General features: G+C 57.1%; 49 protein-coding genes and 3 pseudogenes. 46 read left to right on the top strand and 6 right to left on the bottom strand.

The window, feature by feature from the left end:
* The 3 genes and pseudogenes from DN824_RS22740 to DN824_RS18340 all read left to right on the top strand — a co-directional run.
* Positions 1-139: pseudogene (locus tag DN824_RS22740) on the top strand (antirestriction protein ArdR); the annotation flags it as partial.
* Between the two features lie 87 nt (positions 140-226).
* Positions 227-553, top strand: a complete 327-nt coding sequence (locus DN824_RS18335; RefSeq protein WP_058148352.1) for a hypothetical protein — start codon at positions 227-229, stop codon at positions 551-553.
* Between the two features lie 43 nt (positions 554-596).
* Positions 597-863 carry a hypothetical protein gene (locus tag DN824_RS18340; protein ID WP_125884080.1) on the top strand — a complete coding sequence of 89 codons (267 nt, stop codon included), beginning with the start codon at positions 597-599 and terminating at the stop codon, positions 861-863.
* Between the two features lie 63 nt (positions 864-926).
* Here the strand turns inward: DN824_RS18340 and DN824_RS18345 are convergent, their stop codons facing one another.
* On the bottom strand, positions 927-1,610 hold the full coding sequence (locus DN824_RS18345; protein WP_058148351.1) for a hypothetical protein: 684 nt from the start codon (positions 1,608-1,610) through the stop codon (positions 927-929).
* A gap of 150 nt (positions 1,611-1,760) precedes the next feature.
* On the opposite strand from DN824_RS18345, the gene pilL2 reads away from it, so the two are divergent.
* The 24 genes from pilL2 (at position 1,761) to DN824_RS22505 (ending at position 22,186) form a co-directional block, all read left to right on the top strand.
* Positions 1,761-2,369 (top strand): PFGI-1 class ICE element type IV pilus protein PilL2, encoded by a 609-nt coding sequence (gene pilL2 / locus DN824_RS18350; protein WP_121498525.1) that lies wholly within the window; start codon positions 1,761-1,763, stop codon positions 2,367-2,369.
* Positions 2,366-3,094 (top strand): hypothetical protein, encoded by a 729-nt coding sequence (locus DN824_RS18355; protein ID WP_125884082.1) that lies wholly within the window; start codon positions 2,366-2,368, stop codon positions 3,092-3,094. Before pilL2 ends, DN824_RS18355 begins: the two co-directional genes overlap by 4 nt.
* Before the next feature lie 12 nt (positions 3,095-3,106).
* Entirely contained in the window at positions 3,107-3,853 is a 747-nt protein-coding gene (locus tag DN824_RS18360; protein WP_121498523.1) for a TIGR03759 family integrating conjugative element protein, read from the top strand.
* Positions 3,850-4,404, top strand: a complete 555-nt coding sequence (locus DN824_RS18365) for a lysozyme family protein (RefSeq protein WP_041015686.1) — start codon at positions 3,850-3,852, stop codon at positions 4,402-4,404. Before DN824_RS18360 ends, DN824_RS18365 begins: the two co-directional genes overlap by 4 nt.
* Positions 4,405-4,451: 47 nt before the next feature.
* Positions 4,452-4,943, top strand: coding sequence for an integrating conjugative element protein (locus DN824_RS18370; RefSeq protein ID WP_230387625.1), 492 nt, complete (start codon positions 4,452-4,454; stop codon positions 4,941-4,943).
* Between the two features lies 1 nt (position 4,944).
* Complete coding sequence (traD, locus tag DN824_RS18375; RefSeq protein WP_121498521.1) at positions 4,945-7,113, top strand: type IV conjugative transfer system coupling protein TraD; 2,169 nt, start codon at positions 4,945-4,947, stop codon at positions 7,111-7,113.
* Between the two features lie 281 nt (positions 7,114-7,394).
* Positions 7,395-8,144, top strand: a complete 750-nt coding sequence (locus tag DN824_RS18380) for a TIGR03747 family integrating conjugative element membrane protein (protein WP_041015688.1) — start codon at positions 7,395-7,397, stop codon at positions 8,142-8,144.
* A 37-nt stretch (positions 8,145-8,181) separates the two neighbouring features.
* Positions 8,182-8,481, top strand: coding sequence for a hypothetical protein (locus tag DN824_RS18385; protein ID WP_041015689.1), 300 nt, complete (start codon positions 8,182-8,184; stop codon positions 8,479-8,481).
* A 140-nt stretch (positions 8,482-8,621) separates the two neighbouring features.
* Positions 8,622-8,969 carry an integrative conjugative element protein, RAQPRD family gene (locus DN824_RS18390; protein WP_096780462.1) on the top strand — a complete coding sequence of 116 codons (348 nt, stop codon included), beginning with the start codon at positions 8,622-8,624 and terminating at the stop codon, positions 8,967-8,969.
* A gap of 5 nt (positions 8,970-8,974) precedes the next feature.
* Complete coding sequence (locus tag DN824_RS18395; protein WP_041015690.1) at positions 8,975-9,208, top strand: TIGR03758 family integrating conjugative element protein; 234 nt, start codon at positions 8,975-8,977, stop codon at positions 9,206-9,208.
* A 47-nt stretch (positions 9,209-9,255) separates the two neighbouring features.
* Positions 9,256-9,642: a TIGR03745 family integrating conjugative element membrane protein gene (locus DN824_RS18400; protein ID WP_230387627.1), complete on the top strand. Its 387-nt coding sequence runs from the start codon at positions 9,256-9,258 to the stop codon at positions 9,640-9,642.
* A gap of 30 nt (positions 9,643-9,672) precedes the next feature.
* Complete coding sequence (locus tag DN824_RS18405; RefSeq protein ID WP_230387629.1) at positions 9,673-10,080, top strand: TIGR03750 family conjugal transfer protein; 408 nt, start codon at positions 9,673-9,675, stop codon at positions 10,078-10,080.
* Positions 10,080-10,742 carry a PFL_4703 family integrating conjugative element protein gene (locus DN824_RS18410; protein WP_041015691.1) on the top strand — a complete coding sequence of 221 codons (663 nt, stop codon included), beginning with the start codon at positions 10,080-10,082 and terminating at the stop codon, positions 10,740-10,742. Before DN824_RS18405 ends, DN824_RS18410 begins: the two co-directional genes overlap by 1 nt.
* A gap of 89 nt (positions 10,743-10,831) precedes the next feature.
* Positions 10,832-11,647, top strand: a complete 816-nt coding sequence (locus DN824_RS18415; protein WP_479688029.1) for a TIGR03749 family integrating conjugative element protein — start codon at positions 10,832-10,834, stop codon at positions 11,645-11,647.
* The gene (locus DN824_RS18420; RefSeq protein WP_121498519.1) at positions 11,634-13,127 is read left to right on the top strand and encodes a TIGR03752 family integrating conjugative element protein; all 1,494 of its coding nucleotides are present in this window, start codon (positions 11,634-11,636) and stop codon (positions 13,125-13,127) included. The genes DN824_RS18415 and DN824_RS18420 overlap by 14 nt, the downstream gene beginning before the upstream one ends.
* Positions 13,108-13,536, top strand: a complete 429-nt coding sequence (locus DN824_RS18425; protein WP_041015693.1) for a TIGR03751 family conjugal transfer lipoprotein — start codon at positions 13,108-13,110, stop codon at positions 13,534-13,536. The genes DN824_RS18420 and DN824_RS18425 overlap by 20 nt, the downstream gene beginning before the upstream one ends.
* Positions 13,537-13,538: 2 nt before the next feature.
* Positions 13,539-16,451, top strand: coding sequence for a conjugative transfer ATPase (locus DN824_RS18430; protein WP_121498517.1), 2,913 nt, complete (start codon positions 13,539-13,541; stop codon positions 16,449-16,451).
* A 7-nt stretch (positions 16,452-16,458) separates the two neighbouring features.
* Positions 16,459-16,764: a hypothetical protein gene (locus DN824_RS18435; protein WP_230387631.1), complete on the top strand. Its 306-nt coding sequence runs from the start codon at positions 16,459-16,461 to the stop codon at positions 16,762-16,764.
* A 147-nt stretch (positions 16,765-16,911) separates the two neighbouring features.
* The gene (locus DN824_RS18440; RefSeq protein WP_170915900.1) at positions 16,912-17,337 is read left to right on the top strand and encodes a TIGR03757 family integrating conjugative element protein; all 426 of its coding nucleotides are present in this window, start codon (positions 16,912-16,914) and stop codon (positions 17,335-17,337) included.
* Positions 17,338-17,378: 41 nt separating this feature from the next.
* Entirely contained in the window at positions 17,379-18,329 is a 951-nt protein-coding gene (locus DN824_RS18445; protein ID WP_121498533.1) for a TIGR03756 family integrating conjugative element protein, read from the top strand.
* 46 nt (positions 18,330-18,375) lie between these two features.
* The gene (locus DN824_RS18450; protein ID WP_121498516.1) at positions 18,376-19,752 is read left to right on the top strand and encodes an integrating conjugative element protein; all 1,377 of its coding nucleotides are present in this window, start codon (positions 18,376-18,378) and stop codon (positions 19,750-19,752) included.
* 13 nt (positions 19,753-19,765) lie between these two features.
* Positions 19,766-20,101, top strand: coding sequence for a hypothetical protein (locus DN824_RS18455; RefSeq protein WP_041015696.1), 336 nt, complete (start codon positions 19,766-19,768; stop codon positions 20,099-20,101).
* Between the two features lie 10 nt (positions 20,102-20,111).
* Entirely contained in the window at positions 20,112-21,638 is a 1,527-nt protein-coding gene (locus DN824_RS18460) for a conjugal transfer protein TraG N-terminal domain-containing protein (protein ID WP_079329439.1), read from the top strand.
* A gap of 395 nt (positions 21,639-22,033) precedes the next feature.
* On the top strand, positions 22,034-22,186 hold the full coding sequence (locus tag DN824_RS22505) for a hypothetical protein (RefSeq protein ID WP_158295399.1): 153 nt from the start codon (positions 22,034-22,036) through the stop codon (positions 22,184-22,186).
* Between the two features lie 211 nt (positions 22,187-22,397).
* Here DN824_RS22505 and DN824_RS18470 read toward each other — a convergent pair whose 3' ends face one another.
* The gene (locus DN824_RS18470) at positions 22,398-23,375 is read right to left on the bottom strand and encodes a tyrosine-type recombinase/integrase (protein WP_079329438.1); all 978 of its coding nucleotides are present in this window, start codon (positions 23,373-23,375) and stop codon (positions 22,398-22,400) included.
* Entirely contained in the window at positions 23,368-23,526 is a 159-nt protein-coding gene (locus tag DN824_RS22595) for a hypothetical protein (protein ID WP_162962132.1), read from the bottom strand. The genes DN824_RS18470 and DN824_RS22595 overlap by 8 nt, the downstream gene beginning before the upstream one ends.
* A 187-nt stretch (positions 23,527-23,713) precedes the next feature.
* On the opposite strand from DN824_RS22595, the gene DN824_RS18475 reads away from it, so the two are divergent.
* Both DN824_RS18475 and mobH read left to right on the top strand, forming a co-directional pair.
* On the top strand, positions 23,714-24,052 hold the full coding sequence (locus DN824_RS18475) for a DUF3742 family protein (protein ID WP_079329437.1): 339 nt from the start codon (positions 23,714-23,716) through the stop codon (positions 24,050-24,052).
* Positions 24,053-24,403: 351 nt separating this feature from the next.
* Positions 24,404-26,281, top strand: a complete 1,878-nt coding sequence (gene mobH / locus DN824_RS18480; RefSeq protein ID WP_125884056.1) for a MobH family relaxase — start codon at positions 24,404-24,406, stop codon at positions 26,279-26,281.
* Positions 26,282-26,731: 450 nt separating this feature from the next.
* On the opposite strand, the gene DN824_RS18485 is transcribed toward mobH, so the two are convergent.
* The gene (locus DN824_RS18485; RefSeq protein WP_241666736.1) at positions 26,732-27,691 is read right to left on the bottom strand and encodes a DUF6685 family protein; all 960 of its coding nucleotides are present in this window, start codon (positions 27,689-27,691) and stop codon (positions 26,732-26,734) included.
* Between the two features lie 151 nt (positions 27,692-27,842).
* On the opposite strand from DN824_RS18485, the gene DN824_RS18490 reads away from it, so the two are divergent.
* Positions 27,843-28,484 carry an SOS response-associated peptidase gene (locus DN824_RS18490; RefSeq protein ID WP_041013387.1) on the top strand — a complete coding sequence of 214 codons (642 nt, stop codon included), beginning with the start codon at positions 27,843-27,845 and terminating at the stop codon, positions 28,482-28,484.
* A 110-nt stretch (positions 28,485-28,594) separates the two neighbouring features.
* Here DN824_RS18490 and DN824_RS18495 read toward each other — a convergent pair whose 3' ends face one another.
* The gene (locus DN824_RS18495; protein ID WP_138409835.1) at positions 28,595-33,472 is read right to left on the bottom strand and encodes a DEAD/DEAH box helicase; all 4,878 of its coding nucleotides are present in this window, start codon (positions 33,470-33,472) and stop codon (positions 28,595-28,597) included.
* 312 nt (positions 33,473-33,784) lie between these two features.
* Here DN824_RS18495 and DN824_RS18500 point away from each other — a divergent pair, with 312 nt between their 5' ends.
* The 3 genes and pseudogenes from DN824_RS18500 to DN824_RS18510 form a co-directional block, all read left to right on the top strand.
* The gene (locus tag DN824_RS18500; RefSeq protein ID WP_138409836.1) at positions 33,785-33,985 is read left to right on the top strand and encodes a hypothetical protein; all 201 of its coding nucleotides are present in this window, start codon (positions 33,785-33,787) and stop codon (positions 33,983-33,985) included.
* Between the two features lie 86 nt (positions 33,986-34,071).
* Positions 34,072-34,506 (top strand): LexA family protein, encoded by a 435-nt coding sequence (locus DN824_RS18505; RefSeq protein WP_070087030.1) that lies wholly within the window; start codon positions 34,072-34,074, stop codon positions 34,504-34,506.
* A pseudogene (locus DN824_RS18510) lies at positions 34,487-34,672 on the top strand (Y-family DNA polymerase); the annotation flags it as partial. The gene DN824_RS18505 and the pseudogene DN824_RS18510, both read left to right, overlap by 20 nt.
* Positions 34,673-34,701: 29 nt before the next feature.
* On the opposite strand, the gene DN824_RS18515 reads toward DN824_RS18510, so the two are convergent.
* On the bottom strand, positions 34,702-37,587 hold the full coding sequence (locus DN824_RS18515; protein ID WP_138409839.1) for a Tn3 family transposase: 2,886 nt from the start codon (positions 37,585-37,587) through the stop codon (positions 34,702-34,704).
* Positions 37,588-37,712: 125 nt separating this feature from the next.
* On the opposite strand from DN824_RS18515, the gene DN824_RS18520 reads away from it, so the two are divergent.
* From DN824_RS18520 to DN824_RS22645, 13 genes and pseudogenes are all read left to right on the top strand, one after another.
* On the top strand, positions 37,713-38,327 hold the full coding sequence (locus DN824_RS18520) for a recombinase family protein (RefSeq protein WP_099593669.1): 615 nt from the start codon (positions 37,713-37,715) through the stop codon (positions 38,325-38,327).
* A gap of 65 nt (positions 38,328-38,392) precedes the next feature.
* Positions 38,393-39,196, top strand: a complete 804-nt coding sequence (gene aph(3'')-Ib / locus DN824_RS18525) for an aminoglycoside O-phosphotransferase APH(3'')-Ib (RefSeq protein ID WP_138409840.1) — start codon at positions 38,393-38,395, stop codon at positions 39,194-39,196.
* The gene (locus tag DN824_RS18530; protein ID WP_000480959.1) at positions 39,196-40,032 is read left to right on the top strand and encodes an APH(6)-I family aminoglycoside O-phosphotransferase; all 837 of its coding nucleotides are present in this window, start codon (positions 39,196-39,198) and stop codon (positions 40,030-40,032) included. The genes aph(3'')-Ib and DN824_RS18530 overlap by 1 nt, the downstream gene beginning before the upstream one ends.
* A gap of 109 nt (positions 40,033-40,141) precedes the next feature.
* A complete protein-coding gene (locus DN824_RS18540; RefSeq protein ID WP_138409841.1) occupies positions 40,142-41,254 on the top strand; it encodes a Y-family DNA polymerase in 1,113 nt (370 codons plus the stop codon).
* 55 nt (positions 41,255-41,309) lie between these two features.
* On the top strand, positions 41,310-41,504 hold the full coding sequence (locus DN824_RS18545; RefSeq protein WP_041013382.1) for a ribbon-helix-helix protein, CopG family: 195 nt from the start codon (positions 41,310-41,312) through the stop codon (positions 41,502-41,504).
* A gap of 306 nt (positions 41,505-41,810) precedes the next feature.
* Positions 41,811-42,509, top strand: a complete 699-nt coding sequence (locus DN824_RS18550) for a hypothetical protein (RefSeq protein ID WP_158295400.1) — start codon at positions 41,811-41,813, stop codon at positions 42,507-42,509.
* Positions 42,510-43,428: 919 nt separating this feature from the next.
* Entirely contained in the window at positions 43,429-44,283 is an 855-nt protein-coding gene (locus tag DN824_RS18555) for a ParA family protein (RefSeq protein WP_041013381.1), read from the top strand.
* Positions 44,284-44,654: 371 nt separating this feature from the next.
* Entirely contained in the window at positions 44,655-45,998 is a 1,344-nt protein-coding gene (gene dnaB, locus DN824_RS18560) for a replicative DNA helicase (protein ID WP_041013380.1), read from the top strand.
* Complete coding sequence (locus DN824_RS18565) at positions 45,995-46,522, top strand: hypothetical protein (RefSeq protein WP_041013379.1); 528 nt, start codon at positions 45,995-45,997, stop codon at positions 46,520-46,522. The genes dnaB and DN824_RS18565 overlap by 4 nt, the downstream gene beginning before the upstream one ends.
* Positions 46,519-46,677, top strand: a pseudogene (locus DN824_RS22920) (Arc family DNA-binding protein); the annotation flags it as partial. The gene DN824_RS18565 and the pseudogene DN824_RS22920, both read left to right, overlap by 4 nt.
* Positions 46,678-46,759: 82 nt before the next feature.
* Positions 46,760-48,394, top strand: a complete 1,635-nt coding sequence (locus DN824_RS18575; protein WP_041013377.1) for a ParB family protein — start codon at positions 46,760-46,762, stop codon at positions 48,392-48,394.
* A gap of 5 nt (positions 48,395-48,399) precedes the next feature.
* Positions 48,400-48,999, top strand: a complete 600-nt coding sequence (locus DN824_RS18580) for a DUF2857 domain-containing protein (protein ID WP_041013376.1) — start codon at positions 48,400-48,402, stop codon at positions 48,997-48,999.
* A partial coding sequence (locus DN824_RS22645) for an STY4528 family pathogenicity island replication protein (protein WP_052462827.1) occupies positions 48,999-50,329 on the top strand: 1,331 nt, incomplete at its 3' end. The genes DN824_RS18580 and DN824_RS22645, both read left to right, overlap by 1 nt.

The raw sequence follows: 50,329 nt of genomic DNA on the forward strand, positions 1-50,329 counted from the left end.
GAAAAACTGCTTGCGAGATGCGGGGCACGAGCAGCCTGGCGCGTATGCAGTGGACGAAGACGGTCACGTTTTCATCGCAGAAGGCGGCAATGAGTACGACGGAGCCAAATGCTGGGTCGCTGTCGGCACCTCAAACTGATCGAGGATAACGGCACCGCTCTAGCCCCGCATCGGCCTGGGCTGTAGGAGAGGAGCGATCTCCACCTCACTGAATCGAGGACTTGGTATGCAGCACAAAGGCGATTTGATCGTCAACGATCAGCAAGAAACCACCGGCCAAATTACCGGGACAACCTATGTCAAAGCTGGTGGGCTACTGATTGCCCGTGGCCAGCTTGCTGGCGGGCTGATTATTGAAGAGGGCGGTAAGGCGGTAGTCCATGGGCAGGTGTCTCGTAATGTCGTGAACCATGGAATGCTTGAACTGTTGGGGCAGGTTTCGGGGAAGGTCATTGGCAATGCTCCCGTTAACCAGCTGAAGCCGGAACAAATTGTCGGAGCGGATCTACAGGTCCCATTCCGAGGACGAACAATCTCCTGGACCTCTACCTGATGAACAAGGAAAACTCCATGAAAGACCCTGAGGAGAGGTTTCTATGAGCAATGCGGTAAGCGACGCCTTCGCCAGAATGCAGATTAAGATTGCCGGTTTTGCTGGTGGAAAAAAGGGAGTGGCAGCGGCGCGGTATCAACAGCTATGCGGCGAAATCGCAGGCCTCCGGGATAGCGGGGAAATAACCGACCAACAATATCTAGATCTGCTGGCTGAACTCGAAAACGCCTACCAACAGGTAAACGCAGCACCAGACGTTACAGAAACGCGTCGGCTGAATAAGGACTCAGGCAGTAGCTTCGAACCGTAGGGTAGGTTTAGGCGCCTTGCTAGCACCAGACCGGGCTATGGCCCGGTAATTACTAGCTCAAATTCAAATGGTGGAGAGGGCTGGCACTAACCTCATCAAGTCCATGCGGCCCATCATCCGTCCGTAATCCTCGGACCACTGGCAGTAGTTCTGGAAATCGCCGTCTATCAAGTCCGTCAGGGCTTTCTGATGGTAAACGAGGCCGGTCATCATCGGGATATGTCGGCGGACGACTGTACCCGGCTTGCCGGTGTAGAAAACCGCATCTTCAAAGGAAAGCGGTTTGCCTGCGCCCGCCTTCTTACGGTGTTGCGATGCCAAGATCGTAGCGTCGATAACCGAGCCGTTCTCCAGCGTGATCCATGCATGCGCATTGATTGGCTTGCCGGCGGGGCGACCCTCGACAGAATCGAGCTGATAGCCCTCCAGCACGTCCCGCAGCAGCTGCTCTGAGCTCACATTCACATATAGCCCGTCATTCAACTCAACATCGCCTACGGTAACGGTATGTCTGATCCTCAGATCAAACAGCACGTAGGACAGCTCTCGGGCCACACGGAAGCATTTCCCAGGCAGAACGTCAGTGTGAGGAAGGAACTCCGAAAAATCCTTCGCAATGGCTAACGCTACAGCCGGCAAGTCGATGAAGTGAGAGGGCTCTAGCTCTAGGGGGTAGTTCGATAAGCCACGCGAAACCGAGTTTGTCCGCTCCATTGCTTCGCGGAATAAACGGATGTACTCCTCCATCGGGATGTCGCTCTACAACTGGTCATGGGGGAGCGAAGATACAGCGGGACCTTCTCCAAAAAAATAGGAAGCGGCCGGTTTCGCATTGTTTGCTGCGATAAGAAACCCGCAGAGTCATCGTGCAAGCCATCTCGGAATGAGGGCTTACACATGGTTGATCCCAGACATTCGGCCGCAGCTGCCCGGGGCTGCATCCAGGCCGGCGCTCTGCTATTTGCGATTGCCCTTGCGGGCTGCGCCCAATCGACACATAGGTCAGAGTCTGGAGCATCAGCAGGGACTGGCAACGCCAGCCGCGTCCCTGAGCAAGTGCGGCCTGATCTCTATCCCAATGGGGCTGCGCCGGTACCGGAGCCGGTAGTGCGGTATGGACGGTACACACTGGTCAGTACCTCTCCCAGGGCTGAGCAGCGAGATCTGCTAAGTCAGATCATCGATGTCACCGTTCCGCAGTCGATGAACCCTAGCGTTCACGATGCAATGAGCTACGTGCTGCAACGCTCTGGATACCGTCTCTGCCCTGCGACTGATGAGATCAAGGTGCTTTACGGACTGCCCTTGCCGGCCTCGCAATATCAGCTTGGGCCTATGACGCTGCGGAATACTGTTCAGGTCCTTGCTGGACCCGCATGGCAGGTCATTGTCGACGAGGTCTCGCGCAACATCTGCTTCGAGAAGCGTCCAGGATATGAGCGTATCGCTACACCTACTCCGTTGGTGAATGCTTCTGCCACCCAAGTGGAAGGGGGTGCCCGATGACTCCCCCCATGGCGCCGGAGGAGCGCCGAGTAGCTGATCGTCGTGCTCAACCGAAGAAGTCGCCCGCTTTGCTAATCGCGATCGGGGCGGCGTTCGTTCTGCTAGCTGCTTGGGGTGGGGTTCAGCAATGGCAGATCGGGCGTTTATCCAGCGCGCAACAAGACAAGCGACTTGAGCTGCAGATCAAAGGAGTCAATGAGCACCTGGCCCTAGTGGACGAAGAGCTGACAGGCATTGTCGATCGCCAGAAACAGGTGCTGCAGCGGAGTGATTTCGAATCGGCACATGCCGCACTGACTCGGCAGTTCGAGACGCTCAAGAAGCAGGTCGAATCGCTCCGCAGTGACGACAGTACTGCTCGCGATCTGCTTGCCCTCACAGCGCAGATTGAGACCTTGCAGACCGGCATGGATGCGTTGGGCAAACGCGTAGCTGCACTCTCAGTGCGCAAACCACCAGCTCAAACCCAGCCTGTCTCACGTCCAACCCAGAAGAAGCCGGCACCGAAGCCCGTAGTACTCACTCCCCCCTTCGACGTGGTGGGGATTGAGGTGCGCGGCGGTGAACGATTTCTCTCTATCGCTCCTGTCGGTAGCACCAGGCTTGACCAGATCTCGCTGATCCGCCCCGGGGACATCAGGCAGTCCTGGAGGCTGGAACGAATCGGCACTAAAACCGCTGAGTTTGATGTGCGCGGGACCGAACAAGTCGTCTTTCTTCGATAGGTAGGAGCTCACATGCGCTTCGTTCGTATCCTCCCCCTGCTGCTTGCGCTCACCTCAACGGTTCACGCTGATGGTTCGTCCTCGACGATGGTGGACAGTCAAATCCGTAACACCGAGCTCGCACGCACCGCAGAGGAGAAAGCTGCCGAGTGGGGCCTGACGGCCGAGGATTGGAAGCGATACCAAGAGTTGATGGACGGGCCGAGGGGAATCTATTCGCCAGGCCTCGATCCGGTATCCGTGCTAGGTATCGAAGCGCGCACTGACGAGGAGCGCATGCATTACGCGCGGATTCAGGCACAGATGGAGACGCAGCGGATGCAGAAGGAGCTTCTGTATCAACGTGCTTACGACGAAGCTGTAGGCGTCGTTGTGCAAGGGCAGCAGGTGGTAAACCTCAAGCCTGAAAAGCCTATGTTCAGTAGCTCGGAAGCAAGGCTTCCCGCCTCTGGTGGGAGTGGCCGGCTAGCTCTCTTCGTGGCCAGTGATTGTGCTCCATGCGTTCAGAAGGCTATCGCTCTGCAGCGGTCAAACACTCCCTTTGATATATACGTGGTAGGCAGCGAAGGTGACGACTCTAAGGTTCGCAGCTGGGCACGAAGTGCTGGGATCGAGCCGGAGAGGGTCCGTAGCCGGCAAATCACTCTTAACCACGACGAAGGGCGCTGGGCGGAACTACAAGAGAGTTCGGACGCAAAACTCGGTACTGACTTGCCGTTGGCCCTCAGATTCGCCAACGGAAAGTGGGTGCTCCAATGAGGACATTTGCGAGCCTCGCGCTTACGGGATTGCTGGCCCCGGCGATCTTTGCTGCGGAAACCCCTCCGCCTGCCTATCAGCTGGCCGCGCAGTCGGTTGGTGTGCCGTCACCAGTGTTGTTCTCCCTCGCCCTGCAGGAGTCAGGGACGAGGCTTAACGGGCGATACATTCCTTGGCCGTGGACATTGAACATTGCTGGTGAGCCGTACCGGTTCGCCACTCGCAGTGCTGCCTGCACTGCTCTGCTCATCGGTATCCAGGAAGTCGGCGCCAAGCGAGTCGACGCAGGGATAGGCCAGGTGAACATCGGTTGGAACGGCCATCATTTCAAGACTCCGTGCGATGCACTGGACCCTTATCAAAACCTACTGGTAAGCGCGCAAATCTTGCGGGGCTGGTACGACGAAACAGGTGACTGGACTGCCGCTGCTGGTAAATACCATCGTCCTGCAGGTGGCGAGGCCGCCGCGCGTTACCGCCTTGCGTTCGGTAAACAGCTTCAGCGCGTCGCAGGAGACAAGCTGACGACTCTAGTGGTGACGAACCCATGAAAACGGCGACTCATTCCAGGGGGGGCCTCCCTACGCGTCGTGCTCGCATGTCGTTATGCATTGGCGGAGCGCTGGCACTGGCCTGCGGGTTTGCTACTGCGGATTTGAAGGTGATCGAGGACCGTGGAGGCGAGGATGCTTCCCGCTATTACGAAGCGCTAGGCGGCAAGCCCGCAGCCAGGGGGCAGGAGCAACCCCTGCGACAAATTTCCGAAGCGAACATGCTCCCAGTTCGCGCTCAGCGCGTCACCCCAGGTCGGGTCCAGAGGAGAGAGATAAATGCCCCGGGTCTGCGGCCCTTCTTCATGGTTGGCGATGATGACCTGTCGAGACAGTGGCTCGTTGAGCGAAGCGAGGCGTTGAGCGCCATGGGAGCCGTGGGCATGGTCGTGAATGTGGAAACAGCTGGGCGACTCGCTCAGTTGAGGGCGCTAGCTCCTGACTTGAGGATGGTGCCGGCCGCGGGAGATGACGTTGCCGAGCGTTTGGGGCTCGACCATTACCCCGTCCTGATTACTGCCAAAAGCGTAGAGCAATAACATGCCAGTCAAACAACACGCGATAGAGGCGCTACTGAGGCCTCCCGTTGAGCTTTATACGGTGTTCGTCTGTTTCTGCGGCGCCTTCCTGAGCATCTACTCACCATGGGCGCTCGCTTTGTCACCGGAGTTCGGTTACGTCACTGCGGTTTTCTTCCTTGCCTTTGGGGGCGTCCGACTGAGGCAAGGGCTGACTGTGCTCCGGTACCAACGCAACATACGTCGCCTCCCCCGCTACGTGATGACTAGTAAGCAGGTTCCGGTCAGTAACAAGCGTCTTTTCATTGGCCGTGGCTTTCGGTGGGAGCAGAAGCATACCCAACGGCTGATACAGACCTTCCGACCTGAGTACCGCAACTACGTCGAGCCTCGCAGCTCATACCTCTTCGCAAGACGGCTGGAGGAAAAGCTTGAGCGGGCGCCTTTCCCCATAAGTCTGTTGCCGAAGCTGACGAGCTGGGATGTTTGGTGCAATCCCGTGCGCCCCCTCCCGCCTGTCGGAGGGAGCCCTCGCCTCCACGGCATAGAGCCAGACGAGGTTGAGGTTTCGCTTCCACTTGGCGAGCGGGTTGGCCATACCTTGGTACTCGGCACGACTCGCGTCGGCAAGACCCGCCTTGCAGAGGTGTTCGTCACCCAGGATATACGTCGAGGCGAAGTGACGATCGTCTTTGATCCAAAAGGCGATGCGGATCTGCTCAAGCGAATGTACATCGAGGCCAAGCGTGCCGGCAGGCTCGGCGAATTCTACGTCTTTCACCTTGGGTGGCCTGACCACTCTGCCAGGTACAACGCTGTTGGCCGCTTCGGACGTATCTCCGAGGTGGCAAGCAGGATCGCCGGTCAGCTGCCGAGCGAAGGCAACAGCGCTGCGTTCAAGGAGTTCTCCTGGCGGTTCGTGAACATCATTGCGAGAGCTCTAAACGAGCTGGGTCAGCGGCCTGACTACACAAAGATCCAGCGACACGTCATCAACATCGAGGGTTTGTTTCTGGAGTACAGCCAAAAGTACTTCGACAGCCGAGACCCGAAGGCCTGGGAAAAGATTGTGGCGATCGAGGGGAAGCTCAACGACAAGAACATCCCGTTCAACATGAAGGGCAAGCCGATTCGGGTTGTTGCGATCGATCAGTACCTGTCCCAGACGCGAGTCGAGGATCCGGTAATGGATGGGTTGCGGAGCGCAGTGCGCTACGACAAGACCTATTTCGACAAGATCGTCGCTTCCCTGCTCCCCTTGTTGGAGAAGCTGACCACTGGGCGGATGGCTGAGCTCATATCGCCGGACTACAACGATTTGAACGATCCGCGGCCGATCTTTGACTGGATGCAGATCGTCCGAAAGCGCGGAGTCGTGTACATCGGACTGGATGCGCTATCCGACCCTGAGGTAGCAGCGGCTGTTGGCAACTCCATGTTTTCGGATCTGGTTTCGGTTGCGGGCCACATCTACAAGTACGGCGTCGATGATGGTTTGCCAGGGGCAGATGGGGGGTCTAAAACGCCGATCAACCTCCACGCGGACGAGTTCAACGAACTCATGGGCAATGAGTTCATTCCCATGATCAACAAGGGTGGCGGTGCTGGAATCCAAGTCACCGCTTATACCCAGACCATGAGCGATATCGAGGCGAAGATCGGCAACAAAGCCAAAGCAGGCCAGGTGATCGGTAACTTCAACAACCTCTTCATGCTTCGCGTTCGCGAAACCGCCACCGCAGAGCTACTGACCAGCCAGTTAAGCAAGGTTGATGTCTACACCACCACGCAGGTCAGTGGTGCCACCGATACCTCAGATCCCACTGGTAACACCGCGTTTACCTCTCAAACTCAGGACCGCGTGAGCACGGTCACGGTCCCGCTCATCGAGCCCTCAAACGTGGTGAGCCTGCCGAAAGGCCAAGCGTTTGCCTTGATCGAGGGGGGGAACCTTTGGAAGGTCCGTATGCCTCTCCCAGCGTCCGATCCGGATGAGGATATGCCGAAGGACTTACAGGCTTTGGCCGGGTATATGAGGAAAAACTACCTGGACGGTGGCGACTGGTGGAACGGGTCTGGATTCGCTTCACCGATCGCGAATGCGTTGCCTGATGACCTTGAATTGGACCAGGGAGATGTCGCGCAGTCAGTGGTGATGCCTGAGCAGACGCAGCAGGAGCCGAGCGCATGATGATGCAACCCCAAACTCCTACCCGTTCTGAGATCCGACTCGTTGAACTTGCGGCCGAAGCGAATGCACCGTTGTCTTTCGCGCTGGTTCGACTCGTTGGTTTAGCGCGTCTGGGTTGGCTCGATGGGCAGACATTGTTCGATCAGCTGAATCGCCAGGGTTTGGCCCCGGAATGGGTTAGGCGAAACCTCTCCCCGGCAATACGCGTGGTAGATCCCGTTGCCGGCCAAGTGGTTCTGCGCTGCGAAACGGCTGTCGTCACAATACATTAGGACCCCGCCATGGCTGACCTGGCAAACACTGCACAGCAACAACAGATCAGAGAACAAGGTTGGTTAGGGAAGACGATCTCTCTCCCCTTCCGCTTCATCGGGGTGATGCTGCTATCTCTGTTTCTCAGCGTCATTTTTGAATGGATCGGCCTCTACTTCTTCTGGGGTGATCAGGGGTGGCACCACGCCCGCGACATGATGTTCCTTGAGCTGGACTGGATTTCGGAAGACTTCACAAACAGCCTCATCCTCGAGGAGCCAGGGCTGACAGCAAGCCAACTGATTGAGGCTGCATACAAGGCAGGCTTTGAAGATACCGGCATCGTGGAGTTCTTCCATGGCCAATCCGAGGCCTACCATCTAGAGAGCTTACGGGGCGACGGAAGCTTCGACCAAGCGATCGGCTCGGCCATGGTGCTAATCGAAGACTATGCCTTGGCTGCTGTGTTTTCCGTTCTCACATTTCTCGTTCGGCTGATTGTGCTAACCCTGACCACGCCATTGTTCCTGATGGCTATCGCGGTCGGCTTGGTAGACGGTCTGGTCCGAAGGGACATTCGCAGGTTCGGCGCAGGATTGGAGTCTGGTTTCGTCCATCACAGAGCCAGGGCGACCATAAAACCCTTGGCGGTAGCGCCGTGGCTGATCTACCTCTCGATGCCAGTTAGCATCAGCCCCCTTCTGATTCTGTTGCCCTGCGCTGCCCTTCTTGCCCTCGCAGTGAGCGTTACGGTTGGCAGCTTCAAGAAGTACCTGTGATGGGTGTTGCGGGCCGCAACATGACGAGGAACAAACGATGGCGCGCTATGAATACCGAACGCATTTCGAACCGCTGACCTATCAGCAGGAAACAATCGGGCGGCTGATGTTTAAGCAGTCCAGAGAAGACTTTGGCGCACCTCAGGGTGCTGCATTCGCACTCCGGAGTCAGGAGCAGATTTTATCCGCCTTTGGCGAGGACGGGTGGGAATTGGTTTCCACTGAGGCTGTATGGAGGGCGGTTGGGCTGGCTGGGAACAATCAATCAGATCAGCCGGGTAACGGGCACTGCGTCGTTGACGGCTATCTTTTCTTCTTCAAGAAACAGCTGCCCTAGTTCGGGCTTCAGCGCGTCAACAAACCGGTCAACACTTTTCTTTCACGTCAATAAATAGGTGAACCGCGTAGATCGCATTTCCTGCGGATAAACCCGCAGAGGCTTGGCAACCTGACAATCAATGTCACGCCAGGATTCAGATGATGACGATCAATGAGGCCCCTCTCCGAAAGCTTACAGCGCCATTGCTCCTCGCCTCGGCACTTCTGCTTTCCCCTCTTTGCTCAGCCGCCGGGTCGGCAAATGAGCAGGCGAATCTGGAACTCATTCTTCGTCAGCTGAGCATGATCGAGAAGGTTGCGCAGAAAAGCGCAGAGCTGCCTGCCGCCGAGGGCGACCGTTATCACTTTGATTACGAGCGTCTGCTTGAGGACCTCGGCCAGGTGCGGTCCGGTATCCAAGGCTACCTCTCGCCTGCTCGCGCTCAGCCACGTGATCCCGGCCAGCTTTCTGGCCATTACACCCGTACTGGGTCTGACAAGCCGTGAGCGCGATGACAACGGCGCAGAGCGCTGCCTTCAAGGCAACGGGCGGCTTTGCTGCTGACAAGCTTTCGGATCTGGTCGTTGGGATCGTCCTAGCTGTACTGCTGCTCTGGGGCGCATGGGCAGTCACGACTGCCTACAAGGGCTGGGCTAGGGGGCAGGTGGAAAAGTCCGCGCTGGCGTCCCTGGTGGCGCGGTTCGCGATGATCTACCTGCTCCTGCTCGCGCTACTGGTCTCTTAAACCGATTTTTAGCTGTGTCACCCAACCAATGCCCAAGGAGGCATCTCATGAAAGCAACCGCGCGTATCTCACCAATGGCCCGTGTAAGCGACTGGGTAGGCTCGAAGAAGAACCAGGGGCTGCTGCTTGCCTCGATCGGAATGGGTGCGATGACCTCCGCACGCGCCGATCTACCAGAGGTCGAGCAGCCATCCCGTGGAGGCAGTGGAATCCTCGAGCTTTGGCAGAACTACGGCTATGACGTGATCCTGCTGCTGGCTCTTGCTGTTTGCAGCATCGCCTTCCTTGGCGTGGCCTATCACTCATTCAACGTGTATGGCGAAGTCCAGACGCGGAAGGCTACATGGGGTCAATTCGGGGCAACCGTCGGCGTCGGCGGCATCTTGCTCGTACTGGTCATCTGGATGGTCACCAAAGCCTCCGAGATCCTTTGACGATAGCTCCTGCTCCCGAGGACAGATCCAATGATGGACAGTCATGACCCGATCAGCTTCACATCAGAGGGCACGGTGAATTTTCTGCCGAACCGCCTCAACAGGCAGCCCATTGTTGTGCTGGGTTTGACGGCCAATGAGCTGTTCTTCGTAGGGCTGTCCTCGGCGATTGCAGGCCTGGTTCTCGGCGTTCCTTTCGCCATCGTTTTCTCTTCCATTGCCATGGTCCCGACAGTAGCGCTCGTAGCGGTGTTTCTGGGCATCGGCTTGGGCGGGCGAGTGCTGCGGAGGGTGAAACGAGGCCGGCCGGACGATTGGTTCTACCGCAATCTTCAGTGGCGGATCGCAAACCGCTTTCCTCTGCTGATGGCATGGACGGGTGGGCAGGATCTGATCAAGCGCTCAGGGGTCTGGTATCACCGGCGAGGGGAAAGATAGTGAGCAGAGTCAGAAACGAGGTGCGCCGCCTCGAGGGGCACGTGACCTCACTGAGAATTGCGTTGCTCTTGGTAAGCATGCTTGCTGCCTATGGCATCTACGGTATGAAGACAGCGCCGGACAGCCTGAATATTCACGTGCCGCCTGATCTCCGGTCAGGTAGCTCGCGTATGTGGTGGGACATTCCGCCGGAGAATATCTACGCGTTCACCAGCTACATCTTCCAGCAGCTCAATAGCTGGCCGGCCGATGGAGCCAAAGACTACAAGCGAAATATCCACGCTTTACAGAATTACCTCACTCCAGCTTGCAAGGTGTTCCTTGAAGGTGACTACGAGTTTCGTAACAAAAACAATGAGTTGAAAGGTCGGGTCCGTGGTGTTTATGAGCTGCCTGGCCGGGGCTATGCCGATGACGAGGCTCTGCGAGTACAGCAGCAGTCGATTAACGACTGGATCGTCAATCTCGATCTGGCAACGGACGAGTACTACTCCTCCGAGCCGGTGAAGCGGACCTTCGTTCGCTATCCGATTCGAGTCGTTCGCCTGGACAAGGACGCGGAAAAGAACCCGTGGGGGTTGGCCCTGGACTGCTACTCAAGCGCGCCGATGCGTATCGCAACTCCTGATGAACAAGCTGCAACATCCACGGAGGTCAAGTGATGGCTCGGACACAATTGCGCTTGCGCACGAGGCGGCTGCTGGCCTGGCTGGTGGTGATCGCCAGCGGCTCGGCTAATGCAGTAGAGATTATGCGGTGGGAGCGCTTGCCTCTGGCCGTACACCTTCAGGTTGGACAGGAGCGCATTATCTTTGTCGATCAAAATGTGCGCGTCGGCATCCCATCTTCCATTCGCGATGATGTCCGTGTGCAGAGTGCTAGCGGTGCCATTTACCTGCTGGCCTCCAAGCCGATCGAACCGACACGGATACAACTTCAGTCTGCAACCACTGGTGAACTGATCCTCGTCGACATTGCTGCCACTGCCGCGGAGGACGGAGCACCGGAGCTTGAGCCGGTGAAGATTGTGCGGGGGGATACCGCACCGGAGCGTTATGGCAGAGCTTCTGACAGCAGTGATGAAGTAGAAGAGGACGAAGCAGGGCCAGCGGAGCTTACTAAGCAGCCGCGAGAAACGCCGATTCCGGTAGTGCTTACCCGCTATGCAGCCCAGTCGTTGTACGCGCCTCTGCGGACGGTGGAGCCGGTCGAAGGCATTGCCCAGGTCAACATACATCCCCGTCTCGATCTATCAACGCTTGCGCCTTCATTGCCTGTTCGAGCACGAGCCCTGGCAGCGTGGCGGCTAAGTGATTACTGGGTCACTGCCGTGAAGCTCACCAACATGTCTGCGCACCCTGTCGATCTGGACCCGCGTGCTCTGCAGGGTGACCTGCAGACAGCTACCTTCCAGCATTCCTTTTTGGGGCGGCGAGGAAATCCAAGCGATACGACGGTGGTTTACCTGGTCACTAGAGGTCGCGACCTCGCCAAGTCAGTCCTGCCAACCCTGAGCCAGGTGGACTCGGCCAGCAATCTGGGAGGGGCCAACCATGGCGATAAATAAATCAACTGGACTCCTCAAGTGGCTCGCTGCAGGTGTTGCGGTGGTGTTGGTATTGGCCATCGTGAAAGTCATCAACAACGGCAAAGTCGACAAGGCGAGCACAGACGTTGTCGAGGTTCCGGTGCTCTCTGAGGAAGAGATGGAAAACCTGGGCATCCAGGGCGACACGCCACAGGACACCGTGGCCACCCTGGTGGGCCAAGTCAAAGCCATGCGTACCGAGATGAAAACAGCTCAAGCGGCAAATGAAGAGTTGATGAAAGAGAACAAACGGCTCAGGGCTCGTGAGCGTGACATCGACTCCCGCATCGCAACTGGCCTGGCTGGGGAGCGCGCCAAGATTAAGGATGACCGTGAGGAGGTAGAAAGGGCAAAGAAAGAAGCTCGAAGCCTGCTCGATAAGTTCCGAAGCGCGTATGAGAACCGCCTGCCCGGCAGCAAGGACGAGAAAGAACTACCTGTGGGCTTTGGGTTGAAGGAGGGAGAAGGATCGGAGTTCGCCAGCGACGGCGAGAGCATGGTTTGGATCGAGCCGTCGGACCAGCGCCAGGCAGACCCGAAGGCGGGCGGTTCTTCTAGGGCGAAGAGTGACAGCTACAGTTTCCCTACCAGCTTTGGCGAAGCCGTCGATAGCACTCAAGCGAAGCTGAACACTGGAGTAGCGAAGACCCCCGGGGGGGCGAAGAAAAAGGAGGTCAAGCCGGTATACACCGTGCCTCAGAACTCCACGCTGATGGGTTCCACGGCCATGACCGCTCTGATTGGTCGGGTACCGATCGATGGAACAGTGAATGACCCATATCCGTTCAAGGTCATCGTCGGCGCAGAAAACCTTACTGCCAATGGAATTGATCTGCCTGAGGTTGCCGGCGCGGTCGTCAGTGGCACAGCGACCGGTGACTGGACTCTGTCGTGCGTACGAGGTCAGGTCCGCAGCATCACCTTTGTATTTAACGATGGAACTGTACGCACCCTCCCTACCCCTGAGGATGCAGCTCAGGCTAAGAGCGGAACCAACCAGACTAATGGCCGGCAGCTGGATCAGATTCAGGGAGGACTGGGCTGGATCAGTGACCCATACGGCATTCCGTGTATCGCGGGAGAGCGTAAGAGCAACGCTAAACAATACATCGGCACGCAGAGCCTCGTGACTGCTGCAGGGGCCGGTGTCGCCACCCTTCTCGGAAACCAAGACGAAAGCAAAAGTGGAACAGCCGTCTTCGGGAGCACCGGTTCAGGCCAGTTCGCTTCATCCACCGTAACCGGTAACCAGGCGATGCAGCAGATCCTCAGCAGCGGCGTGAGCGATATCTCGGACTGGGTTAACAAGCTCTATGGAGAAGCCTTCGCAGCCATCTACGTGCAGCCCAACGCCAAGGTCGCTATCCACATCGATCAAGAATTGCAGATCGATTATGAAATCAAGGGCCGCAAGGTCCGGTACGCAATGGGGGCTACTCATGCTTCGACGCTCGATTGAGATTGCAGCGGTGATCGCTGTGATAGCTGCTGCACTACAAGGCTGCACGACCACCAAGGACGAGATGCTGCCTCATGGGGACGAGACGATGATGGACGTCTGGATGCACAGCACTGGAGGAGGTGCAGGGGGCATAGGCGAGCGAAAGCTGCTGGACGCGAGACAGGATCTTCGCCGGGCGATATCGACATCCGATTCGGTTCAGGAGGAAAACGCCAGATATACGCGAACGGCTCAGAATGAGATTTATAGCCAGTTCAAGCGCCTGCCCAACCCTGACCTGGTTATGTATGTGTATCCGCACCTTGCTGGGACCGATCCGGCTCCGATCCCAGGTTACAGCACGGTGTTCCCGTTGTATCAGCGGGTTCAATACGCAATGCCAGGTGAGCGGACCGAGGACTACTGACCATGACGAGCCAAGCAAAATTTTCGCTGGGTAAGCTGTTTGCACTGGGGCAGGGGCGCGCTCAACGGGGAGCTGCGCGCCCGGATGCTTGGGAGGAACATCTCGCGAAGCTACGTGAGCGTGGCATCCCTGAGCCAGGCGAAGCAGTTGAAGGCGATCGGAGCGCTGTGTCGGAGGCGGACTATCGCCGAGCATACGACGTGCCACCTTCGTTTGTCCGTATGCTGCCGTGGGCTGAGTACTTGCCCGATAGCGAGTGCATGCTTCTCGAAGATGCAGTCTCGGTAGCAGCGTTCTTTGAACTCTCTGCAGTCGGCACTGAAGGACGGGAGCCCGATTGGCTCCGCGCAGTGCGGGATGGGCTCGAGAATGCCCTGCAGGACAGCTTTGACGAACACGATGATCAGAATTGGGTGTGCCAGTTCTATGCACGAGAGGATACGAACTGGGACCCCTTCACTGAGCGTCTAGCGAACTACATCCAACCACGTGCGAAGGGTACGAAATTCACCGAAAGCTACTTACGTGACTTCGCTCACCACCTCAAGGGCGTCTCTCGACCGGGTGGATTGTTCGAAGATACGGCCGTCTCCCGATTACCGTGGCGTGGGCAGATGCGCCAAGTGCGGATGGTGATTTACCGGCGAGCCAACGGTAGTACAGCTCGACGTGGCCAGGCTCCAGAAGATGAGCTGAACACCATTTGTGATCGACTAGTGGGCGGGCTGGCCAACTCGAATGTACGCGCCACACGCATGAACGAAGCGAAAATTCATGATTGGCTGCTGCGCTGGTTCAACCCTAACCCCAAGCTGCTGGATGATAAGGACGAGTTTTATCGTCTAACCGCTTACCCTGAAACCACCGAACCAGGAGAGCTTGAGCTAGCTACCGGCAGGGACTTTTCCGATCGCCTTTTCTTCAACCAGCCCATCTCCGACGTCCAGAACGGGGTTTGGTATTTCGACGACATGCCTCACCGCGTCGTGATGGTCGATAGGTTGCGCAATGCCCCAAAAATCGGCCATCTCACAGGGGAGACCAAGAAAGGGGGGGACGCGATCAATGCCCTGTTCGATCAGATGCCTGAGGACACGACCTTGTGCATCACGATGGTTGTTACCCCGCAAGACATCCTTGAGGACAAGCTCAATTACCTAGGGAAAAAGTCCGTTGGCGACACCCTGGCTTCTTCTCAGGCACGCGAAGACATCGATCGAGCCCGAACGATTCTCGGCAGCTCCCATAAGCTTTACCAATGCAGCATAGGCTTCTACATTCGCGGCAATGACTTCCAGCAGCTGGACGACCGCACGCTACAGCTGCATAACGTGCTGCTGAACAACGGCCTACTGCCGGTACGAGAGCATGATGAAGTAGCACCGCTTAACAGCTATTTACGGTGGCTCCCAGCCTGCTTTGACCCATCGGTGAAAAACGCTGAATGGTACACGCGCCTCATGTTCGTCCAGCACGTCGCCAATCTGTGTCCCGTTTGGGGACGGAGTGAGGGCACAGGGCATCCTGGCTTTACAGTGTTCAATCGTGGCGGCGGACCGGTCACGTTCGATCCGCTCAACCCGCTCGATCGACAGATGAACGCTCACCTGTTCCTGTTCGGTCCGACGGGCGCGGGCAAATCAGCAACGCTAAACTCGCTGATCCATCAGGTGCTGGCTATCTATCGCCCTCGGATTTTCATCGTAGAAGCCGGAAACTCCTTTGGGCTGACTGGGGACTATGCGGCCCGGATGGGGCTTACCGTAAACCGAGTCAAGCTTGCTCCAGGCACCGGGGTCAGCTTGGCTCCCTTTGCAGACGCCACGAAGCTGCTTACGCCCGAACAGCAAAACCGGCTGAACGTCGAAGAAGAGGATCTCGAGGACGATCTCCAAAGTCGTGGTAAGAACACCCCCGCTCAAAGCTCTGATGACGATGACGAGCGAGACATCCTAGGAGAGCTGGAAATTACAGCTCGGCTCATGATCACAGGGGGCGAAGCCAAAGAAGACGCTCGCATGTCCCGGGCTGATCGAAGCGCGATCCGCCAGTGCATATTGAAAGCGGCAGAACGCTGCCAGCGCGAAGGTCGAACCGTGCTGACACAGGACGTGAGGGATGCCCTTCATGCGGCGGGACGTGACGAGTCGATGCCAGAGTCCCGACGGCACCGTATGCTTGAGATGGGCGACGCAATGGATATGTTCTGCCAGGGCGCTGATGGCTCCATGTTCAATCGTGAAGGCACTCCTTGGCCCGAGGCTGACATCACTATTGTCGACCTTGCCACGTATGCCCGGGAGGGCTACGGAGCACAGCTCTCCATCGCATATATCTCGCTCATCAACACGGTGAACAACATCGCAGAGCGCGATCAATACCTCGGGCGTCCGATCATCAACGTGACGGACGAGGGACATATCATCACCAAGAACCCCCTGCTCTCGCCCTACGTGGTGAAGATCACCAAGATGTGGCGGAAGTTGGGGGCTTGGTTCTGGCTGGCTACTCAGAACGTCGACGACTTGCCCCCTGAAGCCGCGCCGATGTTGAACATGATCGAGTGGTGGATCTGCCTGAGCATGCCGCCAGATGAGGTCGGCAAGATCGCACGTTTCCGTGAGCTGAACGAATCGCAGAAAGCCTTGATGCTCTCGGCCCGCAAGGAGAAGCACAAATATGCCGAAGGTGTTGTTCTCAGCAAGTCCATGGAGCTGTTATTCCGTACCGTGCCGCCGAGCCTGTACCTGGCTCTCGCAATGACGGAGCCGGACGAAAAGAACGAGCGTTATCGGATCATGAACGAACATGGTTGCGAGGAAGTGGATGCGGCGATCCTCATGGCGGAACGCATAGATAAAGCGCGCGGCCTTGAGATCATCAAGCGGGACAATGCGGGGGGACAGTATGAGTAGTCGAGCTATGGACACTGTAACCCAGGAGCTGATCGACACTTTGACTGATCTGCTTCGTGAGCATCCGGCTGCAGCTTTGCAATCGCTGCAAGTCGGGGCTCCCGCGCTGATTGACTCGTTACAGGTTGTACGAAGTTTTGCTGTCGATCGTCGTGAAATAAGCGCCTCTCTTGTCGAGAACCTCAAGGAGTGGCTCGCTCGACACCCTCAACCGGATGACGCCTCAGAGGAGCTACTTCAAATCAGAGCCACTCTGGACCTCCCCGAAATCCGCCTGCCGGCATGTACTGCCAATTTGCCGGTTTGCCGGTAAACCGGCACTGATCGAAGGGGCCGCAGGCCCCTTTTCTCATCGCAACGCCCCCCAAGAAAATAGTGATTCGCGAGATTCGCATTGTTTGCGGAAAGGCTAACGGGATTGCGTTTGACTGTCCTCAAATGAACCGCGAGGTGCAGTCCAGTGGACCCTTTCCGAATCGCCCGATCGCTTCCAGCCAGCGTTGGACCCGTACTTTGCCTACTGGCCGGCTCGTGCCTAGCCGAGACGATTGTCGTTACGGACAGCCACCATCCTGTCACCAATGCCGGCGATGCCAGGGTTATTGAACTAGACCGAGCGGAGCAACTCACGAAAGCCCTGTCCGCGGGCCTGCCGACGAACCCGCAGCTAGCGACTATTTCAGCCAAGAAGAGGCTGTCCAGCGAAGAAGGACGCCGAATAACGGCAGAGCTTAGGCGGGCCTACCAGGACGTTGCAGACGCCAGAGGCCTGAGGGTCCAGAAAATACCCGCTGTGGTCGTTGACCGTTCCTTTGTCGTCTACGGGCTGGCGGATGTAGCTGCAGCCACGGAGCTAATCGACGCTTATCAAAAGGGGGCGAACTAGCTATGGCCCTCCTGAAGCTGAACAGGATTCGCCGTTCCGTGATGATCGGCGCCCTGGTGATTTCCTCACCGGTCCTGGCGATTGAAACATCCACCCTCGTGCAGTCTGCGCTGAGCGAGGATTGCATCGAATATCAAGTGGTCGGCATTTGCTTTTGGTTGCGATGCACCAACTTCGGCTGTGACGTCGAAACGTCGGTCAAGGTGCGGCACTTCATTCCTGAAACGGTCGTGTCCAGCTACTCAGTAACCGGTCAAAACCCATGGACTGAGGTTGCCTCGTACAGTGGTCCGACCGGGACGGCACAGGACGGCGGCAACAGCACGACCAACCATAAGCGCGAAAATGAGATGAGCATCTTCAAAAACGTCGATGTCATCGGTCACCCCGGCACTCTGCTCAACGAGTTCGCGCAGTCAACTGGGTACATCTGCGATAGCGCAACAATCCCCTACGTTCCCTATTTCTTGAGTGTTCTGGATACCACTGCATGGCGATTCGGCATTCCCGAGATGGCCTATCCCCAAGCTCTCACACCAGGTGTGCGGGAAGTTGGCGGGATATTCGAAGGCAACACGTGGGGCAACGTCTATCCGCGCGAAGGTTTCCTTCACCAGGTTGACGATCACAAGGCATCAGCAGTCATGGCTCAGCGTGCAGGCGATATCGTCACCCGCACCTGGCAACCGCATGTGTACCTACCAATCACTGCAGACGAGAAAGATGGGTATTGGCCTCCCGAGCCGATCGTGGAAGGCGACATTACCAACCACAAGTGGCAGGAGCTCGTACCGACATTGAGGGATACCTGTGCAGTCTTTCCTCACGACATGAAGCGCGAACAGGCCGTAGATGGTGGTTATGCATGGGCTCTCTGGCGGCCATATAGCTGCTGTGAGCGTAAAGGGCAGATCTTTCTCGGCAGCGTCGATTTTGCCCAGTCGGGCTCTGGTGGAACTGGGTCAGACAGTGATTCTGGCGAATCCGAATGACGATATTGAATCTCCGACAACGGACTTTGGAACAGTGAGGTTATCGATGAAAGGTGCCGGCACCCCTCCCCTTCGCTCCTCTCTGCTGGTTGCTTCGCTGGCGGTCGCAATTCTGACGATGGGAACAAAACCAGTATCCGCGGCCGAGTATGGGTACGAAGCCTCAGGCAATGTGATAGCTGATGATGTGCTGTATAGCGTCGGTGGTGGTAGCGCGGTCGGGATGGGGCGAGCGGGCAGCATGCGTAGTCTCGGTGTAGGCGTCGGCTGGAATAGCAGCTTGGTCTGCGGAAACATGAGTCTAAGCACTACCCTTCAGAACCAGTTGAACGGTGCTACACAGGGTTTCCAGAACATCATGAGTAGCGTCATTCAGAACGCTACCAGCGCAGTCGCATCGCTACCGGCTCTTATCATTCAGCGCGCAAACCCCGCGCTCTATAACCTCCTCACCAACGGCATTCTCCAGGCTCGGGTTGACTTCGATCGCAGCAAAATGACGTGTCGGGCAATGGCCGAGCGGATGGCCGACGCAGCCGGTCAGCAAATGGGCTGGGGCCAGATCGCGGAAGGGCAAGCGATGAGAGAAGCCATTCTTTCCTCTGATCAGGACGCGGTTTCTTCCGTGACCGAGGCAGAGGAGAGTCGCGGCCGTTACGGTGTTCCTTGGGTCGGTGGCCAGAACGCGGGAGGTGATGGCCAGGAGCCGATCCGGATAGTCAGTGACATCGCCAAAGCCGGATACAACCTCCTCAACGAAAGAGCTGTCATGGAAACCTCCTCGATCAGTGAAGAGGATTGTAACGACGGGCTAGTTTGTGATGCCTGGGAGAGTCCTGAGGCTGCAGCGGCATTTGCCGTTCGGGTACTTGGTGAAGAAGAGCAACAGACCTGCGAGGGCTGCACCAAGACATCGACCATTCCCGGGGTAGGGCTTACCCCGCTGATTCAAGAAGAGTACGAGCGAAAGCTGACGGCGCTGGAGAATCTGGTCTCAGGAAACACGGGAACAACATTGGAAAACCTGAAGGAAGCAAGCACTGCTTCCGTCCCTGTCACCCGACGTCTGATTGAGGCTTTACGCCAGGAAGAGGACCAGGATTTGCTGACGCGCCGGCTGGCTTCCGAGATCGCGCTGTCAAGCGTTGTTGAGAAAGCTCTCTTGCTGGTTCGTATTTTGTTCGCCGGTACCCGCGAACCAAATGTAGCCTCCAATGACCTCGCGCTAGCGGCGGTTGATAAGCAGAACCGCAGCCTGCAGCAGGATCTGGATAACCTCAAAACTGAGTTAGACCTGCGGCGTTCGCTCAGTGGAAACGCAGCGAAGACGATCATCGACCGCAACCTGGAGAAGCGTGAGAACTCTCGTGGCGTGTTCCAAGGTGACCCCGTGCCTGATCGTCTGCAGCAGATCGATCGATAGGGAGGCGACATAGATGGCCATCATGAAAATTCTGCGCTCTAGAGGCCTTTGGTTAGGTGTCGCCTCGATCATGGCCCTGTTTGTCGTCAGCCTGGTCGCCATGTCTTGGGGCGTGTCCGTGGTCGGCGGCGTAGGCGAGTGGCAGCGGATGCTCGAGGAAGCTGCGCCTCTCCTGTTTGTTTGGCGCTGCCTTGTCTATGCAGCAATGGTTTGGTGTTGGCTTTGGTTCAAACGCAAGCTTATTGAGCGCGACTCATCCGCAGAGGCACGTAAGCGGTTGCGCCGAGTAGAGATCGCGGTTGGCCTAACGGTAGTTTTGTTCGAGCTGGTTAAAGCCGGCTTCATCTAGGTACGAACCAATGACTCTCTACACGACGGATTACCTTGAGTACTTTCTAACGCTTGTGTCTTGGATCGTCAGCAATGGCATATGGGGGACGCTTGCGGACACGGGGCTTTTCGCTGTCCCCTTCTTCGTTATTGTCGTGCAGGAGTGGCTCCGCGCTCGTGCCGAAGGTGCCGATGAGGGCAACAAGGGCATGCTGTCCGCGTACAGGATCGAGACGCGGATCTGGGTTGCCGTTGTGGTTCTGATCTTTGCAGTCCTGCCACTCGTCACCGTCGACTTCTCCACGATCGAGTTCAATACCGAGCGAAGCAAACAATGTCAGGCATTCGTACCCACAGGCGAAGCGACGAAGAACCCTGAAGACACCGCCTATGGCGCGTCATTCTCTACTCTCAATGGGCAGAGCGCTAAGGTCCCGGTGTGGTGGTTCATGATGCACGCTGTGTCCCGTGCTGTGACCAGTTCCAGCATTGCCGCCATACCATGCGGCTTCGACTTGCGGCAGATGCGTATGGAGGTCGATACCACGCGCGTCAAGGATCCCCTTCTTGCGCAAGAAGTCGCTGACTTCACTCGAGACTGCTATGCGCCATCGCGTGCGAAGATGTTTCAGGATCGCCCGGAGCTCTCTGAGGAGCAGCTCTATGATGTCTCGTGGCCGGGGTCTAAAACATTTCTGGAGAGTGGGGACTACTACGGTACATTCAATTCCACCAAGCCCAGAGCTGACTGGCCTTATAGTGAGTCACGAGACGAGGGCCTTGCTCGTGTCGGCAGTGGTGGCGGCTACCCGACCTGCAGAGAATGGTGGGCTGATGAGAACATCGGGCTTCGTAGCCGTTTGCTCGGCGAGATCGAGCCGACCCTCCTTGAGCGCTTTAGCAACTGGCTTGCCGACCGAAGCCAGGAAGAGATCAACGACTCGCTTATTCGGGCTGTAGTCGCGCCCGCCCAGCAATCGATGACTTTGGGCCAGGTCTACGCTGATTACGGTGGGCAGGTCGGACACACATTGCCTAACGCAACAGCGCGGGTGGCCAGCGACATCGGCGCAGCTGCAGGAGCGTTGGCCTACTTTCCAGCGATGGATAAAGTCCGCCAGGCTCTACCGATGGTGCTTTCGTTCATCAAGCTGGCCATGGTCGTCTGCATTCCGTTTGTCCTGGTCATGGGGACGTACAGCCTGAAGACCCTTACTACCGTATCGATGATTTACTTCGGGATCTTCTTCGTTGAATTCTGGCTTCAGCTGGCTAGATGGCTGGATTCGACGATCATCGACACGATGTACGGCAGCGGCGCCCCGCACTCCACGCTCAACCCCCTGATGGGGTTGAACAACGCGACGGGGGACATGGTGCTGAACTATGTAATGGCCGCGGTCTTCATTTTCCTGCCCCTGTTCTGGATCGGCGCCTTGAGCTGGGCCGGCTTCGCCGCTGGGGGCGCACTGCAAGGGCTTCAGATGGGGACAAGCGGCGTGAAGGATGCTGGTGGCAAAGGGGGTGGCATGCTGATGAAAGGCGCTAAAGGTTAACCCTGGGTTTCCCCCCAAAAAAAACCCGCCTCGACCGGGGCCGAGGCGGGCCTGTTGCTGTGCTAAAACGATTCTTACATGAAGAAATCGTCAAAGCTGTCACGCATCAGGTCGTACAGGCTATACAGCCTCCACACCTTCAGCAGACCGCTCATAGTACGTCGCAAAAGCTTCATACTTGGCCCCTTGTAGCTGAGGCCAAACCTCCGGCAGCCCGTACCGGACAAAGACTGCCTTTGGATTCGCTACGTGAATAGACGCATCCGGTGAGGCGACCAGGTTGTGATCCCCTCTATGTCCGGGCCCAGTTTCTCAGGCTGAGCTTGAGGGGGCGAAGAATCCTGTCGACTTCTGGCTCCCCCATCCGGGGTCTAAGCTCGTAGTGAGCGACACTGATGATACCCGTTTTCGAATTATGGCAAATTGCTTTTTTTGCAGGGTCAATCGGCATGGTGGTCATGGTGGTGGTGGTGATGGATGGACTCGCTTCCGTACACCTGGTGACCACCACCATGGCGGTTAAGGGGTTGATCGGAGTTGCACCATGATCTAGGATGAGCCCACGTGAATAGACGCATCTGGTGTAACGGATGTGCAAGCGTTACGCCTCTCAACGTAACGCTTGGGAAAAACCGCCCTCTCAGGCGGTTTTTTTATGCCTGCACAAAAGCCGCACCACCAGCATGGTGGCCGTGACATGCTCGCCTCTGTGCCAATGGATTATCGGCGTGGTGATCAGCATGGTGATCAGCATGGTGATCAGTATTTGACTCGGAATGTAGGCGAGTCCTCAGGCCTCATCTGACGGCGATCGTAGATGCGCGTCGTGCTGATATTGGCGTGCCCCAGCCATTGTTGAACCTTGGCGATGTCGGCCTCGTGTTCAAGCGCGTTGGTCGCGGCCGTGGCTCGCAGCCCATGCACTCCGAGCCCCGCCACTTCGATTCCGGCCGCCCGGGCATACTCCCCCACCAATGTGTAAATGCCATTGGCCGACACGCCGGAGCCGGTGCTGCGACCGCGTAGCGGCATAAACAAGGGCGCTTTCTCCTGCTCCAGGTGATGACCTGACGCCTCGAGGTAGGCATAGATCCGCTCGGCTGCAACCGGGTGTAAAGGTAGGTACCGCAGCTTGCCGCCTTTACCGTGAACACATAAATGCTTGATGCCCCGACGTTCCTGCAGATCAGGGACGGTAAGTCGTGCTGCTTCCTCGCGACGAAGGCCGTGATACAGCAACACCGCGAGAATCGCCCGATCGCGCATGCCCTTGATTGTCGACGGATCAGGTGCATCGAGCAGTGCCTTCGCCTGGAAATCGCCTAGCGCCGGTGTTTTGCCTTCGTTACTTTCGATCTTCGGACGCTTCACCCCATGCACCGGGTTCCCGCCGGTGACGGCATTGCATTCAAGCAGGTGATCGAACAGGCTGGCCAGCGCCGCCAGCTTGCGCCGGATCGTCGCCCCGGCCAGGCCGCGCTGTTCGAGCTGACGGCGCCAGGCGAGGACATGCGCCCGGGTTACAGCTCGGAACTGGTCCGGGCTGCTGATACCAATGAAACTGTTGAAGTCCTCAATATCGCCCTGGTAGGCACGGCGCGTGCGCGGGTTGTCCAGGTTCGCAAACCACTCGGCCGCGGCTGGCACTTCGGCCAAGCCCTGGAACTCGGCTGCCGTGAGGCGGCGCTCACTTGCGACCTGCAGGACACCGGCTGGTTTCGCGATCAGATCATTCATTCTCGTTCTCGGCCATGCAGGCGCACAGCTCATCGTCGTCCTGGAAGATCATCAGGTCAGTGAAGTCGTCACCGATTCCGGATAGATCCTCGATCCATTTCACAGCCTGATAGGGAAGGCCACACAGCGGGCAAGTGTTGTCGTCGAACATGGGGAACGTCCTCTTGATGGGTTCCCCTCCCCATTGGCTATCACGACATGGCATAGCGCAATACCGTCGGCTCTGGGCGTCGTAAAAACTAACGATAACGTATTTTATCGTTATTTAATTGCTAGTGTGTGCCAAGAGCGCTACTCTGAAACTAACAGAGGAAAAAGCTTGACGTGAGGTTGCAGTTATGGCCGGTAAACAGCAGTCAGCGGCGATGCGAATCGGTGGGTTTGTTGGTCGCGCCTATCAGGGGTATGTCTCTGCCGAGGGACAGCTCCTAGGTCTCCTGCCAAGATCGATCGCGTTCACGATTCGAGTCGTCCTTCGAGCAGCAGTTGTTGCGACGCTGCTCTACTTCCTGTTTGTTCCAACCTTGCTCGTTCTGTGTGCAATTGGAGTGATCTCCAAGATCAGGGCCGGTGAGACGGTCGGGGATCTGGTGTCACAGCCAAGTTACTCGGAAGCAGAGCTGTTTGAAGGCAATGAGGGGTTCGGTCTCTACAAGGATGGCGCCCGAATCGGCTAAGCAGCACTGAACATCCCATCGGAGAAGCCCGCACGACGCGGGCTTTTTCGTATGGGCCGTTTTTAGGTGCTCATAAATAGGGTGGTCGGCCAGATCATCTTTTCCGTTGATCGACTGTGCGAAAAGGTAAAAGGTTGGAACAGCGGAAAGGGTAAGGGGTTAATGGAATAGGGCTTCAAAGGTAAAAGCCCTACCCTGAAAGGGTTACAACGACCCCCCTGGTAATCGCCTCAGAGGACAGATAACTCGTGAAAAGGCCAAAGGGCAAAGTGCAAAGGGGCGGCAGCGTGCCTTCGGCAGTGCCGTGTATGAAGTATCAGCCTGGACAGCGATATCTGCTGGAGTGCAGATATGCGTAGCCGAATGTTGGCGTGGATCCCATTCATTCGCGCGGCGCCGGCTGACAATGCGCAAAGAAACGCTGATGGTTTCGTTCCGTACATGTCTGCGGACGAGCTGCTTGCCACGCCGCGTCGGCAGTTGTTGCTCGAAAACATCTGGCACCGCACGTCGGTGAACCGGGATCAATTCAACAAACTCTACCTCGCCCCTATCAAGCGGTACGCGGAAATAGTCCAGCAGTTACCAGCATCCGAAAATCATCATCATGCCTACTTGGGCGGCATGATCGACCATGGCCTGGAAATCATCGCGTATGCCCTAAAACTGCGTCAGTCCTTCGTCTTGCCGGTCGGCAGCACACCAGAAGTTCAGTCGGCCCAGTCCGAGGCTTGGTCCGCGGCGGTTGTGTTCGCAGCGCTCCTGCACGACATAGGCAAGGTAGCAGTCGATGTCAAAGTACAGCTCCGCAGCGGTGATATCTGGCGTGCATGGGACGGCCCGATGAAGGAGGACTACCGATTCCAGTATGTGAAAGGCCGCCAGTACAAACTGCATGGGGCTGCTGCAGGACTGTTGTATACGCAGGTGATTCCTTCCGAGGTGATGAACTGGTTGTCGCAGTATCCAGAGCTCTGGGGTGCTTTGCTGTACGTCCTCGCTGGCCAGTTTGAACACTCCGGGGTTCTTGGGGACATCGTTGTAAGGTCTGACCAAGCGTCGGTCGCCCATGAGCTTGGCGGCAATCCAGACCGAGCTGTGGCAGCACCGCGTAACACGCTCCAGCGTCAGCTTCTCGATGGGCTGCGCTACCTGATGAAGAACGAGCTCAAGTTGAATCAACCAGAGGCTTCCGATGGCTGGATCACGGCCGATGCGATCTGGCTGGTTAGCAAGACCGTTTCGGATCGGCTGCGTGCTCACCTTCTCAGCCAGGGGATTGAGGGTGTTCCGGACCGCAACTCAACGCTCTTCAATGTCTTTCAGGATAACGGCCTGATAGTGGCGAATCCCGCTGGGAAGGCCATCTGGGATGCCGAAATCCTAAGCCCTACGGGGTGGAAGAACACATTCACATTCTTGAGGGTTTCGCCTTCACTCATATGGTCAGCTGGAGAGGATCGTCCAGAACCCTTCGGTGGATCGGTTCAAGTTCTAAATGAAGAACCTGCCGAATCAGAAAGTCCGAACCTAGCACCCCTCGCCCATGCGGCTGAGGATCTGGCCGAAAAGCCCAGCTGCAACGTTCAGCAAGGGGATGTAGTTGCGGTAGAGCCGCCAGTAACGAAACCTGCAGCAGCCGATGACCATGGCGCGCATGCCACTGAGATGGATGATACGGACTACCTTCTGGACCTGATGGATATGCGTGAAGCACCGATGACCTCGGTTCCTGCCCCGGCTATGCCGGGTAGATCCGAGGTCCAACCTGCGGAGCCGGAGGATCAGCCTGTAACTGCCCCGGCGACAACAATTGCCGGGCCGGCCGGTGGCACGCTGGGGCACCAGTTCATGCACTGGCTGAAGGTCGGTGTGGGCACCCACAAGATCATTATCAATGATGCAAAAGCCAAGGTTCACACTGTTAACGGCACGGCTTTTCTGGTGACTCCTGAAATATTCAGAAGGTATGCCCAAGAGCATCCGACGCTCTTCTCCGCGAAGGCTGGCGAAGGACAGCCCTGGCTGCAGGTCCAAAAGTCGTTCGAAAAGCTGAAGCTTCACGTTAAGAAGAACAACGGACATAACATCTGGACGTGCGAAGTCTTTGGGCCTCGGAAAACGAAAACACTGAAGGGTTATATGCTAAAAAAACCAGGCGACGTATTCACAACTGAGATGCTGGATAACCCCAACCTAAAACTTTGTGAGAGTCAGGACGAGCATTAGAGACATCGGATAGACCTTTGCCTGCGCTCTGACGTGGACTAGCGCCACGCGGGCAATAACTTGAGTCTGAGGAGACCTATATGCTGTGGAAAAAACACCTACCCCACTCTCGCCGCTATCAATATTTGGCGGTCCTAGAGGCTGAGGAAGTAGACAACGAAGGTATGCTTTATGGCCAAAGAGAGTTTCGTCTAAAGTTGGCCGATGGTTCGACTGTGAACCATACGTTCGAAGCGGACGAATATCAGCAATGGTGGTCCTCATTTCTGAAGGGCGGCCAAGTTGTTAACCCATAGGACAACGATAAGCCCATGAGTTATCGAAGAAGGCTTGAAAGGCTCTCAGCACTACCTTTGTCTGAGGCAGACGGCGACGCCTGGAAGCGCCGGATTGCACGGGACTGGGAGAAGCTGCCGCTGACTATGCGCATGTTCTTTCTCGCCTCTACCCTCATGAAGGAGGACTGACTTTGTTGATGAGTGTTTGTGATCGGGCGGCTAGGCCAGCCAAGTAAGCGCCTAGGTCTTGAAAATTGTTTTCCTTGAGGATTTTTGCAATCAGTGCAGAGCGCTTCTCCTTGAGCGGCAGGAAAATTGCGCAACGCTGGTGGTTATGTGGGCGAGGCAACGTCTTCCAATAGTACGTTGCCTTGAAGCGAGCCATAGCCCCCATAAACCCCAACCAGGCATCTGGCTCGTGCGACAACACGAATATGCCATATTCGCGTCTGAGCTCTGTTATTGCCTGCTCACTTAACCCATAGATTTTATAGGTTCCGGTCAGCTCAACCGGCTGTTCAAGCCGCGCCGCGATGTATTTGGCGGCCGCGAAGTGATGCGAACCGCCGGAGTTCATCAGAAAGACACGTCCGTCCCAAGCCCAAGTGGCGAAATAATCGTGATCGACGTGGCCGATGATTCGAATTTCAGGCCAAGCTAGATTCTTCGCCAACTTCTCCGGAGATATTTCGTCGATCAACTCGGTTGAGTTCCTTTCCACCATGTCATCCATAGTGGCGAACTCCTTGAGTTCGGATTTCGACGCGGCGAAGCCATCTACCTGTTGGATGTCGCAGCGCCACCGTTCGATCTGCATCTCGCTGCCGATGCGTAATAGGGGGCCGCATTCGATGCTAGTCGAGCCATACCGACCATAGGTGCGGCAGTGGGTCCATCCATTCAGCTTATCGCGATATATCCCACGCTCATAAATAAGAGATCCGAACTCGTGCCACCTAACAACAGCTCCTGCACCAATACCTTTTGCTGTTTCCTGGATGGGCGAGTTAAGTTCGACTGAGCTCTTAATCAACTTTATGAGCGTTGCAGGATACCCACAGTCCTCACGCACTGAGTCCCATAGAAATGTTCCTGCTCTGCGCCAGAATGGGAGGGACTGATCTATCGTCATGCATTCACCATGGTCGGAGGCTGGCGTTCAGTATAAGGATGTACCGCGTAAGCGGGGTGCCGCGAGAGATTGTCCTAACCCATAGATCCCAATCGCGAGGGTGTTGCGGGCCGCAACACCGAGCAGCACAGTGACGTTTAAGAGGTGTGTTATGTGCAGTCGTTACGAAGCCCCTACCCCAGGGCGACTCCGTGAAGAGTTTGGTGTCGAGTTCGATGCTCAGGGAAAGCTCGAATTGTGGCCAGGTTATGCCGGGCCGTTCCTGCGCAAGCCCCGCAATGTCGATCCGTACGATGACGCCGTGCTGCCATTTGAAGCTGAGGTGGGCGTGTTTGGGCTCTTGCCATTCTGGGCCGACAAGAAGCTGGCACGGTCTACTTACAACGCCCGTTCTGAGACAGCCTCAGTCAAGCGGTCATTCAAGGAGGCATGGAAGAAGGCTCAGCACTGCATCATTCCTGCGGTGGCGATCTATGAGCCCGACTGGCGAACAGGAAAGGCTATTCCTACCCGCATCTCCCGTACCGATGGCCGGCTGCTAGGGATAGCGGGCCTATGGGAGGAAAGGAAAACTGCTACAGGTGATAGAGAACTGTCCTTCTCCATGCTGACGGTGAATGCCGATGACCATGCGCTGATGCGCAACTTCCATCGCCCAGGGCATGAGAAGCGCATGGTGGTGGTGCTTCCTCAAGGGCTATATCAGGATTGGCTGACAGCTCCCGCTGAGATCAGCAGTGAATTCATGACCCAGTATCCAGCCGATAGGCTCGTTGCCGATCCCCAGCCTTGAGTTAACGGCATGGTGTCCACCTATCTGGTAGACACCGTTTCCGGTCGTGTTTGCACACTTTGTCCCGGTGCCGCTCGGACATCCTGTCCTTCCTCCGCTGAGCCGCCCTGCTAATAATCCAGAGCTGGCAGATTATTAACAATTTTTTGGGTTTCGAGGCTCACGGTGACCACGCGCTGGAACAGCTCCAGTGGGTACTTGGGGTTACCCATGGTTTCGACGGCCCAGTCGTTGGCGTCGTTGACGATGCCGCTGGCCTTGTCGGTGCGCACGGCCTGGCGCTCCATCACCCAGTCGAGTGCGGCTTTGCCGTTGACCACGTAGTCCCAGGCCGCCTCGGGGATGCCTTTGAGGGTGATGCGGTGGTTGTAGACGACGGTCGTCTTGTCGCCCTTCTTGGCGAACTTCATCTTCTCCACGCGATAGTCGGCGTCGGTGAGCGTGCCCTTGGCCTCGATGGTCAGCGGGTACGGTTCGACGGTTTCGTAGTTCAGGTGAAGGTCAGCCAGGGCGCGGCCTGCTGTGCTGAAGGCCCAGAAATCGACGACTTTCTTCACTGCCGGAATGCGCGGAAGTTCCTTGCTCAGGTTATCAGCAAAGCGTTCGCGGTAATCAGGCGAATGAAGGATTCCGTAGACGTAGTAGAACAGGTCTTCCTTGGTGATCTGCTCGCCAGGGTAGGCTGCCTGGAAGTGAGCTAGACCGGCATCTGTGATGGCATCCCGACGGCGCAGGCCGCCTTCAACCGGCTCGGCAAAAAGGTCGTCTTTGGACGCTTGGGCGGCTTCGTCGTAAAGGTACAGAGGGAAGCATTGAGCACCGCCATCAGGCTGGTCGCTAGTTGGAGAATTTGAGATGAAGGCAAAGTGGCCTTCACCCCTCCAATTTCCTTTGACGCAAATAGCCACATTTGGGGCACTAGCATCAGGGAAGATGCGCGGCATCTGAAGCACCATCTCGTTAAAGGTGCGGCTGAAATAAAGCCATTGCTGGGTGAATGGCCGGTAAAACGAAGCCACCAACGATGCCGGGTCAAATGCGAAGCGCCTTCCCTTAACCAGTTCCTGCTTGAGTGCTCGCGTCCAGCTGATACTGGTTAGATCAGTGTTGATGAAGCTATCTACAACCTCCGCTCGCTGCTTTCTGTCTAGCCCCGCGTTGGCCACATCGAAACGCTCAGCCTCAGCATTGTAGAAGCTGATCATGCGGCTCATGTTGCTTGCCAGATCGGTACGGTTGGAGTTGTAAGCCCAGGCATCACGACCAGTCTGTAATCCTCGCGAATAGCTGTAGAACAGCGTCGCATCTGATGAAGCTCCTTTGTCACCCATAGCGATGAATTGTCCGAAGCTATCATCGCGTTGCTTGAGCCAATCCCCGTGCTCATCCGGTGTGATCTGCTGCCATGCCTCGATACCAGCCACACTGGCAAAGCCTGCAATCTTCTCAAGCTTTTCCTCACGACTCAGGTAATCGCCAATGTCATGGAAATAGACCTGGCCGTGTGCCTGTGCGCTGGGATTCTTGACTAGCAGCGAGATGGCAATAGGGGCGCGACTGCCACTGCCAAATATCTTTCCCCCTTCCTTGCGCGAGGTTTCGCCACTGGTACGTTGGTTACCTCGAAGATGGAACACATAAAGGCTGGAGAACTCATCGGCAAGACACTTGCGCAGGCCGTCTGCGGTATTGGCTTCCACAAAGCCCGCGTTGGTGACGAACCCGATTATGCCGGCATCGCCAATGCGATCACTTGCCCAGCGAATTGCACGGATATAGCTGTCATAAAGGGCGTTTTTGAGCGTGGCTTTCGAGCCTGCCGCATAGGTAGCGCGAATGCGCTCATCTAGCGCTGGGTACTGGACATTAGCGTTGTTGTCGTTGGCGCTCGTCTGCCCAGCCGAGTAGGGCGGATTACCAACGATCACCCGAATATCCAGCGCTTTCTGCCGCTTACGCCGGGCACTGTTGTCCTCCAGCAGCGCATCCACCAGGTCATCCTTCTCATACATCTGGAAGGTGTCAGTCAGGCAGATCCCTTCAAACGGGGTGTACTCGTCGATCACTTCGCCATGGTAGACCGCTTCGATATTGATGGCAGCGATGTAGTAGGCCAGGAGTACCAGCTCGTTGGCGTGAATTTCGTGCTTGTACTTGTGTGGAAGCTCCTCTGGCTTGATCAGGCCGGACTGGATCAGCCGGGTAATGAAGGTGCCGGTGCCGGTGAACGGGTCGATGATGTGGACGCCCTTACTACCCAGGGTCTGACCGAACTCCTTTTGCAGCAGGTGGTTGACGCTGTGGAGGATGAAGTCCACCACCTCGACCGGCGTGTAAACGATGCCCAGGCGCTCGGTCATCTTGGGGAAGGCGTTGCGGAAGAACTTGTCGTACAGCTCGACAATAATCTTCTGCTTGCCCTGGGCATTGTTGATGCCGGCAGCACGCTGGCGGACGCTGGCGTAGAACTTCTCCAGGGTGTCGGCTTCTTTGCCCAAATGATGCTCGTGAAGCGCATCCAGCACGCCTTGCATGGCCTTGGACATGGGGTTGTGGCTGGCGAAGCTGTATTCCTCGAAGAGCGCATCGAACACTGGCTTGGTTACCAAGTGCTGGGCGAGCATTTCGACAATCTCGCCATCGCTGATGCTGTCGTTGAGGTCGTCGCGCAGCTCGGCGGCAAAGGTGTTGAAAGCGGCCTGTTCCTGGGTGTTGGCCGGGTTCTCCAGAATGCCCTGAATGCGGTCGATGTGGGTGCGGGCGATCTTGGCAATGTCGTTGGCCCAGTCTTCCCAATGATGGCGGTTGCCGCACTTCTCGACGATCTTGGCGTAGATGGCCTTCTCGATTTCGCCGACCTCGTAGGTCAGCTCGGCCTGCTGAGTCATCTGGCCGGGAGCATCATGGTTCTTGCTACCGATCCCGTACTGGCCTTTACCGGCCTTGCCGTTGTTGGTGCCGGTGGCTTTCTTTGCCTTCTTCTCGGCCTTGTCGGTGATGGCGATGACTTCCATCTTGCGCGGGTCGGAGCCGATCAGGTCGAGCTTGTTGACCATTGCGTCGAAGCTGTCATCGTGGGAGCGCAGCGCTTGGAGCACTTGCCAGACCACCTTGTAGGTCTGGTTGTCGTTGAGTGCTTCATGAGGCTCCATGCCCGCAGGGATGACTACCGGCAGCACGACATAGCCGCGCTTCTTGCCGGGCGCATTACGCATCACCCGGCCCACCGATTGCACCACGTCTACCTGTGAGTTGCGTGGGGTGAGGAACAGCACGGCATCCAGCGCCGGTACGTCCACGCCTTCGGACAGGCAGCGCACGTTACTGAGGATGCGACAGGTGTTGGCCGGGGATTCTGCTTTGAGCCAGCTGAGCTTAGCTTCCTTCTGGCTGGCATTCATGCCGCCATCGACGTGCTCGGCCTCGCATATGATGCGCGCGGCTTCGTCGATTTTTTCGGACTCTTGGTAAGCCTCCACCACCGACTGGAACATGCTGGCGATGTTGATGGAGCTGACCTTGTGCTTGGTGCCCTTGTAGTTGGGCGAGATCACCTGGCAGAAGGCAACGGCGCGCTTCATCGGCTCAGCGTCACCGATGAGCTGTTCGTGTAGACCTTGCTTGGCCAGCGCCTTCCAGCAGCCGACGATCTTGGCGGCGTCGTCCACCTTGAGCTGGTTGTCTTCGTCCTTCAGCAGCTCCTGAAGGCGGCGGCTGATGGCGCTCTCTTCAACCGTGAGTACCAGCACCTTGTAGTCGGTGAGCAGGCCGCGCTGGACGGCCTCGGAGAAGTTGATGACGAATAGCTCTTTACCATACAGCGCTTCGTCATCCATCGAGCAGAGCGTAACCTCGCCGCTCTCTGCCTTGATCTTCGCGTTGTCGCCGTAGATGCGCGGCGTGGCGGTCATGTACAGGCGTTTCGCGGCACGGATGTAATCCGCATCATGGATACGTACAAAATTGCTTTCGTCATCGTCGCCAAAGGTGGCACCCGTGGTGCGGTGCGCCTCGTCGCATATCACGAGGTCGAAGGCATCCAGGCCGTGATCATGTTGGGCGCGGCTGATCACGTCGATGGAGTGGTAGGTGGAGAACACCACACTCATGTGCTCGGCGTCGTGGCGCTTGGGCATCTCCGCTGCGAGCCGATCAGCCTTAGTGGTGGCCGGGTAGCGCAGCTCGTGGGTGAACACCTGTACAGCGTCATCTTCCACCTTGCGCTTCTTCCCAACGTCGCTGTCGGAGCACACGGCGAAGCTGTGAAGCGGGGTTTCGCTTTCCTGCGTCCATTCGGTGAGGGTCTGCGACAGCAACGACAGGCTGGGCACCAGGAACAGTACGCGCTTACCCTTGCCGGCGAGGCGCTCAGCAATCTTTAGGCTGGTGAACGTCTTGCCGGTGCCGCAGGCCATGATCAGCTTGCCGCGTTCCGCGTCTTTTAGACCGGCCGCTACAGCGTTCAGCGCGGTCTGCTGGTGCTCACGCAGTTGTTTCTTGGCCTTGAGCGCAACAGCCTGGTTGGGCTGGTACTTCGCCCAGTCGATCTGGCTGTCTTCGAGGGCTTGCAGGTCGATCTTACTGACCGGGGGCTGCTGGCCCTGCAAGGCATCCTCGGCGTGCTCGCTCCAGTTATTGGTGGTGGTAACAATGACGCGGTGCGAGAACGGCGCCTTGCCCGAGGCGGTGAAAAAGCTGTCGATGTCCTTCTTCTGAACTTTGTAGTCCTCGGCGTACAGCTTGCACTGAATGGCGTGATACTCGCCGGTGCCCTGGGTGCGCGCCACCAAGTCGATGCCCGCGTCCTTACCGCTGATGCCCTGCTCTTTGGCCCATTCGGCATATGTCCACACCTTGTCGTACAGATCACGGTAGGTGGCTTCGTTGCGCAGATACGTACAGATCAGCTCTTCGAAGTAGGTGCCTTTTTCTCGTTCGGTGACAGAGGCGGCGCGGTAGGTGTCGAGCAGAGTAGAGAGGGCGGACATTCGGAATTCCCTTTGGGATACGGCTGGCGCGATGCTTGCGCCAAATGGCGCGAGTTTATCACCGGGCCAACTCGAATAAGGGTTCTAGCCCGCCAGCCATGCGTAATAGCGGTTAACAAAAAGGTGTGTTAACAGCTCATGCTACGTAACCTCGGCAGCCTTCGCTGCCCTGCTTCTCTCGATATCTGGATTGGCTGTCCTTTGTGACTTCCCCCGTGGAGCATATGAGGCTGCTGGCTGGCAGTTTGGAAGCCTCATCCTTTGCGCTGGGTTGGTCCTGCAGCTCCTAATCAAGGTTCGCCAGGACAATCCATGGCGACGACCTTAATCGAGGAGCTGGCCATGTGGGAGCTTGAGCAGCTGACCTCCGCCGGCGACATGGCGTTTCGTTATGGCGCGCTCCGCGCTCATCTCGACACCCTCTATCGGGCTGATCTCATTGACTCGCGGAGCGCCGGGAAAGACAGGAACTGGCGGACGCCGCTTATGCTCATGCAATTGACGCCGCGCTGAGTCGCGAATCGGGAGACCGAATGCTCTAGAAATATGAGTGCGGAGCGTGGTACTGTATATGCATACAGTTTGGCGAAGTGCCGTATATGCGTCTCCGTAGATGTACCGACGTCGAAACAAACATTCTGGTAAGTGTTCTCTCCGGAACGGTCCAGGGAGGCTTTCCAAGCCCTGCCGCGGACTACTACGAACCACCAATATCGCTCGACGTACTACTGAACCTCAGAGCCCCTCATATCTGGTTGGCCGAAACCGAAGGCGACAGCATGTCCGGTATTGGCATCTACCACGGCACATTGCTCGTGATCGACCGGTCACTCGACGCAGAGGTGGGCGACATTGTCGTCGTTTATGTGAACAACCAGCCGATCGTGAAGCGTTTGGATCTGGTCAACGGCTGCAAGGTCTTGTCGTCAGAGAATCCGCTGTATCCCCCGATCACTGTCGGTGAGTTCGAAGAAGTCGACACCTTCGGCATCGTCATCTGGAGTTTCAACCGCCATGGGCGACGTAGCCGATAAACCCCGCCCCTCCTTCGCGCTAATCGATTGTAATAACTGCTTTGCATCGGTGGAGGTGCTTTTCCGGCCTGAGCTCCGGGGACGGCCTGTGGTCGTTTTGTCCAATAACGATGGCTGCATCATCGCCAGATCTCAGGAAGCCAAAGCGCTCGGCCTCAAGATGGGGTCGTTTGCGGGAGGGGGCGGAATCCTGCGCTAAGGCTTTGGCCAACGATATTCTCCGGTGAGATTGATGTGTTCCCATCCAAGCGGCGAGACATGGGCCAGCATATCGGGCGATAGCAGCTTTCCGTCTCGTTTCTGGCTGGCGACGACTTCGCCGAGCTTCATGGTGTTCCAGAAGATAATGATCGCGGCCAGCAGGTTCATGCCGGCGATCCGGTAGTGCTGTCCTTCGGCGGACCGGTCGCGGATTTCTCCCCGGCGATGGAAGCTGATGGCCCGTTTCAGCGCATGATGCGCTTCACCCTTGTTGAGACCGATCTGGGTCCGGTGTTGGAGTTCGGCATCCAGAATCCAGTCGATCATGAACAGGGTTCGCTCGACGCGGCCGACTTCCCGCAGGGCCGTCGCGAGTTCGTTCTGCCGCGGATAGGAGGCGAGTTTCCGCAGGATCTGGCTCGGCGCGACGCTCCCGGCCGCGATGGTGGCGGCGATGCGCAGGATGTCGGGCCAGTTGCGCTCGATCATGGCCTGGTTGATCTTTCCGCCGATCAAGGCCCTCAAGTGCGCCGGCGCGGACGAAGGATTGAACGCGTAGAGGCGCTTGGACGGCAGATCCCGGATACGAGGGGCGAACCGATAGCCGAGAATGGCGCACGCGGCAAAGACGTGATCGGTGAAGCCGCCCGTGTCGGCGAACTGCTCGCGGATATGGCGGCCGGCATCGTTCATAAGCAGTCCGTCGAGAATATAGGGTGCTTCGCTCGCCGTCGCGGGAATCACCTGGGTCGCGAACGGCGCATATTGATCCGAGACGTGGCTATAAGCCTTCAAGCCCGGTGTATTGCCATATTTCGCATTGACCAGGTTCATGGCCTCGCCTTGCTCGGTCGCCGCGAAGAATTGTCCATCGCTTGATGCGGAGATACCCGCGCCCCAGAATTGAGCCATAGGTAGTGCCGCCTGCGCCTCAACCACCATGGCCAGCGCCCGGTCGTAGGCTTCGCCCTCGACATGCCACCGTCCAATGCGGATCAACTCCCAGAAGGTGTGGGTATTGGTGGCGTCCGCCATCTTGCGCAAGCCGAGATTGATCCCTTCCGCAAGGATGACGTTCATTAGCCCGATCCGGTCCGCGCAGGGCGCTCCCGTGCGCAGGTGGGTGAATGCTTCACAAAAGCCGGTCGCGGCATCCACTTCCAATAAGAGATCGGTGATACGTGTCGGCGGAATCGCCTTGTAGAGATCGAGAACCATATCTTCGGCGCCGGGCGGCGCGGCAGCTTCGAGCTTCTCGATATGCAGGATCCCGTTTTCGATGGACCCGCCAGGGATCGTGCCGGCGCGAGCAGCGCGGCCAAGCTCGCGCAACCTGATATCAAGGCGAGCTTGCCTGTCTGCCAGCCATTCCTCCGGCCGCAATGGCACGGCGAGGCGGCCGCTTTCCGCCACGGCCTGAGCAGGTACGAGTGCGTGCTTCAGATCACCGTAGCGCCGGGACCTCGCCAGCCAGACATCTCCGGAGCGGAACGCATCGCGCAGATGGAACAACACCGCGATCTCCCAGAGGCGGGTATCGCCGGCCGCCTGACCACGAAGATGACGATGCCATTTCGAGCTCGGCCGCAGAAAGGCGGTATGCGGAGCATTGTTCAAACCGGTGCGCAGGGCTGTCACCGCTTCCAGAAGCTGCTGCGCGACAGGGGCAGCCCGAAGATCGAGCAGGCGCAACATGCGAGGAGCATACCGGCGGAAACGGTGATAGCCATCGAGTACATGATTGAGCGGATCGTCCGCCATGGTGGCCGTCAGTCTGGTTGCTATCGCGACAAGGGTTTTGAAGCCGTCCCAGCCTGATCCGCTCGCGATAACGTCGCCCAATGGCTGGCCATCATCCTGGGCATCGACCAAGGCTCCGCCGATTTCAGCGAAGGATTTCAGGGTGTCGCGCACCGCGTTCGCTTCGTTGGTGATCTTGGCCTGGCAAATCCTTTCCGACGCCCGGTAGAGCCTGCCCACGATCCGGTCGTGGGTTTCGACCATGGCATCGGCAAGCATCGCCTGCCACTCCGATGCGCAGACGGCCAGAATTGCAAGCCGCCTGTCCTCCGGGAGATCGCGCATACCATCGGCATAATACCGCTCGCCCTGCCTGCGCAGACGTGTCACCCTATGGGCAGGAACACCGGCCAGCAGATCCTCGGGAAGATCGACACGTTGCAGATATTCCAACCTGTCGAGCAGCCGGTTGGCCGACGAAGAGTTCGAGCCTGGCTCGAACTGACGCAGCCACACGAAGCGGGTCACCCGATCGTCGGCCGTTTCCTCAAGCAATGCCAGTAACTGTTCCCGGATCGGTATGGGCAAGCGACCGGCAATCCGCGTCTCGATTTGCCGCTCGGCATCGACCAGAGCCGTGGCGCAAAGCCGCTCGATCGTGGATGTCGCGGGAAGAACCGTGCGGGTGCGTCGGCACTCGGTCACGAAGCTACGGGCAATGTCCTCGTTCGACACCGCCAGTTCGGCTTCCCGGAACAGCCAGTCCTTCAGCTCGCGTGCTCCACGTCCGGAGAAGGTGCGGAACCCATAGAGCGCCCGCAACTCGGCAAGATGCTCGTGCCGCGTCTCCTCGCGGGAGGCATAATCAACGAGATCATCGGCGCCAAGGCCGAGTTGCGCTCCGATGAACTCGACCACCTCGGCCGGGATCAGTTCGCCCGGAGCCAGCACCCGGCCGGGATAGCGCAGGACGCATAATTGCAGGGCGAAGCCGAACCTGTTGTGAGCGCGCCGACGTTGCCTGATGTGGCCGAGATCTTCATCGCTCAGCGTATAATGCTTCAGCAAATCCGCCTGCGAGGTCGGCAGGCGCAACAGCGCGTCCTTCTGCCGATCGGTTAGAGTGACGCGACGCGGCATCAATGTTCCTTTTTCAAAATCCGATGGTGTTCAAGACGCTTTGTTTATGAAGCTGGTTGAGATACATTTCCAGCGAACAAATCATTCGTGGCCAACGCGCCGCCTCAAACCAACGTTTGTGATACATGCTGATCGGATATGCCCGCGTCTCCAAAGCCGATGGCTCGCAGTCTCTCGACCTGCAGCACGACGCCTTGCGCGCCGCAGGTGTCGAACGGGACAATATCTATGATGATCTTGCTTCCGGCGGTCGTGATGATCGCCCTGGTTTGACCGCTTGCCTCAAGTCATTGCGTGACGGCGATGTGCTGGTGGTCTGGAAGCTCGATCGCCTCGGACGATCGCTTGCCCATCTGGTCAACACGGTGAAGGAGCTGTCAGACCGCAAGATCGGCCTGCGGGTTCTGACTGAAAAGGGCGCTCAGATCGACACCACGACTGCGTCCGGTCGCATGGTGTTCGGAATCTTCGCCACCTTGGCTGAGTTCGAGCGGGATCTGATCCGAGAGCGCACCATGGCGGGTCTCGCCTCCGCGAGAGCGCGCGGTCGCAAGGGCGGACGAAAATTCGCGCTCACCAAAGCTCAGGTGCGTCTCGCGCAAGCCGCCATGGCCCAGCGCGATACTTCAGTTTCCGATCTCTGCAAGGAACTTGGCATCGAGCGCGTCACTCTCTACCGGTACGTCGGCCCCAAAGGCGAGCTCAGAGACCATGGAAAGCATGTTCTTGGCCTTGCATAGCAACTCTTTTCTTTTCGCAGGTTGAGCCACCTCCGCGCCTCATCAGCAAACTGAAGGAACCTCCATTGAATCGGACTTATATTTTTTTGGGTGAATCGCATTCTGACTGGTTGCCTGTCAGAGGCGGAGAATCCGGTGATTTTGTTTTTCGACGTGGTGACGGGCATGCCTTCGCGAAAATCGCACCTGCTTCCCGTCGCGGTGAGCTCGCTGGAGAGCGTGACCGCCTCATTTGGCTCAAAGGTCGAGGTGTGGCTTGCCCCGAGGTAATCAACTGGCAGGAGGAACAGGAGGGCGCATGCCTAGTGATAACGGCAATTCCGGGAGTACCGGCGGCGGATCTGTCTGGAGCAGATTTGCTCAAAGCGTGGCCGTCAATGGGGCAGCAACTTGGGGCTGTTCACAGCCTATCGGTTGATCAATGTCCGTTTGAGCGCAGGCTGTCGCGAATGATCGGACGCGCCGTTGATGTGGTGTCCCGCAATGCCGTCAATCCCGACTTCTTACCTGACGAGGACAAGAGTACGCCGCAGCTCGATCTTTTGGCTCGTGTCGAACGAGAGCTACCGGTGCGGCTCGACCAAGAGCGCACCGATATGGTTGTTTGCCATGGTGATCCCTGCATGCCGAACTTCATGGTAGACCCTAGAACTCTTCAATGTACGGGTCTGATCGACCTTGGGCGGCTCGGAACAGCAGATCGCTATGCCGATTTGGCACTCATGATTGCTAACGCCGAAGCGAACTGGGCAGCGCCAGATGAAGCAGAGCGCGCCTTCGCTGTCCTATTCAATGTATTGGGGATCGAAGCCCCCGACCGCGAACGCCTTGCCTTCTATCTGCGATTGGACCCTCTTACTTGGGGTTGATGTTCATGCCGCCTGTTTTTCCTGCTCATTGGCACGTTTCCCAACCTGTTCTCATTGCGGACACCTTTTCCAGCCTCGTTTGGAAAGTTTTTTTGCCAGACGGGACTCCTGCAATCGTCAAAGGATTGAAACCTATAGAAGACATTGCTGATGAACTGCGCGGGGCCGACTATCTGGTATGGCGCAGTGGGAGGGGAGCAGTCCGGTTGCTCGGTCGTGAGAACAATCTGATGTTGCTCGAATATGCCGGGGAGCGAATGCTCTCTCACATCGTTGCCGAGCACGGCGACTACCAGGCGACCGAAATTGCAGCGGAACTGATGGCGAAGCTGTATGCCGCATCTGAGGAACCCCTGCCTTCTGCTCTTCTCCCGATCCGGGAGCGCTTTGCAGCTTTGTTTCAGCGGGCGCGTGACGATCAAAACGCAGGTCGTCAAACTGACTACGTCCACGCGGCGATTATAGCCGATCAAATGATGAGCAATGCCTCGGAACTGCGTGGGCTACATGGCGATCTGCATCATGAAAATATCATGTTCTCCAGTCGCGGCTGGCTGGTGATAGATCCAGTCGGTCTGGTCGGTGAAGTGGGCTTTGGCGCCGCCAATATGTTCTACGATCCGGCTGACAGAGACGACCTTTGTCTCGATCCTAGACGCATTGCACAGATGGCGGACGCATTCTCTCGTGCGCTGGACGTCGATCCGCGTCGGCTGCTCGACCAGGCGTACGCTTACGGGTGTCTTTCCGCGGCTTGGAACGCGGATGGAGAAGAGGAGCAACGCGATCTAGCTATCGCGGCCGCAATCAAGCACGTGCGACAGACGTCATACTAGATATCAAGCGACTTCTCCTATCCCCTGGGAACACATCAATCTTACCGGAGAATATCGTTGGCCAAAGCCTTAGCGTAGGATTTCGCCCCCTCCCGCAAACGACCCCAAGATGGGTGATCCCTACTTTAAGGTGCGTGCCCTCCTCGAGGAACACGGGGTTGTCTCGTTCTCCAGTAACTACACGCTTTATGGCGAAGTTACGGCACGCGTCCAGGACACCATTGCCGGCATGGTTCCTTCGGTAGAGAAGTACAGTATCGACGAGTCCTTCGCTGACCTAACCGGCCTACCAGAACCGCTGGCTGAGCATTGCCGTTGCATTCAGTCGCGAGTCCTCAAATGGACTGGCATGAGGGTCGGTATAGGCATAGGGCACACGAAAACACTGGCCAAAGCCGCGCAACACGCCAGTAAGGTGTGGCGTGAAAAGACCGGAGGTGTGGTGGATTTGCGGTCGCCGCAGGCAGTCGAGTGGCTGCTGAAGCGCATGCCTGTTGATGAGGTTTGGGGCGTCGGTCGGCGGATCAAGACGCGGCTTGAAGCCGAGGGGGTTGATAACGCTTGGCAACTGTCCCAGCTAGATCCAGCTGGGGTTAAACGTCGGTATAGCGTTGTGCTTGAGCGCACCGTGCGAGAGTTGCGTGGCGAAAGCTGTTTGGACCTCGAAGAAACTGAGCCAGACAAGCAATCCATTTGCTGCAGCAGGATGTTTGGAGAGCGAATCACGACACTTGCGGCCCTCAAAACTGCGGTGGCCACCTATGTCGATCGGGCTGCCGGCAAGCTGAGAAAGCAGTCCTCGTTGGCAGGCTATATCCAGGTAGGAATCCAAACAAGCTTTCACGGGGAAGGGGCTAAATATGCCCGCTCGATCGTCTGCGCCCTGCCCTACCCTACCGACGACGTGAGGGTCCTCACCACATCTGCTCTGCGGGGCCTGGAGCAGATTTTCCGGGTGGGCTTCAAGTACAGCAAGGCGGAGGTCCTGCTTATGGATCTGCGAAAGCGCGGAGAATTTACGGCTGATCTGTTTAGCCCAGCGCAACCGCCGGCTGCAGATTCAGTCATGGTTGTGCTGGACCAGATCAATGCAAGATGGGGACGAGGCACGCTGAGGTCTGCGGCAGTAGCTGCTGACCCTCGGTGGGCGATGCGGCGCAATTTGCTCAGCCCGAGCTACCTGACGGACATCGATCAGCTGTGGAAGGTAAAAGCGATTTGACGGCAGGGGAAACTAAGGTTAACTTTGGTTAACCATATACACCCAAGGAGTGACCATGGGTAGTGATGAGCCCTTGCGGACCATTGGGGTGAAGCTCCCCCAGTCAAAGAAGGAACGTTTCGAGGAAATCCTGCAGAAGCGTGGGACAAACTCGTCCGTTTTCCTGCGGCAGGCCATCTATGACTTCTTGGACCGAGTAGACAACAACGAAGAGGATCAGCTATCGCTGCATCTCGACGGAAAAAAATAGAATCCTGAAAACCAAGAAGCCCCGGTCTGCAAACCGGGGCTTCTTGGAGGAAAAGTGAAGGGTCAGTTCTTGGCGGAGCGGAACCCTTCAACCACTTGGTGAGCAGATTATGGCTTTCACTGTGAGTTCGTGCAACCTAAAAAATGCACGTTCATCGCAAGCTCACCGCCTCCGTGGCGGTGGGTTATGCATGTAGCACGCACCTACGTACCTCGGGTCAATACCGGCGGTAATTTCTGTGGGCATTCCCCCGACTCCCCTCGATTGGAGCTGCCGGTAGCTTCGACCTTGAAGGCTCGTCCCCGTGTGCTCGCCCGACTGCAAGAAGAGATCCGGCAGTACTACCGATCACCTTCTCGACTGCCCTCCCTCAATGCTGCGAACAAGAGCAAGCGGCAGCAGCGCAGTGAGCGCCGAGAGGCATGCTTGCTCGCGCTATCGGCCATTCTTGAATTCACGGACCTGAGTTCTCTGCGATGCGGGATACCGACGCGAGAAGGTTTCGTCTCACTCACGATCGATTTCCTGGTCAAGTTCACAGGCATGGGGTTGAGGCGGATGGAGCGCGCTTTGGCGGACCTGAAGCAGGCCAACATCCTCACAATTTCCCAGCCGCGTCAGTTGAACGAAGACGGCTCGTGGCGGGGGCTCGCTGCGGTCAAAGCAGTAAGCCGCCACCTATTCACTGCCTTCGGCCTTGCGCGCTGGCTCAAGCATGAGAGAGATCGAGCCGCTGCCAGGCTTCACAAGAAGACGAAGAAACAGGGTGGGACACTGACCCAGTGGGCTCGAAACCACTTAGTTGTGGGTGGCGTCGTTAAGAGTGCCGGCAGACGGCACGACCTGGCCAATCGCTCGCCGGTGAGTGCAGGCGTTGACCGCGAGGCCTACAGCAGAGCTAGGAATGATTTGCTCATGGCTCTTTATCAGGAGCGTCCTGGCTGGAAGGCAGAGGAACTAAATGCGGAAGTGGATAGATTACTAGGGGTTCGATTTAAAGCCTAACGGGATTAATCCGTCCAAAGAGCGCCATGCGCTCTTTTTTTTTTGCTCTGAGCCCCTCTTCTATTCACTAGCTGGGAAGCCCCCTCTCTTTTTGTAGCCATTCTGGCCAATTTGCTTAGCCGCGCGGCTCGAACTTAGAGGAGCTGTGGATAAATAAAACTTAAGTGTCGGGATGGTATGACTTTAAGTGTCGCTCCTTAATCAGTCCGCTTTTCTTATTCAGTTCACTCGGCACTGCGTGCCTTAGTAATGCTCAGTGCACTTCGTGCCTACGGCACGGCACTGAACCTGGGGCTACTCGCCCCAGACCCTCGGCATGGAGCTGCGCTCCCTGCACCCGCAGATGCGCGCTTAACCACCGAGAAAAACAAAGCGTAAATGGGGCGCGCAGTGCGATTTTCGCGGGGGCGAGCCTCTTGGTCCCGCGAAGAAAAACCGCGCTGCCTTCAAGCCCGCGGTGCCGAGGTAGGTCGACAGCCCGGCCGCTGCGCGGGTATCGCCGCACAAACTCTGTTGTCCACTGAGGGTATTTGTGGCGGCTATCATGCCCTTCGGGCATCATGCAGCGCGGCCCGCAGCGGCGTCATTCGCTCGGACTAGGTGGCCTCTGGAAGCCGCATTCTTGAGGCTTCCGCCGCTCCGCTTGGATTAGGTGATGAACGGCAGCTATTAATCCAGGCGTCGTGTTGACATCAGAATCATTCTTTACTAATTTCAATCGTGACGGCTGGGTGTCTGCATAGATATCTTTTTTACAAGTATTCTGGAGAAACGAGACAATTCGCTTGGGTTTATCAGCCCTGAATTACGTGATATGACGGCTATCACGTGGATAATCTGATCCTGTCGGATCAGTTCCATCTTGCTTATCTGTTACTTGTAGTTCCCAGCCCTCTAAACTTATTTAGAGGCGAGTATCATGAAAGTAACGACCATCATTGCCACCAAAGGCGGCATTGGGAAGACGACGACTGGTGCCAACCTGGGAGCAATCAGTGCCGATGCAGGCCTGCGGACACTCCTGATCGATGCGGATCCACAACCCTCGGTTTCATCGTTCTTCCAGCTCGAATACGAGGCACCTTGCGGCTTCTACGAGCTAATCGCCCAGAACGAGACCAACCCTGAGCGAATCATTTCTCGAACCGTTATTCCCAACCTTTCGGTCATCACCAACAACGATCCGCATTCCCAGCTCGTAAACATGATGCTGCAGGCTCCGGACGGACGTATCCGTCTGAAAAATCTGATCAGCAGCTTCTCTGACTTCGATCTGGTGATCATCGACACTCAGGGCACTCGCACTGTCATTCAAGAAATGGCCGTGCTCGCCTCAGAACTAGCGATCTCCCCAATTCAGCCTCACATGCTTGCCGCGCGGGAATTCCACCGCGGTACCGGTCAGCTTTTTAGCGACCTGGAGGGATTCAAGGCACTCGGCTTGACGATCCCCCCCTGCAAAATCGTTATCAACATGCTCGATCAGACGGCGGATGCTCGGATGATCGCTGATCTGATCCGGACGAACTTCAACCAAGGCCTTTTCGAGGTAGTCGAGACGGCCATTCCTCAGGCTGTTTCATTCCGTGGCGCGGCAACGCAGGGTATTCCCACTCATCGCCTGGAATATCGCGCGCCATCAGACCGTAAATCCCCCGCTGCCCTAGATATTTTGCGTTCACTCGCGATCGAGCTTTTTCCCGAATGGCGCGAGCGTTACGAAGCTCTAACTGCCGATGTGGTTGAAGACATTGTGAGGGGGGCTAACTCATGAGCCGCCCTTTTGATTTCGAAGTCACGCTCCTGCAGGTAACTTCGTGCGGTGATCTCGTGTTCAGCCATCATGGCTCCGAACAGAAGCTCATTGCAGCGCAAGGCTCGATCGGAGGCACTCCTACTGTGCCCGCAAGCGCGACCGCCTGGGCTGCACTCGTTGGCCGCACTGGCAAGCTGACGATCGCTTGGTATCCAAGCACGGAGCACCCTGCCCTGTTTTCGTTCATGCCGTATGCCAACCCTACGTTGCGACGGGCCACTGTGCTAGACGATGCAGGAAGCAACCCAGCTCTGATCGGCTGGCGGGACATTAATCAGCCCTACGGCTTCCTAGCTCCCGTATACCAAGATGGAAGGGGAGCATGAATTATGTCCCCCATCGATCTCACTCCGCCTCATTCGGTTGAAGCGGAACAGGGGGTGCTGGGCGGACTCATGCTGGATAACTCCACATGGGATGACATCGCTGACACCCTGGCCGCTGATGATTTCTACATTCGCGAGCACCGGCTGATCTTCAAAGCTATCGCGGACTTGGCGAAGGAAGGTACACCCTTCGATGTTGTGACCCTTTCAGAGAAATCTGTGGACGTCCAACAGGAAGTAGGACTGGCTTACCTTGGTGAGCTGGCTATGAACACGCCTTCAGTCGCGAATATTCTGGCTTACGCGAAGATCGTTCGCGAAAGATCTCATTTGAGGAATCTGGTAACGCTCGGCTACGAATGCAGCCGCCAGTCGTCCGCGCCGGGAGCGGTTGCCACAGATGTTCAAGAGTCAGTCGAGCGGCAGCTGTTTGCTCTCGGACAGAATCGCCTCACTGCCTTCACTGATATTGGGCAGATGCTGAGTGCAGTGGTCGACAAAATCGATCACCGATTCAACTCGGGTGAGGACATTACTGGCGTTACAACCGATCTCTCCGATCTGGACGAGCTTCTGGGAGGCTTGCAGCCCAAGGATCTTGTGATCGTTGCGGCCAGGCCTTCCATGGGCAAAACAGCCTTTGCGCTGAAACTGGTTAACGCTGCATTGGCTCGTACCAGCAAATCTGCACAGGTCTTCAGCCTGGAGATGCCGGCCGAGCAGCTTGTGTTCCGATTCCTTGCCTTCCTGGGCCGTATCGACCTGTCATTGTTGACTCGCGGTCGATTGCAGGATGACGACTGGCCAAAGCTTACTGCTGCTGTGGCAGCGCTACATAGCTATGGTGATCGCCTTGTCATAGATGACACGCCTCAGCTCACTCCAACTGAGCTTCGGGCACGTTCACGCCGTGCGGCTCGTAAGTTTGGCGACCCCGCACTGATCATGGTCGATTACCTGCAGTTGATGCAGAGCTCGGGTAAAGAGAACCGCAACCTAGAAATAGCTGACATCTCAGCCTCGCTTAAAGCGTTGGCCAAGGAGATGGATTGCCCCGTGGTTGCACTGTCGCAGTTGAATCGAAGCCTTGAGCAACGCGCTAACAAGCGCCCCCTGAACGCGGATCTCCGGGAATCCGGGGCTCTGGAACAGGACGCTGACGTGATCATGTTCATTTACCGGGACGAGGTTTATCACCCTGACTCTGAGGACGCTGGTATCGCCGAGATCATCATCGGTAAGCAGCGAAACGGTCCTCTTGGCACTGTACGCACTGCGTTTCTTGCTGCCGAGACTCGATTCGAAAACCTCGACGCGAGCTATCGCTCGCTGGGAGTTTCGCGATGAACAGCGCTCTTTCCGACGTCAGGGCTCACCAGCTGCCGAATGTTTCCTACGAAGAAGTAGCAGCAACTGCTCGTACTGATATACAGCTCTTCGAGTTGAACCAGCTGATGACCAAGCTCTATCACAGCGACCAGGCTGAGCCGGTTTGCGGCGCCCTGGCAAAGATACTCAAGCCTCTGGATCAGTTGGGCTTGGTACGCCTCAGCTCTACCTCTCCGGTCCTTGGGCAGCCAGTTACGGTGACTCGAATTTGCCCGCCCAGCGTGCTTCTCCACTTCTTCTGGGGTGACTGGCTCCCTGCTTATTACAAAACGCTCGGGCGTCAGCCGAGCGTCAGCCACTCTGCGACCCCAGCGCTCTGCACAGTTGTGCTTGAGCTGCCAGAGAGCCAGCCAAGCCTCGCGGACGTGCTATTCGAGTTGAGCTTGCGGCTGGAGGTTGCCGGTGTGGCCGAGGTCGTTCACATCGAAAGCGGCGATGTCGCTTCTCATAGCACTCATCTGGATACGGAGGTGAAGCCGTGAGCCTCCCCTCTCAAGAGCAGAGTGTTGCGGACCGCAACACTGACCGTTTCACACTCCGCCTACCTGCTAACGGCATGCACGAACGGATCGCCGAACAAGCGCGACTCAACCACAGAACGATGAACGCCGAAATTATTGCTCAGCTACAGAGCGCCGACTTCTTGCGGCAGGAGCTTGATCGGTTGCGTCGTCTAGTAGACGCGCTGTTCGGTTCGAATGCATTTCCGGAGATGAATAATGGCCAAGAATAAAAAACTCGACATCCAGCAGATCGGCAACAAGCTGCTGTCGCCGGGTTTCGCTGGGCGAAATGCTCCGCATGAAAACGTTGCCCCCTCGGACCCGGTCGCAGATACCCCTATGGTCCTGACACTGGATCAGCTGCGTCCGTATGACAAGAATCCCCGGATCAACAAGAACCCCAAGTATGACGAGATCAAGGAGTCGATTCGGGCTCGAGGGCTTGATCAAATACCTGGCATCACGCGCCGGCCAGGAGAAGAGTTCTACATCATCAGAGATGGGGGGAATACTCGCCTATCGATCCTCAACGAGTTGTGGCTAGAAACTCGAGATGATCGATTTTTCCGCCTTAATGTGCTGTACCGACCCTGGCAGGGCGAGATCCGCGCGCTGACCGGGCATCTGGCGGAAAACGATGTTCGAGGAGGGCTCTCCCTAATTGAACGCGCGCTTGGCGTTGAGGCGGCGCGAGCCGAGTACGAACAGGCCGAGGGCGGTCCGATATCTCAGCGAGAGCTTTCTCGCAGGCTGAAGGCCGATGGGTATCCGATTTCTAACTCGCACATCAGCCGGATGCAGGACGTAATCCGCTACCTTCTTCCGGCAATTCCGCAGGTTCTGTATGCAGGGCTAGGTATCGACCCGGCGGTGAAGCTCATAGGTTTGCGTAAAGCCGCTGAAGCAGCTTGGGCAAAGCACAAGCCGGCCTCCGAGAACGAGTTCGACGAGGTGTTCATCGAGGCACTGAGCGCCTTCAATGAGAACGAGGACACCCTCAACTATCAGCGCGTGCTCGATGAGCTTACCGGACAAATGAGTGACGCCCTGGGTGTGGATTACAACCTAATTTCTCTCGATATTCAGGAGGAATCCAGCAAGTCTCGCCGCCCAGAACCAACAGTTGTTCCGCCAACTGCAGCAGAGTCTGCTGCGCCCGATTCGCAAGTCGCTGGTAGCGGTGAATCGGAAATCGCGCCCGGGCAAGAAGAAACGAGTGCTCAGCCTGGCAACCACTCCGGCCTCAAGCAAGAAGAGCAGGAATCGATTCCTCAAAAGACAGCTGCCGCTGTCACTAAAAATGGAAACCTCAGGAAGAAAGACCCCGCGGCGACAGAGGTATCTTCTTCTTCAGGATCTGCAGGCGAGACCTCGACTGGCACAACCCATTTGGATATCTGGCACATCGGCCAATCGCTTGATGAGCCGAGCGAGCTTCGCGAGGAGATCGTGGAGCTCGTTCGCGGCATAGCTGCAGAGGTCGGCCTGCCAGACAACTTCCAACCGATAGATGGCGGCATCGGGTTTCACTATGCACGCCCTTGGAGCGAACAACCCGAAGAGCTCAGCAACACCGCGCTGTCGACACTGATGCTGTTCGAGTCACTCAGTGGAGTTTATGCCGTAGTGCAGGAGTCGCTGGAGGCCGGAACCGCGCAGGCGGAAGGCCTTATGGAGTTTCAGTTTTCGGCCCACCTGGGCCAGCTTTTGATGGGCCACCCCGCTGAAGTGAGTGAGGGCACGCCCTCCTCTAGTGGCAGGTTAAGCGATGCTGCCGTGATCAAGTTGTTCCGCGTAATCCGCTTGGCAAGACGCCTCATCGATCTAGATAGCGACCTTCGTCAGGAGTAGGAGCCATGCCGAATTCTTCGTCGGTTCAACAACCGCTAAACCAAGCGATCGTGCATCAAGTTCTGCACAATCTTCGCACTGGGCAGCTTCGCAAGTGCAAAGCTATGGGGTTCGGTGACGCTGAACTAAAGGCGTTCCAATCACCGAAATACTTGTCGGTTTTGATGAATTCTGCGGTGACCTGGTGTGAAGTCAAGGTGAACTCAGAGGTCGTGCAGCGCTTGATTGTTCAAGCCGATCGCACGGAAGAGCAGAATCGGCTCATTGACCGAGCCCTTCGCCTAGGGGCAAGCACAGCTTTGATCTCCCAGCTGTTCGGCTTAACGAACCAGGAGATCAAACATCGGCGGGTGGTTCTTGATGTCCCGCAGCGCCGCGGACGTTGGCCCATTTTGGACGCTGACACAGAGCGCAGCCTCTGGCATCGATGGGACTACCTGTCCAAAGAGAACAGCGTTGACATAGACGATCCAATGGCACTTCTGGACGTCGTGATTCTCCTCGCTGAAGAGTTTGCGAACCTACCCTTGGCTGACGGTTCGGTAGTTAGCCTCTCTCAGATTTGGAGCACGATCACCGGCTGGGCGGATCAAGGTCTGCTCTGATGAGCACTTTGACCCCGCCAGTTCGACGGGGGTTGCCGCCTAGGCTCCCCCTCTCGCAGCTGATTGCCTCTGCTTCCGAGCAGATCAAACGTGATTTGATTGAGCGGAAGGCATCTTCGGAAAGAACCCCCGTCAGAGAGGGAAAGCCCGCATGTCAGCCAGGCGAGGGACTCTTGTTCACCGGAAACCCGCACGAGGCAGTGCCTCGGCGGCTACTGCTTGACCCTAGGTTGAGCCCCTTGGAGCGCAATGCCTGGCAGATCTTCAGGATGCTCATTCGCGACGATGGTCTTACAGCCTTTCCTAGCTATGACCACCTGCAGCAGTTTCTGTCAGCCCAACCCTTCAAACGCGCGTCCCGCGAATCTGTAGCTAAGTGCCTGACTGTCCTCCGACTAACCAGGTGGCTGACACTTTGCTCCCGACTACGCGATGAAGCTACAGGTCAAAATCAGGGCAATGTCTACATGCTTCATGACGAGCCTATTTCATGCTCGGAAGCAGCAGAGCTTGACCCCGGATACCTTGAGCTCATCAGTACCAGCTTCAGCCACGCAAACAAGACAGTGCAAGTTCTGGCCGAGCACGAGCTTGCGGAGGTGCTGAGAGATCAGAATCTTGATCACGATGCCCTTCCGTCCCGACTGGGTGTCTTTGCCGAGCGGCTGTCGCGCCAGGCATGGGTAGCTCAGCAAGAGGATATCGGGGCTCAGTTCGGTTTCCGAACTAGGCCGAGTTCGCAAGCTGACCGGCCCAGTTCCGAATCCGAACTAGGCCGAACTGGGCCGAGTTCGGATGATGAGAAGTCGGTTCAAGCCAGAGAATTCAACAGGGTTCGGAAACCGAACTCAAACAGTACGGTTAATACAGATACTTCTGTTTGTAAAAACACAGTACTGGGGCAAGCCGAACCGGGCCTAAGTCCTTCGTTGGCCGCTTTGCCAGAGGACCAGAGAAAAAAAGCTCTGGATGCGCTGCGGCTCCTTGAACCCGAACTAGGCCAAGCGGTGCTTGAAGAATGGGCTGCGCGTTGTTCAACCAAAGCCATACGCAAGCCGCTCGGGTATCTGCTTGGACTGATTCAGAGGGCTATCAGAGGGGAATTCGTGGTTTGGGCAGCGCAGCAAAAGGGCTTTCCACACAGCGCAACTCGAAGTGCCAATACACGTTCACTTCGGCATGCCTCGCCCTCCTCGGCCTCGGTGCCTACTTGGGACCGCCAGGTCTCAGAGAGAGGCTCCCTTGAGGAGGGACGCTTGGGACTTGCTGACATACGCAACATGCTCAAACCCTGGATGAACGATTCCAAGCGAAACGGGATCGATGAATA

The sequence above is a fragment of the Stutzerimonas nosocomialis genome, from assembly GCF_005876855.1.
In the GTDB taxonomy this organism is placed as follows: Bacteria; Pseudomonadota; Gammaproteobacteria; order Pseudomonadales; family Pseudomonadaceae; genus Stutzerimonas; species Stutzerimonas nosocomialis.

Coding starts and splice junctions, on each gene's coding strand:
- DN824_RS18335 (WP_058148352.1), top strand. CDS start 227: ATGCAGCACAAAGGCGATTTGATCGTCAACGATCAGCAAGAAACCACC.
- DN824_RS18340 (WP_125884080.1), top strand. CDS start 597: ATGAGCAATGCGGTAAGCGACGCCTTCGCCAGAATGCAGATTAAGATT.
- DN824_RS18345 (WP_058148351.1), bottom strand. CDS start 1,610: ATGGAGGAGTACATCCGTTTATTCCGCGAAGCAATGGAGCGGACAAAC.
- pilL2 (WP_121498525.1), top strand. CDS start 1,761: ATGGTTGATCCCAGACATTCGGCCGCAGCTGCCCGGGGCTGCATCCAG.
- DN824_RS18355 (WP_125884082.1), top strand. CDS start 2,366: ATGACTCCCCCCATGGCGCCGGAGGAGCGCCGAGTAGCTGATCGTCGT.
- DN824_RS18360 (WP_121498523.1), top strand. CDS start 3,107: ATGCGCTTCGTTCGTATCCTCCCCCTGCTGCTTGCGCTCACCTCAACG.
- DN824_RS18365 (WP_041015686.1), top strand. CDS start 3,850: ATGAGGACATTTGCGAGCCTCGCGCTTACGGGATTGCTGGCCCCGGCG.
- DN824_RS18370 (WP_230387625.1), top strand. CDS start 4,452: ATGTCGTTATGCATTGGCGGAGCGCTGGCACTGGCCTGCGGGTTTGCT.
- traD (WP_121498521.1), top strand. CDS start 4,945: ATGCCAGTCAAACAACACGCGATAGAGGCGCTACTGAGGCCTCCCGTT.
- DN824_RS18380 (WP_041015688.1), top strand. CDS start 7,395: ATGGCTGACCTGGCAAACACTGCACAGCAACAACAGATCAGAGAACAA.
- DN824_RS18385 (WP_041015689.1), top strand. CDS start 8,182: ATGGCGCGCTATGAATACCGAACGCATTTCGAACCGCTGACCTATCAG.
- DN824_RS18390 (WP_096780462.1), top strand. CDS start 8,622: ATGATGACGATCAATGAGGCCCCTCTCCGAAAGCTTACAGCGCCATTG.
- DN824_RS18395 (WP_041015690.1), top strand. CDS start 8,975: ATGACAACGGCGCAGAGCGCTGCCTTCAAGGCAACGGGCGGCTTTGCT.
- DN824_RS18400 (WP_230387627.1), top strand. CDS start 9,256: ATGAAAGCAACCGCGCGTATCTCACCAATGGCCCGTGTAAGCGACTGG.
- DN824_RS18405 (WP_230387629.1), top strand. CDS start 9,673: ATGATGGACAGTCATGACCCGATCAGCTTCACATCAGAGGGCACGGTG.
- DN824_RS18415 (WP_479688029.1), top strand. CDS start 10,832: ATGCGGTGGGAGCGCTTGCCTCTGGCCGTACACCTTCAGGTTGGACAG.
- DN824_RS18420 (WP_121498519.1), top strand. CDS start 11,634: ATGGCGATAAATAAATCAACTGGACTCCTCAAGTGGCTCGCTGCAGGT.
- DN824_RS18425 (WP_041015693.1), top strand. CDS start 13,108: ATGCTTCGACGCTCGATTGAGATTGCAGCGGTGATCGCTGTGATAGCT.
- DN824_RS18430 (WP_121498517.1), top strand. CDS start 13,539: ATGACGAGCCAAGCAAAATTTTCGCTGGGTAAGCTGTTTGCACTGGGG.
- DN824_RS18435 (WP_230387631.1), top strand. CDS start 16,459: ATGGACACTGTAACCCAGGAGCTGATCGACACTTTGACTGATCTGCTT.
- DN824_RS18445 (WP_121498533.1), top strand. CDS start 17,379: ATGATCGGCGCCCTGGTGATTTCCTCACCGGTCCTGGCGATTGAAACA.
- DN824_RS18450 (WP_121498516.1), top strand. CDS start 18,376: ATGAAAGGTGCCGGCACCCCTCCCCTTCGCTCCTCTCTGCTGGTTGCT.
- DN824_RS18455 (WP_041015696.1), top strand. CDS start 19,766: ATGGCCATCATGAAAATTCTGCGCTCTAGAGGCCTTTGGTTAGGTGTC.
- DN824_RS18460 (WP_079329439.1), top strand. CDS start 20,112: ATGACTCTCTACACGACGGATTACCTTGAGTACTTTCTAACGCTTGTG.
- DN824_RS22505 (WP_158295399.1), top strand. CDS start 22,034: ATGATACCCGTTTTCGAATTATGGCAAATTGCTTTTTTTGCAGGGTCA.
- DN824_RS18470 (WP_079329438.1), bottom strand. CDS start 23,375: ATGAATGATCTGATCGCGAAACCAGCCGGTGTCCTGCAGGTCGCAAGT.
- DN824_RS22595 (WP_162962132.1), bottom strand. CDS start 23,526: ATGTTCGACGACAACACTTGCCCGCTGTGTGGCCTTCCCTATCAGGCT.
- DN824_RS18475 (WP_079329437.1), top strand. CDS start 23,714: ATGGCCGGTAAACAGCAGTCAGCGGCGATGCGAATCGGTGGGTTTGTT.
- mobH (WP_125884056.1), top strand. CDS start 24,404: ATGCGTAGCCGAATGTTGGCGTGGATCCCATTCATTCGCGCGGCGCCG.
- DN824_RS18485 (WP_241666736.1), bottom strand. CDS start 27,691: ATGACGATAGATCAGTCCCTCCCATTCTGGCGCAGAGCAGGAACATTT.
- DN824_RS18490 (WP_041013387.1), top strand. CDS start 27,843: ATGTGCAGTCGTTACGAAGCCCCTACCCCAGGGCGACTCCGTGAAGAG.
- DN824_RS18495 (WP_138409835.1), bottom strand. CDS start 33,472: ATGTCCGCCCTCTCTACTCTGCTCGACACCTACCGCGCCGCCTCTGTC.
- DN824_RS18500 (WP_138409836.1), top strand. CDS start 33,785: ATGGCGACGACCTTAATCGAGGAGCTGGCCATGTGGGAGCTTGAGCAG.
- DN824_RS18505 (WP_070087030.1), top strand. CDS start 34,072: ATGCGTCTCCGTAGATGTACCGACGTCGAAACAAACATTCTGGTAAGT.
- DN824_RS18515 (WP_138409839.1), bottom strand. CDS start 37,587: ATGCCGCGTCGCGTCACTCTAACCGATCGGCAGAAGGACGCGCTGTTG.
- DN824_RS18520 (WP_099593669.1), top strand. CDS start 37,713: ATGCTGATCGGATATGCCCGCGTCTCCAAAGCCGATGGCTCGCAGTCT.
- DN824_RS18530 (WP_000480959.1), top strand. CDS start 39,196: ATGTTCATGCCGCCTGTTTTTCCTGCTCATTGGCACGTTTCCCAACCT.
- DN824_RS18540 (WP_138409841.1), top strand. CDS start 40,142: ATGGGTGATCCCTACTTTAAGGTGCGTGCCCTCCTCGAGGAACACGGG.
- DN824_RS18545 (WP_041013382.1), top strand. CDS start 41,310: ATGGGTAGTGATGAGCCCTTGCGGACCATTGGGGTGAAGCTCCCCCAG.
- DN824_RS18555 (WP_041013381.1), top strand. CDS start 43,429: ATGAAAGTAACGACCATCATTGCCACCAAAGGCGGCATTGGGAAGACG.
- dnaB (WP_041013380.1), top strand. CDS start 44,655: ATGTCCCCCATCGATCTCACTCCGCCTCATTCGGTTGAAGCGGAACAG.
- DN824_RS18565 (WP_041013379.1), top strand. CDS start 45,995: ATGAACAGCGCTCTTTCCGACGTCAGGGCTCACCAGCTGCCGAATGTT.
- DN824_RS18575 (WP_041013377.1), top strand. CDS start 46,760: ATGGCCAAGAATAAAAAACTCGACATCCAGCAGATCGGCAACAAGCTG.
- DN824_RS18580 (WP_041013376.1), top strand. CDS start 48,400: ATGCCGAATTCTTCGTCGGTTCAACAACCGCTAAACCAAGCGATCGTG.